This is a genomic window from Nostocoides veronense (genome assembly GCF_039531185.1).
GTDB lineage: Bacteria > Actinomycetota > Actinomycetes > Actinomycetales > Dermatophilaceae > Nostocoides_A > Nostocoides_A veronense.
The window spans coordinates 1-57,671 of the sequence record NZ_BAAAPO010000021.1 but is presented as its reverse complement, the minus strand read 5'-3'; the positions used below and the strand labels follow the sequence as shown (position 1 = coordinate 57,671).

Here is a 57,671-nt window from a genome sequence, read left to right as displayed (position 1 = left end):
TCTTCTCGCTCGTCGCCAGCAGCGTGTTCCTGAGTGCCTTCCCCGTCTTGTCGTGGGTATGGGGAGACCTCAACCGCAAGCGCGCCGACCTGCTCGACCGGCTGTCGGCTCAGAATGCCGCGCTTTTGCGCGATCACGCCCAACGCGAGCAACTCGCCGCGGCCGGTGAGCGTGCCCGCATCGCCCGCGAGATGCATGACGTCGTCGCCCACAGCCTGTCGGTCATCGTCGTCCAGGCCGACGGAGCCGCATATGCCGCGGAGCACGCACCGGCGTGGAACCGCAGTCAGGCGGCGGACACCTTGGGCACGGTGGCCCGCACCGCTCGCCAGGCCCTGGCCGAGACCCGCCATCTGGTCGGTGTCCTGCGGCAGGCCGGGGACGACGCGGAATACGTTCCGGCACAAGGCCTCTCGGAGATCGATGCCCTGCTCGAGAGCGTCCGCGCGGCCGGTCTCGACGTGGACGCTCAGACCGACATCGCCAAGCCGGTCCCACGCGAGGTGGACCTCGCCGCCTATCGGATCGCCCAGGAGGCGCTGACCAATGCGCTGCGGCACGCGGGGTCCGACGCCCGCGTCAGAGTCCGCCTGGACCGCACACCGGAGGCGCTGGTCATCGACATCCAGGACGACGGACGGGGAGCGCCTATCATCGGTCGGCTCGAGGGCAGCGGCAGCGGCCTGATCGGTATGCGTGAGCGGGCGTCGGCTGTCGGTGGCACGATCTCCACCGGACCCAGGCGCGGCGGTGGCTGGGCCGTCCACGCCGAACTGCCGATCGAGGCCCAGGATGACTGAGACCGACACCGCACCGATCCGCCTCATCCTGGTCGACGACCAGGAACTCGTCCGGGCCGGGTTCCGGATGGTCCTCGACGCCCAACCGGACATGACCGTCGTCGGCGAAGCGGGTGACGGTCAGGAGGCGGTCTCCTTGGTACGTCGGACGCGGGCCGACGTCGTTCTCATGGACATCCGCATGCCGCGAATGGACGGCGTACAAGCCACCGAAGCAATCTGCGCCACAACGGGGTCCGGCACCGAGCCAGGCAGTGGGCCGCGAATCGTCGTCCTCACGACCTTCGACCTGGACGAGTATGCCTTCGCTGCCCTACGAGCCGGTGCCGCCGGCTTCCTGCTCAAGGACGCCGGGCCTGCGGAACTGCTCAGCGCCATCCGCGCCGTCCACCGAGGCGATTCCGTCATCGCGCCCTCGACCACCCGCCGCCTGTTGGAGCACGTGGCCGGCAATCTGCCCGGTCGACCGCAGGCGCCGGCCGCGACCGCTCGGCTCGATGTCCTCACCCCGCGGGAGATCGAGGTGCTGACCGCCGTCGGTCAGGGCCTGAGCAATGCCGAGATCTGTCAGACGCTCTTCATGGCGGAGGGCACCGTCAAGACCCACATCGGACGCATCCTGCACAAGCTCGACCTGCGCGACCGCGTCCACATGGTCATGCTCGCCTACGAGACGGGTCTGGTCCGCGTCGGACCAGGGTCGTAGGCGGCGGTACCGCACGCGGGCCCGCAGGCCGACGACCTGACCCCTGACTCGCCGTGAGTCTGGAGTCATGACCACCACCACGGCATACGACCGACCACGGACGACCGCCGCGAGTGCCGCTCGCGATCTCGTCAAGACCTACGGCTCAGGGGCCGGCGAGGTGACTGCCCTGAAGGGCGTGACCGTGACCGTCGGCTCCGGCGAACTGACGGCGATCATGGGGCCCTCCGGCTCCGGCAAGTCCACCCTCATGCACTGCCTGGCCGGCCTCGACACCGCGACCTCCGGCCAGATCTTCCTGGGCGACACCGAGATCGGTGCGCTCAGCGATGCGCAGCTGTCACGACTGCGACGCGACCGGCTCGGCTTCGTCTTCCAATCCTTCAATCTCGTCCCGACGCTGACCGCCCGGCAAAACATCACCCTCCCGGCACGCCTGGCCGGTCGGCCGGTCGACGCGGCCTGGCTCACCGAGATCGCCGGGACGCTCGGCATCAGCGACCGCTTGGACCACCGCCCCAGCGAGCTCTCCGGGGGGCAGCAGCAGCGGGTCGCCGTCGCGCGCGCCCTCATCGGCTCCCCGGACGTGATCTTCGCCGACGAGCCCACCGGCGCCCTGGATCGTGCCTCCTCCACGGCCCTGCTCGGCTTCCTGCGCCGCTGTGTCCGTGAGCTCGGGCAGACCGTGGTCCTCGTGACCCACGACCCGAGCGTCGCGGCATACGCGGATCGGGTGCTGCTCCTGGCCGACGGCCAACTCGTCGACGAGGTACGCCAGCCGTCTGCGGACACCGTGCTGCACGCCCTGAGCCGGTTGGGAGCCTGACCGTGCTGGACCTCGCCACCGCGACCCTGCGCACTCAGACCCAGCGATTCGTCGCCCCGATCGTGGCCATCGCCCTCGGTGTGGCCTTCGTCGCCGCCTCGCTCGTGCTCGGCGGCACCCTCTCCCGCGGCGTGGCCGCGTCCGTGTCCAACGACATCGGCTCCTATGCCGCGGTCCTCACCAGCTCCGGGGGCAGCCCGTCCCTGCCGGCGTCCGTCGCGGCGCGGGCGAAGCGCGTCCCTGGCGTCACCGAGGTGACCTCGACCCGGATGGAGCCCGCCATGGCACGCACGGGCGCCACCGAGCGCTACATCCTGCTCACCACACCGCCGGCAACCGGCAGTGCGGCCCGCGTGACCGAAGGCCGACTGCCACGGACGGATGCCGAGGTCGCCGTCTCCCTCTCCGCTCAGGCCAGAACCGGCGCACGGCTCGGGGGTCACCTGGGGATCGCGCCGCTGGAGGCCGATTCGGCGCGCGAGGTACGGATCGTGGGTCTCGTGGATGCCGGCGCGGACGCACAGTACGCCGGCAGCATGCCCGCGGTCTTCGCCACCGGATCGGGCGTTGCCCGCCTCAGTGGTCACGATGTCCTGACCGCGGTCTTTGTCACGAGCAGCGACAGCGGGGTGGTCGAGCGGCTGGCCACCACGTTCGGCGACACCGTGCGCGTGGAGACGGGGTCCGCGTATGCCGCGCGGCTGGTCCGTCAGGTCACCGGCGGCACCGATTTCATCAGTGCCATCCTGCTCGGCTTCGCGACCATTGCGCTCTTCGCCTCGGCACTCGTCATCGGCAACACCTACGCGATCCTCTCGTCCCGCCGGATGCGCGAGAGCGCGCTGTTGCGCTGTATCGGAAGCACCCGGGGAGATCTGTTGCGTGCCAATGTGATCGAGGCCGCCGTCATCGGGCTCATCGGCTCCGCCGTCGGTGTCGCCCTGGGAGTGGCGCTGGCCGCCATCGCGGTCGCGCTGGCCGGAGACAACCAGGCCATCCCCATGGCGGGGTTGGCGGTGTCACCGGCGGCCATCGTGGTCCCTCTTGTCACCGGCGTGGTCGTGACCGTGCTCGCGTGTCTGCGGCCCGCGTGGCGCGCGACGCGCGTGGCCCCGGTTGCTGCGCTGCGGCCCGACCTTCCCGTCAGCGCCTCGTCGCGCGCCGGGCGGCTACGGATCGCGAGTGGCTTCCTGCTCATCGCAGTCGGCGTCGCGCTGATCGTCATCGCCGCCATCGGTCCGTCGCTGATCGCGGGCCTGGCCGGCGGGACGTTGTCCTTCCTCGGGGTCTTGATGGCAGCCTCGGTGATCGTTCCTGCGCTGTTGGCGGCGATCGGACGTCTCGTGGCGCGGCCGTTCGGCGTCCCGGGCGAGCTCGCGGTGGAGAACGCCATCCGCAACCCCGGCCGAGCGGCAGCCACGACGTCCGCCCTGCTCGTCGGTGTGACCCTGATCAGCACCCTCGTCGTGGGCTCCGCAACGACCTTGCGCTCCATCACCCACCTCCTCGACGAGGAGTATCCGATCGACATCGCGGTGGCCAGACAGGAAGGCGCACTCCCGGCGGCCACCGTCGACGCATTGATGTCGATGGCCGACGTCGCGCTGGCGGCACCGCTGCGGACAGTGACCCTGCGTCTGCCGGGCATCGACCCACTCCGGGCGTCCGAGATCACCGACACCGCGCGATCCGTCAGCCGCTCGCCCGGCGACCTGGCACGTCCAGCCGCGGGTGACGTCGCCGTCTCCTCGTCCTTCGCCACCCGTCACCGGCTACGCGACGGACAACGTCTTCCGGCGCGGGCGGGTGACCCCAGCCTGACGGTTCGGATCGCCCCGACGCTCGGGTACGACGCCCTGGTCGCACCGGAGACGGTCGATGCCGTCGACCCTGGCGCCGGGGTCGGCTCCGTGTGGTTGCGATTGCGCGCCGGCGCGCAGGCCGGCGATGCCAACGACCGCGTGCAGGCGACGGTGCGTGACCTCTCCGGCGCCGAGGTCGTCAGCGGGGTCTCGGGGCGGGATCGGATCACGCGCGTCCTCGACATCATGGTGCTCGTCGCTTCGGCCCTCCTCGGCGTCGCGGTCCTCATCGCCCTCGTGGGCATCGGGAACACCCTCTCGCTCTCGGTCATCGAACGCACGAGGGAGAACGGGCTGCTGCGCGCCCTGGGGCTCACCGCCAGACAGCTGCGCGGCACGCTGGCGGTCGAGGCGGTCCTGATCGCCGTCGTCGGCGCCCTGCTCGGCGTCGGGCTGGGCACGGCATACGGGATCTCGGGCGCGTATGCGCTGATGGGCACGGACGTCCACGTGGTGCCCGCAGTGCCCGTCACCCGACTGGCGGTGATTCTGATGGTGGCACTCGTGGCCGGCTTGCTCGCCTCGGTGCTCCCGGCGCGGCAGGCGGCCAAGGTGCCCCCGTCCGCGGCGTTGGCAGCGGACTGACCCTCAGCGCGTCCCTGCTCCGCGCCCTTCCCCCACGCGGTGGTTGACCCCAGCAGCGTCGCCCTCGTAGACCGACCACATGTGCAACAGGTCGCCGTCGACCTGGCCGCTCCATCCGTGCGCGCGCAAGGTCTCGGCCACTCCACCGACGGCCGGCGAGTCGATGACCAGCGCCAGACGCCACCGGTCGGCGTCGCCGCTTACCGCCGCTGATGGGCACTCGGCGGTGAGCGGCCGCACCGGTGACCCGCGCGATGGTCAGATCCAGGCGGGCGGGGGGCGTGAGCTCCAACGATGCGAGCAGTCCGGCGGCATACGCATCGAGTGCCGGAGGCACGTCGGTGCTGCGGCAGCGGACGTGCCATCCCGCATCGGAGAGCTGCCGCGGGGCCGCGGTGAGCTCGGCGTGGTCGACCAGGTTGCCTCGGATCCGTGTCGCCAAGGCCCCCACCCGACGCCGGAAGTCGGATGACTCCAGCCGCTCGGGGTGCGCGGCGATCTCGTCGAGCAGGTCGAGGAGTTCCGGAAGGCGACGTTCGAGCCGTCGGGCCAGCCGCGAGCGGAACTCGTCGATCGCGACGAGGTCGGTGGCGTGTCGGGCGATCGACTCCTCGGCCGCCGCGACGAGATAGGCACAGCGCTCCAGCGCACGCCGCCCAACGACGGCGAGGACACCGGCGACCGCTGGGCCGAGGATGTCGGGGAGGAAGTCCGCATTGAGGGCGACCAGCCGCTTCGAGGTCCGCTCCCAGGCCAACGCCCGGTCAGCCCACCCGGCCGCGTTCAGCGCGCCCCGGATGGCGAGCAGTCCGGCGGTCAGGATGGCCACGTGCCGGAGGACGTCGACAAGCCCGGCCTGGACCGGCAGCAGATCAGCGGTCGTGGTGTCGGCGCAGGCGCGCAGGGTGCCGTTGACGGCGGCGAGCGCCAGCGCTCCGGCGACCACGGGCCGCCGGCGGTCGGCCCACGCCACGCAGATGAAGGCGACCACGCTGTGTTCGGGCCACCACAATTCGCGCAGCGCGCCGCCGTCCCCCGTTGCACCCCGCAGCAGCCCGGCGAGGATCACGGCGCAGGCCGCCGTGACAAGGACGATCGGTGGCCGGCGGCGAACCGTCAGCACCACGCAGGCCAGGCCACCGACCATGGCCAACAGCAACCCGATCCGCGCCGCAGCGTCCGTCAGGCGAAGGCCGACGATCGCGCCGATCGCCACGTTGAGTAGGCCGAACGCGACCAGGAGCGAACGCACCGCGCGGTCCAGGGCCTGCGTCCATCCGCCGGGCACCGCCGGGGTGAGCGGCGCCGTGGACCGGCGCGACCGGACCGGTGCTACCACGCCAGCATCGTCGGCCGCGGCTAGACTCCAGCGGTGAGTTCTGCTGCGCCAGACATCGCCGTCGACGCCACCGCCCGGGCACGTGATCTGCTCGGCGTCAGTCGGCTGACCAATTCCGCCCTGACCGCCTGGTTGCACGGCCTGCCGGGCGTCGACGAGGTCGGCTGCAACGGCCGGGCCGCAGCGCTCGGCACGCGCTCGATCAAGAACGACTCCAAGAAGTGGGCGATCGATCTCGCGATCTCGATGATCGACCTGACCACCCTGGAAGGCGCGGACACGCCGGGCAAGGTGCGCGGCCTGTGCGCCAAGGCGCTGACGCCCGACGCGAGCGACCTGAGCACCCCGCGCACGGCCGCCGTCTGCGTCTACGGCGACATGGTTGCCGTGGCCAAGGAAGCACTCGGCCCGGATAGTGGCGTGAAGGTCGCCGCCGTCGCCACCGCCTTCCCCAGCGGCCGGGCGAGTATGGCGGTCAAGCTCGCCGACACCCGAGAAGCCGTCGCGGCCGGCGCGGACGAGATCGACATGGTCATCGACCGGGGCGCCTTCCTCGCGGGCGACTACCTCACCGTGTTCCACCAGATCGCCGACATCAAGGCGACCTGTGGGGAGGCTCGCCTGAAGGTCATCATGGAAACCGGCGAGCTCGTGACCTACGACAATGTGCGCCGCGCCTCCTGGCTCTCGATGCTCGCCGGCGGCGACTTCATCAAGACGAGCACCGGCAAGGTCTCCCCCGCCGCGACCCTGCCCGTCACCGTGATCATGCTCGAAGCCGTCCGCGACTGGCTGGAGCTGACCGGCGAGATGATCGGCGTGAAGCCGGCGGGCGGCATACGCACGAGCAAGGACGCCATCAAATTCCTCGTCGCCGTCAGCGAGGTCGCTGGCGACCCTTGGCTGGACAACACCTGGTTCCGCTTCGGCGCCTCTAGCCTGCTGAACGACCTACTCCTGCAACGGCAACGGATGACTCTCGGCTATTACTCCGGAGCTGACTACATCACCGACGACGCCCCGAGCCTCTACTGACGAGAAGACGACACCGATGAGCACTTTCGAGTACGCCCCCGCACCAGAGTCCCGCGCCGTCGTCAACCTACGCCCGTCATACGGCCTGTTCATCAATGGCGAATTCGTCGATGGCACCGGCGAATCGTTCAAGACGATCTCCCCTGCCACCGAGGAGGTGCTCGCCGAGATCTCGGAGGCGAGCGCCGCGGATGTCGACCTCGCGGTCAAGGCCGCGCGGGCGGCATACACCCGGGTCTGGTCCCGAATGAGCGGCGCCGACCGCGGCAAGTACCTCTATCGCATCGCCCGCATCCTGCAGGAGCGCGCGCGGGAGTTCGCGGTCCTGGAAACCCTCGACAATGGCAAGCCGATCAAGGAAAGCCGCGACGTCGATGTCCCGGTCGCGGCGGCGCATTTCTTCTATCACGCCGGCTGGGCCGACAAGCTGGAGTATGCCGCCCTCGGGCCCAACCCGCGCCCGCATGGCGTTGTGGGACAAGTGATTCCGTGGAACTTCCCGATGCTGATGCTCGCGTGGAAGATCGCGCCGGCGCTCGCCACCGGCAATACCGTCGTCCTGAAGCCGGCCGAGACGACGCCGCTGACGGCGCTGCTCTTCGCGGAGGTATGCCAGCAGGCCGACCTGCCGCCCGGCGTGGTCAATATCGTCACCGGGGCAGGCACGACCGGCCAGGCGATCGTCGATCACCGCGGCATCGACAAGATCGCGTTCACCGGCTCGACCGGCGTCGGGAAGGCCATCGCCCGCGCGATCGCCGGGACCCGCAAGAAGGCGACGCTGGAACTCGGCGGCAAGGCCGCAAACATCATTTTCGATGACGCCCCGATCGACCAGGCGGTCGAAGGCATCATCAATGGCATCTTCTTCAACCAGGGCCATGTCTGCTGCGCCGGGTCGCGGTTGCTGGTCCAGGAGTCGATCGCCGACGAGGTCGAGGCCCGCCTCAAGCGCCGCCTTCAGACCCTGCGCGTCGGCGACCCGCTGGATAAGAACACCGATGTCGGCGCGATCAACAGCCGGGGCCAACTGACTCGGATCACCGAACTCGTCGCCGCCGGCGAGGCCGAGGGTGCGCAGCGGTGGGATACCGGATGTCCGTTGCCGGACAAGGGATTCTGGTTCCGCCCAACGGTTTTCACCGGCGTCAGCCAGACGCACCGGATCGCCCAGGAGGAGATTTTCGGGCCGGTGGTCTCGATGCTCACCTTCCGCACGCCGCAGGAAGCGGTCGCGAAGGCCAACAACACGCCATACGGCCTGTCGGCGGGCATCTGGACCGACAAGGGCTCGCGCATCCTGTGGATGGCCGACCAGCTGCGCGCCGGCGTGGTGTGGGCCAATACCTTCAACCGCTTTGACCCGGCCAGCCCCTTCGGCGGCTACAAGGAGTCGGGCTATGGCCGAGAGGGCGGGCGCCACGGCCTCGCCGCGTATGTCGTGACGGGAGAGAGCGCGTGAGCCGGGTCGAGGTCAAGAAGACCTACAAGCTCTATATCGGCGGGGCCTTCCCCCGCAGCGAGTCCGGGCGCTCGTATGACGTGAGCGACGCCAAGGGCCGCTTCCTCGCCAATGCCGCCAAGGGCTCGCGCAAGGACGCCCGCGACGCGGTGGTCGCGGCGCGCAAGGCGCAGCCGGGCTGGGCCGGGGCCACGGCATACAACCGGGGCCAGGTGCTCTATCGGGTCGCCGAGGTCATGGAGTCGCGCAAGGCGCAATTCGTCGAGGAAGTCCGCGCCGCCGAGGGCCTGACCCCGGCCCGCGCCGCGGCCTCGGTGGACGCCGCGATCGACCGGTGGGTCTGGTATGCCGGGTGGTCCGACAAGTTCGCGCAGGTCCTCGGCGGGCTCAACCCGGTGGCCGGGCCGTACTTCAATATCTCCGCTCCGGACCCGACCGGCGTCGTGGCTGCTCTTGCGCCGCAAGGCAGTTCGCTGCTCGGGCTGGTCAGCGTGGTCGCCCCGATCGTCGTGTCCGGCAACACCGCCGTGGTGCTCACGAGCCGGGATCGCCCCATCCCGGCGATCACGCTCGCCGAGGCACTCGCGACCTCCGATGTGCCCGGCGGCGTCATCAACCTCATCACCGGCGACCCGGCCGAGGCGGCGCCGTGGCTGGCCTCGCACCGCGATGTCAACGCGATCGACCTGACCGGCGTGGCGGGCACCGAGATCTCCTGGGGCGACTTGGAGAGCGCGGCCGCGGACAACTTGAAGCGGGTGCGCCGGCCTGCGCTCGACGGGCTCACGGCCATCGAAGAGGACTGGACCCAGACCCCCGACCTGGGGCGGATCGAGTCCTATCTCGAGACCAAGACCGTCTGGCACCCCAAGGGCCGCTAGGGCTTCCACGACGTGTTCGCCCTCGCAACGCCGCCGTGGTGACGCAGAAGGACACCCGGGCCCGGGTCGTGCTGCTCGCCGGTCCGTCCGGGGCCGGCAAGTCGCGCCTCGCCGACCGGTTGCGCGCCGCCCACGGCTGGCCCATCGTCAACCTCGACGACTTCTACAAGGATGTCGACGACCCGAGCCTGCCGATGCACCCTAGCCTAGGCATCGCCGACTGGGATGACCCGCGTAGCTGGGACGGCGAGGGCGCGGTCGCGGCCCTGACCGCCCTGATCGACGAGGGCCGCTGCGAGGTGCCGGTCTATGACATCTCGGTCTCCCAGCGAGTGTCCTCGACAACCGCCACCCTGCCAGCCGAGCATCTCGTGCTCGCCGAGGGTATCTTCGCGGCCGAACTCGTCGCGCCGCTGCGTGCGGCTGGCGTGCTGCACAGCGCGTGGTGCGTGCGCAATCGTCCGGCGCTGACCTTCGTGCGCCGGCTGGCGCGGGATCTGAAAGAGCATCGCAAACCACCACGCGTCCTGATCCGCCGCGGACTGGAGTTGATGCGGGCGGAACCGCAGGTCGTGGCCCGCGCGTCGAAGCGCGGTGCCCGCCCGGCCACGGCTCCCGAGGTCGAGGCGGCATTGCGCACCTGACGAGCCGCAAAGGCCAAGCTGGGGGCGCGGACTGCATACGATGCAGCGCGGTGGAGGGTTCACCGCTTTCGCACGACGAGGGGATACCGGCTTCATGACCAGCCTACCGCACGACACGAGCGCGCCCGGCGCCATGCCTGCCGGTGGGGGACCGACGATCCCGAATCGGCTGCTGGGCGTCGGCGATATCGTCAGCGGCTCCTTCCGCACCGTCCTCGCTGCGCCACGGATCTTCCTCGGCCTGCCGCTGCTGGTCGCCATCGGCCTCGCGGTGCCCGCGGTCGTCCTCTTTTCGTTGGCCCTCGCGACGGGTCTGGCATCCGAGCGAGCCACCGTGCTCGTCGGTCTGATCGGCGTGGCAGTCGTCGTCTTCGGGTTCGCTGCGGCCTATGTCTTGCTGCGGATGACCGGGGCACTCGTCGTCGGGGCCTATCGCGTCGCGCTCGGGGAGCGGCCGAGCCTGGGGCAGGTCTGGCGGGATGGCGCCGGAGTGGTCTGGCGGATGATTGTGCTCGCCCTGATCTTCGTCGCCTGCTATCTCGCCGTCGTCATCGCGATCGTGGGCATCGTGCTGCTCTTGGGCAGCGACCGCGCCGGCGAGGCCGGGATTATCGCGGGCCTGATCTTTGTCTTGGGCCTGATCCCAGCGTTCTACTGGATCACGGTGCGTCTGGTCTTCATCTTCCCCGTCCTGGCGATCGAGCGCACCAGCCCCGTGGCATCGATTGGCCGGTCCCTCGCCCTGACGAAGGGGTCCTGGTGGATGACCTTCGGCCGGATCCTCATGCTCGGTCTGCTCACCGTGCCGGTGCTGATGTTCCTCAGCGCGCTCACCGCGCCGCTCGAACTCGCCGATTCCACCAGCGGCGATGCGGCGGCCCGCGCGGCGTGGGGCGTCGGCGCGGCCGTCGCCGCCATCTTGTCGGCCGTGCTGAATGTCGTCTTCCAGGTCTACGGCTTCACGTACGTGACGCTGATGTATATCGACGCCCGACGCCGCGAGCAGGCACCGGCCGTGGGCGGGCCGCCGCAGGACCGGCCGGTCGGCCCGGGGTCGTCATACCCGTATGGCGCGCCGGGGCCATCGGGCATCCAGCCCTATCCGGGCCCGAGGCCGATGCCCTGAGGTTGGCCCGGGCCGGCTGCGCCCGGAGGGGTGCGAGCCGGCCGCCCTGAGGGTGGCGCTCAGCGCGTGAAGTGCACCTTGGCGGTATTGCCCGGCCCGGGGATCGCGAGGTTGACCGCGAAGGTGTTCAGGCGTGCGGGGGCGCCGGTCCATCCGCCACGGGCTAACTCCTGACCTACCGCCTGGTATGCGCCGTGATCAGGGCGCATACCAGGCGGTAGGTCGAGCGTTAGGTCCGGCGGTCGGCGATCAGCCGGCGGTTGGTAGGGCGTAAGGACGTGAACGTGGACCCGGTGGGAGCGACGAGGCGTGCGGGCCGGGGTGAGATCCCGGCGCGAGGATCAGACGGAGTAGGCAGGGACGCCCAGGGCGGCATACCCCGGCTTGACGACCTTCTCGATGAGGGCGAGGCGCTCGTCATACGGGATGAAGGCGGACTTGAGCGCATTGATCGTCGCCCACCGGATGTCCGAGAGCGTCCAGCCGGCCTCGTCGACGAGATGTTGCATCTCGCGGGCGAGGGTGGTGCCGCTCATCAGGCGATTGTCGGTGTTGATGGTGACGCGGAAGCGCAGGTTCTTCAGCAGGGTGATGGGGTGCTCGGCATATGACGCCGCCGCCCCGGTCTGCAGGTTGCTGCTGGGGCACATCTCGAGGGGGATGCGCGCGTCCCGGACGTATGCGGACAGCCGCCCGAGCGCGGGCTGCTCGCAGGCCGTGTCGATATCGTCGACGATCCGCACGCCGTGGCCGAGACGGTCGGCGCCGCACCACTGGATCGCCTCCCAAATGCTCGGCAGCCCGAAGGCCTCGCCGGCGTGGATGGTGAAGTGGGCATTCTCGCGCTGCAGGTATTCGAAGGCGTCGAGGTGCCGGGTGGGCGGGTAGCCGGCCTCGGCGCCGGCGATATCGAAGCCGACGACCCCGTCGTCGCGATAGCGCACGGCGAGTTCGGCGATTTCGCGGGAGCGGGCCGCATGGCGCATCGCCGTCAGCAGCGCGCGCATGTGGATGGGCCGGCCCGCTGCGGCCGCCTCCGCCTCGCCCTCCCGGAAGCCCGCGTTGACCGCCTCGACGACCTCCTCCATCGCCAACCCACCGGCGACGTGTTGTTCTGGGGCGTAACGCGATTCGGCATACACCACCCCGTCTGCGGCGAGGTCGAGGGCGCACTCCTTGGCCACCCGGTGCAGACCAGCGGTCGTCTGCATGACCGCGACGGTGTGCTCGAAAGTCTCCAGATAGCGCACGAGCGAGCCCGAATCCGCGCTCTCCCGGAACCACTGGTCCAGCGAGGTCGCGTCCGTGCGCGGCAGGTCGGTGTAGCCGATCTCATCGCTGATCTCGACGATCGTCTGCGGCCGCACGCCACCGTCGAGGTGGTCGTGCAGGAGGGCCTTGGGTGCCGCGGCGATATCCGGGCTGACGGCGATGTCACTCACGCTGCACAGCGTAGGCGCTCCTCCTCCCCCGCCAACGACGCCCACCGGTCCCCGCCGCCCGACCGGCCCCGGCGAGTTCGCTCATTTCTCTCCGGATGCCACAAGTGTGCACTTCACCCCGCTTTAAAGCAGGGGTCAAGCGCAGACTTCCGGCATCCGGAGAGAAACGGGAGGCGACTCGCGCTCTCGCTAGGAAATGCGGTCGAGGATGACGGGGGTGGGGTCGGGGGCGGAGTCGCCGATGCGTATGCCGCCCGCCAGCGCCTCCTTGGCACGCTCGAAGCGGTCGGGGGTGTCGGTGAAGAGAGTCAGCAGAGTCTCGCCCTTGCGCACCGGATCACCGGGCTTGCGGTGCATCTGTACCCCGGCGCCCGCCTGCACCGGGTCCTCCTTGCGGGCGCGGCCAGCCCCGAGGCGCCAGGCGGCGACGCCCACGGCATACGCATCCATGGCGGTGACGAAGCCGTCGCGCTCGGCGAGGATCTCCTCGTTGTGCTTGGCGACCGGCATGGGCGCGTCCGGATCGCCGCCTTGTGCCCGGATCATCCGCTTCCAGGCATCGAGGGCGCGGCCGTCCTGGAGCGCGGCGCGCACGTCCTGGCCCACCTTGCCGGCGGCCTCCAACATCTCCTCCGCCAGGCGCACCGTCAGCTCAACGACATCGGCCGGGCCACCACCGGAGAGCACGTCCACGGACTCGCGCACCTCGATGGCATTGCCTGCGGTGTAACCCAATGGCGTGGACATATCCGTCAGCAGGGCAACGGTTTTCACACCGGCGTCGGTGCCGAGGTCGACCATGGTGCGGGCCAGTTCGCGGGCGTCCTCGATGTTCTTCATGAACGCGCCCGAGCCGACCTTGACGTCGAGCACGAGCGCGCCGGTGCCTTCGGCGATCTTCTTGGACATGATGGAGGAGGCGATCAACGGGATGGCCTCGACAGTGCCGGTGACATCGCGCAGCGCATACAGCTTCTTGTCCGCGGGGGCCAGGCCCGAGCCGGCCGCGCAGATGACCGCGCCCACATCATCGAGTTGCGCCAGCATCGCCTCATTGGACATCCCGGCCTGCCATCCGGGGATCGACTCCAGCTTGTCGAGGGTGCCGCCCGTATGTCCAAGCCCGCGGCCGGACAGTTGCGGCACCGCCACCCCGAAGACCGCGACGAGGGGCGCGAGCGGGAGGGTTATCTTGTCGCCCACTCCCCCGGTCGAGTGCTTGTCGGCGGTGGGATTCTTCAGCGAGGAGAAGTCCATGCGCTCGCCGGACTTGATCATGGCGTCGGTCCACGTCGCGATCTCGCGGCGGGTCATCCCGTTGAGCAGGACGGCCATATTGAGCGCCGACATCTGCTCCTCCGCCACGACACCGCGGGTGTAGGCGTCGATCACCCACCGGATCTGCTCGTCGGACAGCTCGCGCTTGTCCCGCTTGGCGATGATGACGTCGACGGCATCGAAGGCTTCACTCATGCGCGCATCCTGCCACCCTTGACCCGTAGGTCACGCGGGACGCGCACGATCGGCCACCGTGAAGCCGACCGGGCCGAAGTAGATACCTTGGTTCACGGAACGGGCAATCTGCGGTCGCCACGGAACCCGCCCGACCTCAGCGCTGCGCGAGGCGCTCGAGTTCCTCGGGGCCGAAGGCCTGCGGAAGCATCTCCCGCATCGTGCGAACGCCCTCGGGCGTCATCAGCAGGCACGAGGGGCCACCGTTTTCCCAGAGCAGTTGGCGGCACCGGCCGCAGGGCATGAGCGCCTGGCCGTCGCGCCCCACGCAGAAGACCGCGGCCAACTGCCCGCCACCGCCCATATGCAGGGCTGAGACCATCCCGCATTCGGCGCACAGCGCGACGCCATAGGCCGCATTCTCGACATTGCACCCGGCATAGACCCGCCCGTCGGTGGTCACCCCAGCGACCCCCACGGGGAGGTTGGAGTATGGGCAGTAGGCGCGGGCCGCCGCCGCAACAGCGGCCTCGCGCAACTGCTCCCACGACACCCCGAGGGCTGCGGGCAACGCGTCAGACACGCTAATGGCCACCCTTGCGATAGATCTGACCATCAGCCGCGGGCATCCGCAGTCGCTGCGACGCGAAGGCCAGGACCAGCAAGGTGGTCATATAGGGCAGGGTGCCCGCGAGTTCGCCCGGCACGGTGTCGGTCGCGAAGTACCACCAGGCAACCAGGCCCGAGAGCACCAGCGAGGCGGCACCCGGCAGCGTGCGGCCCTTGCGCAACTGCCACAAGCCGACGAGCAGCAGCAGAACGGCCACGAGCAGCAGGATCGCGTGCACCCCGCCGCCGCCGCGCAGGCGGATGGCGTCGGTATACCCGAAGAGTGCGGAGCCGGCCAAGAGTCCACCGGGACGCCAGTTGCCGAAGATCATGGCAGCCAAACCGATATACCCGCGGCCACCAGTCTGGCCATCTCGGAAGAGGTTCGATGCCACCAGGGTCAAGAAGGCACCACCCAACCCGGCCAAGCCGCCGGAAACGAGCACGCCGATGAACTTGTAGCGGTAGACGTTGACGCCCAGCGATTCGGCTGCGGCCGGCGACTCACCGACGGAGCGTAGGCGCAGACCGAAGGCCGTCTTCCACAGAATCCACCAACTCGCGACAAAGAGCCCGAGCGTCAGGAGCGTCAGAACCGACACATTGACCGTCAAACCACGGATGATTCCCGCCAGGTCGGAGACAAAGAAGATGTGCTTGCGCTCCAAACTGAGCAGCGGATCCCCGATCCCCGGGACCGACAGGGAGGGCGGCTGCGGCAGCGGCGGGCTCTGCGTCGGGCCACCGCCGGGCAGGTCAGTGAAGAACCGGGACGCAAGATATTTCGCCGCGCCGAGCCCGATGATGTTCAGCGCCACGCCCGAGACGATGTGGTCGACGCCGAAATAGACGGTGGCGATCGCGTGGATCAGGCCACCGACCAGGCCCCCGAGCGCCCCGCCGAGGATGCCGACCCACGGCCCCCAGTGGTAGGCGCAAAATGCCGAGGACCAGGTGCCAAGAATCATCATGCCTTCGAGGCCGATGTTGACGATGCCCGCCCGCTCCGACCACAGACCACCCAGGCCGGCCAGGGCGATCGGCACCGCGAGACCGAAGGCCGCCGCAATGGCACCGGAGGAGTCGATGTCATTGGCCCCGGTCACCACGCGCAGCAGCGAGAGGATGATCAGGCCACCGAGCAGCAGGATCGCCCACCGGGCATACGGATTGGCCAGCAGGCTCGAGGGCTTCGCCTTGGCGTCCGCGGGACGGCTCTGGGTTGCGGTGCTCACGCGGCCGCTCCTTCCGTGGTGCGGGCGGCTCGCTGAGAGGCCAACTCCCGGGCCACCCGCTGCTGTTCGAGGCGGATATCGAGGCGCCGGGTGCCTTCATAGGCGATGACGACGGCGAACAAGATGATGCCCTGGATGATGTAGACGAGTTCGGGGGCGACGCCAGCCCGGATCTGCAGGCCATTGGCCTGCGTGTCGAGATAGCTCCACAAGAGCGCGGCGAACGCGATGCCGACCGGATGGTTGCGCCCAAGCAGCGCGATGCCGATGCCGGCGAAGCCGAGCCCCGCCTGGAAGGTCGTGCCATAGGAGTGGTCCTGGCCGAAGAGCAATGGCATACCGACCAGGCCCGCGAGGGCGCCCGAGAGGATCATCGAGGTCATGACCATCCGCTTGACCTTCACGCCGCTCGCGACGGCGGCCGTCTCCGAGCTGCCCGTCGCGCGCAGGTCGAAGCCGAAGCGCGTCTTGCTCAGGACGAACCAGTACAGGAAGCCCACGATGACCGCGAGAATCAGCAGGCTATAGACCCGATTGCTCGCGCCGGGGATCAGCTTCCAGCCCTCCAACTGCGAGGACTCCGGGATCACCTTGGTGCCAATGGCGTTTGAGCCAGCCGTGCGCACCGCGACCTTGAGCAATAGCCATGACACCAAACCGGTGGCGATGGCGTTGAGCATGATCGTCGAGATGACCTCGGAGACGCCGCGCTGCACCTTCAGGTATGCCGCGATGCTGGCCCAGAGCCCGCCCGCCACCATCGCGACGATGATCGCGACGAGGATGTTCAGAATGCCGGGCAGCCAGGCCTGACCGGCGAAGACGGCGGCCGCGAAGGACCCGACGCGGTACTGCCCATCGACACCAATATTGAACAGATTCATCTTGAAGCCGACCGCCACGGCGATCGCCGACAAATAGAGCACGATCGCGCCATTGACGACATTGGTGATCATGCGCGGCTTGGGCGTGCTGAGCATCGTGATCCACACATCGCGCACCGGGTCACCGAGCGCCATGAGCACCAGGGAAGTCAGCGCGAAGGCGACGAAGAGAGCCAGGATGGGTGCGCCGAGCGAGAGCATCAGCTTGCGCACGAGGGGGTTGCTCATCGCACGTCCTGGGGGTCGGTGGGGTGGGGTACGTCGTCGTGCGGGCTGTCCGCGCCGGTCATCGCCGCGCCGAGATCCTGGCTCGTGACGGTGTCCGGATCGAAAGTGCCGGTCAGCTTGCCGCGCAGGATCACCCGGATCGTGTCGGACAGGCCGATGAGCTCCTCAAGGTCGGCGCTGATCAGCAGCACGCCGAGGCCGTCGTGCCGGGCCTGGCGCATCAGATCCCAGATCGCCGCCTGGGCGCCGACATCGACCCCCCGGGTGGGGTGGGAGGCGATGAGGACCTTCTTAGCGTGCGTCATCTCCCGCCCGACGATCAGCTTCTGCTGGTTGCCGCCGGACAGCGAGGCCGCTGTCACGAAGATCGAGGGGGTGCGCACGTCATACTCCTTGACGATGCGCTCGGTGTCGGCCTTGGCCGACTTCGCGTCAATGAGCTGGCCCTTGACATTCGGGCGCTCGGTTTGGTGACCCAGGATGCGGTTCTCCCACAGCGGCGCATCGAGCAGCAGGCCATGCCGGTGCCGGTCTTCGGGGATATAACCGATGCCCGCCTCCCGGATCTCGCGGACTTCCCAGTCGGAGATATCGGTGTCTTCGAGCATCACGGTGCCGGCGCTCGGCTCCCGCATCCCCATGATGACCTCGACCAACTCGGCCTGGCCATTGCCCTCGACGCCGGCAATGCCGACGATCTCGCCAGCGTGGATGTCGAGGTCGATGTCGTGCAGCAGATCGCGACCCTCGGTGCCGGCCATCGTGATGTCCCGCAGGCTCAACACGACCTGATCGGTGACGGTGGACTCGGAGGTCTCGGGCGTCGGGAGTTCCGAGCCGACCATCAGCTCGGCCAACTGCCGCGCGTTGACATCCTTGGGGTCGACGGAGGCGACGGTGGTGCCGCGCCGGATGACCGTGATGTCGTCGGCGACCGAGAGAACCTCGTCGAGTTTGTGCGAGATGAAAATGACGGTCAGGCCCTCGGCCTTCAACTCGCGCAAGTTGTCGAAGAGCTCATCCACTTCCTGGGGGACGAGCACGGCAGTCGGCTCGTCGAGGATGAGAATCTTCGCCCCGCGATAGAGAACCTTGAGGATCTCCACGCGCTGGCGGGCACCCACACCAAGGTCGGCCACCATCGCATCGGGGTTGATGCCGAGGCCAAACTCTTGGGAGATCCGCTTGATCTCATTCTTGGCGCCAGCGCCAATGCCGTGCAATTTCTCCGCGCCCAGAACGACATTTTCCAGAACGGTCAGATTGTCCGCCAGCATGAAGTGCTGGAAAACCATGCCGATGCCGACCTTGATGGCATCGGAGGGACTGTGGAGATTGACCTCTTGGCCGTCGACTTTGATCGTGCCCTCGTCCTGGCGTTGCACGCCATAGAGGATTTTCATCAGGGTCGATTTGCCGGCGCCATTTTCACCGCACAGGGCATGTACGGTGCCGCGGCGCACCGCGAAGGTGATGTCCTTGTTGGCCACCACCCCAGGAAAGCGTTTCGTGATGCCTTCGACCTCGACGGCCATTGTGCCGGCGCCGGCGCGCGGGGCAGTTGTTGCGGTGATGGCGGACCTCCTCGTCCCGTTGATCCGGCAGACCTGACGCTGGCGAAAAAATCTTCAGCCGCGGCGACGGATGAAACCTACCCTGCTGATGGTGCTGGGCACAGTAGGCACGATCAAGTCGTCACCGCCCCGTAACGCACCAATCCCCGGCTGATCAACGACCAGCCGGGGATTGGTCCGGAACTCACTTGGTGTCGGGCACCTTGATCTCGCCAGAGACGATCTTGGCCTTGTAGTCCTCGAGCTTTGCGATGACATCGGCCGACATCTTGTCGCCGGTCGTGGAGTAGCCCACGCCGTCGACCTTCAGGTCATAGATGACATTGCCAGCCGCGTTTTCGCCCTTGACCGCCTTGGCGAGGTAGTCATAGACGGCGACATCGACCTTCTTGAGCATGGAGGTCAAGATGACATCCCGCACGCCCTCTTCGGCCGTCTTGGCCTGGTCGGAGTCAACGCCGATGGCCCAACCCTTGGCCGCCTTGGCGGCAGTGAAGACACCAGCGCCGGAGCCGCCGGCCGCGTGGTAGACGATGTCTGCGCCACCTTGGTACATGCCCTCGGCCGCGGTCTTGCCCTTCGCCGGGTCACCGAAGCCGCTGAAGTCCGGCGGCTGGGTGAGGTAGGTGGAGTCGATCTTGATGTCGGGGTTGACCGCCTTGGCGCCGGCGTCATAGCCCGCCTCGAACTTCACGATCAGCGGCACATTGACACCGCCGACGAAGCCGATGTGGCCCGTCTTGCTGGTCAGCGCGGCCGCCGCACCGACGAGGAAGGAGCCCTCCTGCTCGGCGAAGGTCAGCTGGGCGACGTTGTCACCCTTGGAGGCGTCGGAGGCGTCGTCAATGATGGCGAAGTGAACATCGGGGTTCTCCTTCGCGACCTTGCCGACGGAGGCGGCATAGGCGAATCCGACGGCGATGATGTTGGTGTAGCCAGCGTCGACCAGCTGGTTGAGGCGCTCCTCACGGGCCGCCTCGTTCTCGCCATTGACGGCGGTGGCGTCGGTGGTCTCGAGCCCGAATTCGGCCTTGGCCTTGTCCATGCCGGCAGCAGCGGCGTCGTTGAACGACTGGTCACCTCGGCCACCCACGTCGAAGGCCAGACCGACCTTGACATCACTCTTGGGGGCTTCGCTGGTGCTGGACGACTCAGACGTCGAGCTCGTGGTCCCCGAGCCAGCAGTCGTGGTGCTGGTCTCCTTGCTCGTGCCGGACCCGCAGGCGGCGAGCGCCAGGGTGCTGGCCGAAACGGCCACGGCCACCTTCATCAACTGACGCAAGGTGTTCTCCTCTTTTTCTCAAAGATTGGGGCGCGATCGCGCCCGCTGGGCAGAGGATAGCCGCACGGTCGCGCTCTGCTGAACACGCCGTAGGGTCGCGGCGAGCAACCGTTACGAAGTCGGGACGTCAGCCGCGACCGATGGCCGCCAGGGCGGCGCCGGCCAGCAGCATCGCCCCGGCCCCGATGGCGGCCTCGTCAACAATCAGGTCGCCTTGGTGCAGGTCGTATGTCCGCCCGCCCACCGCCCGCGTCCCGAGCCGCGCCATCGCGCCCGGCGCGTGGTGGAGGAACCAGGCGAAGTCCTCCCCGCCCATGGACTGGCGTGTCGGGACCGGCTCCAGACCGAGATTGGTCGCCGCGGTGCGCAAGTCGGTGATGCCGAGCATGGAATTGACCACGGGCGGCACTCCCGGCGTATAGGTCACATCGACCCCGACGCCATAGGGGCGGGCCACCGACTCGATGAGCTCCTTGACGAGCGGGCCGAGATCAGCCCATACCTCGGCGTCGAGGACCCGCAAAGTCCCGGTGGCGCTGCCGGAAGACGGGATGACATTGCCCGCGGCCCCCGCATGCATCTGGCCCCACACGATCAGGGCGCCGGCGCGCGGGTCCACCCGGCGCGAGAGCAGCGCGGGCACTTCGGTGACGATCTTCGCGAGGGCGAAGGTTAGATCCTCCGTCAGGTGGGGCCGCGAGGTATGCCCGCCCCGGCCGGTGAGTTTGACCTCGATCCGGTCCGCAGCTGCGGTGACCGCGCCTTCGCGCAACCCGACCTTGCCGACATCGAGGCTGGGGTCGCAGTGCAGGGCGTATGCCGCGTGCACCTCTTCCAAGGCGCCTTCGGCAATCGCGAGCTCGGCACCGCCGGGGATGGACTCTTCGGCAGGCTGGAAGACCATGCGCACGGCGGCGCCGGCATCGGCGAGGGCGTTGGTCTGCTGGTTGAGGGCGAAGGCAGCGCCCAGGAGGGCTGTGGTGTGCACGTCGTGACCGCAGGCATGCGCGACGCCGGGGCTCACGGAGGCCCAGTCCAAGCCGGTGCGCTCCCGCACCGGGAGTGCGTCGATATCGGCACGCAGCAGGACCCGACGCTCGGCGTCGGCTGGCCCGATATCCGCGACCACGCCGGAGGTCGACAGCCGACGGTGGGTGATGCCCGCCTCAGCGAGCCGCTCGCAGATGACGGCGGTGGTGCGCTCCTCCTGCCAGCTCAGTTCGGGGTGGCGATGCAGGTCGCGACGGATGGTGACCAGGTCGGCCTGGCGCGTGGCAATGGCACCGCGCAGCGCGGCGAAGGAGGGGGATTCCATGACGACCTCCAAGGTTACTCGCCCGGCCGGCATACCGCCGCCACCGGTGGGCTAGCGCGGGTCCCGGTGGCTCGGCGAGGTGAGCTCAGAGGAGATCGGTTCGGCCGCGCTCACGCAGCGCGTCGACGAGGGCCTTGACCTCCTGGGCGCGAGCGGCGGTCGTCACCAAAAGGGCATCCTCCGTATCGATGACGACGATGTCCTGCACGCCGAGTAGCGCCACGGCCCGGCCCGACCCGGGAGCGACCAGCCCCGTGGAGTCGATGGCCGTCACCTGGGCTGGATCCCCGAGGACCCGCGGGCCTGACGCGGGCGCGGGGAGGATCGCCGCGAGGGAGGTGAAGTCGCCAATGTCGTCCCACCCGAAGGCGCCAGGCACCACGAGCACCTCACCATCATCGGCCGCCGGCTCGGCGACGGCGTGGTCGATAGCGATCTTCGGCAGGCCGTCCCAGATCGCCGCGAAGTCATCCCCAGGCCTGATCCGGGCCAGTCGACGCAAGTCGGCCGCGAAGTGTGGGTGCCGCAGCGCCAGCAAGTCCAGCAGCCGGCCGGCGCGCACCACAAACATCCCAGCGTTCCACCGAAATTCGCCGGTGGCGAGGTATGCCGCGGCCTGGGTGGCGCTCGGTTTCTCGACGAACTGTCGAACGTGGAGCGCGGTACGGGCGCCGGCGACGGGGCGTCCGGACTGGATATAGCCGAACCCGGTCGCGGGATAGGTGGGGGTGATGCCGATGGTGACGAGGCGACCGGTGTCCGCGAGATCGATGGCTTCGGCGATGGAGCGCTCAAAAGCGGGCCGGTCTTGGATCACATGGTCTGCGGCGAAAGAACCGAGAATCGCGTCGGGGTCACGCGCCTCCAGCACCGCTGCGGCCCAGCCGATCGCTGCCATCGAGTCGCGGGGCGAGGGCTCGATGAGCATCTGGTCCGGTCCCAGCGCCGGAAGCTGATCGCGGATCGCCTCGGCGTGGCGAGCGCCCGTGACGACGAGGATTCGGTCACCAGCCAGCGGCTCGACGCGCTCGACGGTTTCTCGGATCAGCGTGCGCCCGCTGCCGGTCAGGTCGTGCAGGAACTTGGGCGCGCCGGCGCGCGACAGTGGCCAGAGCCGGGTGCCTGCCCCTCCGGCAGGTATGACGGCATGGAATCGGGACAGCGGCTCGCTCACCCCGCGAAGGCTAGCGCCACCGGGGTTGGGCCCGGCCGCCCACCCTGAGTCCCCCTCGGCCCACTCCCAGCGGAGCGGCCCTTCTGAACGGGAGCGGGGATATAGCCCCGCTCGCACTCACAAGACCCGCTCGGCTCGACACAAACCCCGCTCGCACTCACGAAGCCCGCTCGGCTCAGCACCCGCTGGGGCGCGGCGCCCGCTCGCTCGGGCCCGGTCGTCAGCGGCGGCGCAGGGAGCGGGCGGCGCCGAGAACGGCGCCAACGGCGGCCGTCGCGGCGGCGCCCAGCACTGCGCCAGAGGCCACCGAGACCTTGTCGGCAGCCCGCTGGTCGAGCGTCGGCAAGCCGAGGGCAGCGCGGGCCCCCGGGTCGACGGGGAGCAGCGAGGGCGAGCGAGCTGTCCATTCGCGGGCGGCCTCGGCACGGGTGGGCGGGCCTTCAGCCAGCTTGGCGGACTCGCCCTCGCTGACCGCGGCCTGGGCGCCGGCCAGATCGTCGATGTCGTTGGCCGCCCACGCCGCCGACAAGAGCATGGCGCGAGCGATGAAGTTCAAGAAGGCCAGCAGCCCGACGACCAGGGCAATGGAGGCAAAGAGTTTGTTGCCCATCGTTCCGGCGATCAGGCGGGTGCCGAAGGTCTGCAGAAGCGTCAAGGCGATGCCGCCGAAGAGGGCGCCATTGCGCAACCCCGGCCACGGCAGGTCGACGCCCGAGAGCACCCGCAGCATCAACGCCACCAGCAGGGCATTGGCCAGGAAGGACACCACCAGACCGACCCCGCTGATCAGCCAGGCCTGCCCCCCGAGGCCCACAAGATCAGCCAGTTGTTGAGCGATGGCACTGGTCGCCGCATTGATCACGGCCGACAGGACGACACCGACCCCCAAGGTGGCCAGCACGAGCAGATCCCGCAGCTTGTTCATCGCGATATTGCCGGGCTGCCCCGGGACACCGAAGATCGCCCGAATGCCGCCTCGCAGCGCATCCAACCAGCCCAAGCCGGCCCACAGCAGACCGACGACACCGATCAAGGCCGTGAGGCTGAGCGTGCTCCCGCTGGGGATGGCCAGCGGGATGAGCCCGTCGGGATTGTCCGCGGTCTGCACGAAACCGGGCAGCTGCTTGTCGATGGCGTCCTCCACCTTGGCCAGCAGGTCCGGCTGCCCCTGCAAGACCAGGCCGAAGATCGTGAAGCCGAGGGCAATGGCGGGAAAGAGTGAGAAGAAGGCGAAATAGGTCACGCCGCCGGCCAGTAGATTGCCGCGCGCATCGCCATACCGCTTCCAGGCCCGCCACACCGGAGTGGCCTGGAAGCGTCCCCACCGCGCCTTGATGCCACCCATCGCCATCCTCCCGCTCGTTGCTCAGACCCCGGTCAGGTCGAAGGCCTGCACCGGGCGCCAGATCTCGTCGTCACCATGGTGATAGAGATGGAGCGCCGAAACCCGAAAGGCGGCGCGGAAATTCGCCAGCTGGGCTTGCGCGCGGGTGAGCGCGGCATCGTCGAGGTGATGAGCGATGGTCACATGAGGGTGATAGGGGAAGTCGAGTTCGCGCGCGAGCGGACCCGCACGCACCGCGCTCTCCAGCGCCGCGCACTGCTCGGCACCGCTCGCCAGCGCCACGAAGGCGACCGGGGAGACCGGCCGGAAGGTGCCGGTCCCCGAGAGGATCACATCGAAGGGCGCGTATGCCGTCGCGACCTCGGCCAGGTGCCCGGCGACCGGCGCCGCGTCCGCCGGATCGATGACCGTCGGCGGCAGGAGGGTGATGTGCGCCGGTATGGCGCGGGCCAAGGGATCCCCGAAGGCTTCCCGGGCGTCCTGCAGGTAGCCGCCATAGGGCTCGGGCACCTCGATGGAGATCCCGATCGTGAGCATGAGGCAGGAGGTTACTCGCGGGATGAGCCGGGCGGAAACGTGAGGTCAGCGCGGGAGCAGGCCGAGCGCATCGCGCACCCGCCCGAGCACGCCCGCCGCGACCTCGCGCGCCTTGGCCGAACCCTCGGCGAGGATGCGGTCGAGTTCGGCCGGGTCGGACATCAACTCGGCCATCCGCGTCTGGAAGGGTTCGATCGCCGCCACGACGACCTGCGCCACCTCGCCCTTCAGGTCGCCATACCCCTTGCCCGCGAAGTGGCCTTCCAGCTCGGCGACCGGGGTCCCGGAGAGCACCGAGTGGATGGCGAGCAGGTTCGAGACCCCGGGCTTGGCCTCGGGGTCGAAGCGGATCTCACGCTCGGCATCGGTCACGGCCGACTTGATCTTCTTGGCGGTGCGCTTGGGGTCATCGAGCAGATCGATCAGACCGAGATCGGCCGAGGTGCTCTTGGACATCTTCGAGGTCGGCTCCTGCAGATCCATGATCCGGGCGCTCTCCTTGACGATGAAGGCGTCCGGGACCACGAAGGTGCCGGCGAAGCGGCCGTTGAAGCGCTCCGCGAGGTCGCGGGTCAACTCCAGGTGTTGGCGCTGGTCCTCGCCCACCGGAACCAGGTCGGCGTCATAGAGCAGGATGTCGGCGGCCATGAGGATCGGATAGGTGAACAGCCCGACATTGGCGCTCTGCCCCTTGGCGACCTTGTCCTTGAACTGCGTCATCCGCGAGGCCTCACCAAAACCGGTGTGGCAGGCCAAGATCCACGCCAGTTCGGTGTGCTCGGGAACCAAGGACTGCACCATCAGCGTCGAGCGCTGGGGGTCCACCCCGGCCGCGAGATATTGCGCCGCCGTGCGCCGGGTCCGCTCCCGCAGCACGGCCGGGTCGGTGGCAACCGTCAGGGCATGCAGGTCGACGACGCCATAGAACGCGTCATACCGCTCCTGCAAAGCGACCCAGTTGACCAACGCCCCGAGATAGTTGCCGAGGTGCAGCGAGTCGGACGTCGGCTGCATGGCGGAAAAGATGCGTTGCGGGCGCGCGGGGGCCTCAGGGGTTGCGGGCATGGGCCGATTGTGTCAGCCGGCGCCGGGGCAGCCCAAACGGATAAGGATCGGTCAATAGACTCCGGGGATGCAGCATCGTGAGGCCTTCGTGGCGCGCTTCGGCCGGGAGCCGCAGGGGTCGTGGTCGGCCCCGGGCCGGGTCAACCTCATCGGCGAGCACACCGACTACAACAGCGGGCTCGCGTTGCCGATCGGCCTGCCCCAGCGCACCTATGCCCTCGCCGCCCGCCGCACCGATGACCGCCTGCGCGTGGCAAGCCTGCAGACCGGGGATTTGGTGGAGATCGCCATACCCCAGATCGCCCCAGGGGTCCCCCAGGGGTGGGCTTCGTATGTCGCGGGCGTGGCCTGGGCGCTGCGGGCGGACGGCTTCGACATCGGCGGCGCCGATGTGTTGATCGACGGCCAGGTGCCGCTGGGTGCCGGATTGTCGAGTTCGGCGGCAATCGAGTGCGCGACGGGCGCCGCGCTGTCCGGGCTTTATGACCTCGACCTGCTGGCCGATGACACGGATCGGGCCCACTTGGCCGTGCTCTGCCGGCGCGCCGAGAACGAGATCGCCCTGGCGCCGACGGGTGGGATGGATCAGGCGGCATCGCTGCTGGCGCGGGCCGGGCAGGCCCTGCTGCTGGACTGCCGCGATGGCGCCACGCGCCTGGTGCCCTTCGAGATCGAGCGTGACGGGCTGGTCCTGCTGGTCATCGACACGCGCGCCCACCACGCGCTCGTCGATGGGCAGTATGGCGCCCGGCGCGCCTCCTGCGAGCGGGCCGCCGCCGCCTTGGGGTTGCCGAGCCTGCGCGAGGTCGATCCCGCCCGGCTGGACGCGGTTCTCGCCGATCTGGTCGGCCTCCTCGCCGGCGACGGACCGGAGCCGCCCGAGGTGGTGGTGCGTCGGGTGCGCCATGTGGTGACGGAGATCGAGCGGGTGCAGGAGTGCGCCGCGGCCATGACGGCCCGGGACTGGGAGGGTGTCGGGCGGCTCTTCGCGGCCAGCCACGCCTCCCTGCGCGACGACTTCGAGGTCTCGTGCCTCGAATTGGACCTGGCGTGTTCGGTCGCCCAGGATCAGGGCGCCCTCGGTGCCCGGATGACCGGTGGCGGCTTCGGCGGCTCGGCGATCGCCCTGGTGCCCGAGGCAGTGGCCGGGCCGGTGCAGGCCGCGGTGACCGAGGCGTTCGCCGCCGCCGGCTTGACCGCCCCCTCGATCTTCGCGGCGCACGCAGCGCCCGGCGCCGGCTGAGCGACCCTGGCGCTCGCCCGCACCGTGAACGGGCTCCCCCCTTGGCCAGTGCGGACGGAAGGGGCACCGCCGAGGCGATGGCACAATTAGGCAAGTGACCTCGGCCTCTCCCAGCCTTCCGCAGTTCTGTCCCGCCCCGGACATCCTTGATGACCTCGAACTGTTGCGTGTCGGCGCCTTCGCTCCGCAGCACGACGTGCGCCCGGACGGCGCGCTTGAGGTGCACGTCCCCGCCGAGATCGCCGCCACCGCCCGCGCCGCCGGTGGGGTGGAGATCGTCGACCCCGAGGGTGTGCCATTGGTGCGCTTCGAGGCCACCGGCCGCGATTGCGAGTGCGGCGGCCTGGTGCTCGCGGGCGCACCGACCTGGATCGGCAAGCCCTCGCCGCGCACCTTCGAGCGCTTCTATCTCGCGCCCGGCTCCGTGAGCGCTCCCGACCTGGTCGCCGTCGTCGTGGACCGGCCCTTGAGCACCGAGGACCTGCTCGAGATCGCCGCCACGGCAGGTCATCGCCCCCTGTGCTTTCTGGTGCTCGCCGGACCGACCCTGGCCGCCCACTCCACCGGTGTCGCCCTGATCCGCTCGGCCCTGGCCGCCACCGCCCGGATGGGGCGCGGCGATGTCATCGCGATCCCGCTGGATCGCCGCACCTCGCGGGCAAAGCGGGAGGCGGTGCTCGCGGCATACACCAGCGGGGAGGTGATCAACCTGCCCCCACGGCATACCGGCGAGCACCGGCACGGACTCGTGTTGTTCTTCACCGGTCTGTCCGGATCCGGCAAGTCGACGATCGCGCGCAGTGTGCGCGACGCCATTGTGGAGGACGGAACGCGCGGCGTGACGCTGCTCGACGGCGACCTGGTGCGCCGCCACCTCTCCGCCGGCCTGAGCTTCTCCGCGGCCGACCGGGAGACCAATATCCGCCGGATCGGCTGGGTGGGCGCCGAGATCTCCCGGCACGGCGGTATCGCGATCTGCTCCCCCATCGCGCCCTTCGCCGCGACCCGCGAGGCCGTGCGTCATATGGTCACCGAGGCCGGCGGGGACTTCCTGCTCGTGCACATCGCTACCCCGCTCGCCGAGTGCGAGCGCCGCGACCGCAAGGGTTTGTATGCCAAGGCGCGCCGCGGCGAGATCCCGGAGTTCACCGGCATCTCCAGCCCGTATGAGGAGCCGACGGACGCCGATATCGCGATCGACACCACAGGCCTTACGATCGACGCCGCAGTCCAGCAGGTGCTCGAACTGCTTCGCCGCCGAGGGCACATGCACGTGGAGGAGACTGTCGAATGGGCGATCTGATCACGCCGGATACCCCTGGCCTGTTGGCGGTCGCCTTCCTCATCGGGATCGTCGTCGGCCTGACCGGCATGGGCGGCGGCGCGCTGATGACACCCGCCCTGATCTTCCTCGGGATCCCGCCGACCGCCGCCGTGGCCAACGACCTGGTGGCTGCCGCGGTCAACAAGAGCGTCGGCGCCGCGGTGCACTACAAGCACGGCTCCCCCAACCTCAAGCTCGCGAAATGGTTGATCCTCGGATCGGTGCCGATGGCCTTTGCCGGCGCCTGGATCATCGCGGCCGTCGGTGAGCCAGAAGATCAACAGGCCTTCTTGAAGAAGGCCATCGGTTTCGCGCTGCTGCTGACCGCGTCGACCTTCACCTTCCGCATCTATTTGGAGATGCGGCGCGGGGACTACACCGACGAGAACCGGCCCGACCCGGCCGTCAAGCCGATCCCCACCCTCATTGTCGGCGCCATCGGTGGCCTGCTGGTCGGGTTGACGAGCGTCGGCTCGGGGTCGCTCATCATGATCAGCCTGCTGCTGCTCTATCCCACCTTGTCGGCTCGCCGCCTCGTCGGCACCGACCTCGTGCAGGCCATCCCGCTCGTGCTGTCCGCCGCCATCTCGCACGTGCTCGTCACTGGCATGGACTGGTCGATCCTGCTGCCTCTTATCATCGGCGGCAGCCCAGGCACCTTCCTCGGCGCCCGCTTGGCCGCGCACATCTCGCAGTCGATCCTGCGGCGCGGGATCGCGATCGTGCTCACCTTGACCGGCCTCGGGCTGCTCAAGGTGCCCCCGGTGTGGGTCGGCATCATCGGTGCCGCCATGCTCATCCTCGGCCCGGTCGCCTGGGGTTTGATCAAGCACGCCCACGGCCGGCGGGCCTTCCTCCATGTGCCGCTCGGTCGGCGCCAGGGACTCCAGCATCACGAAACGGTGGGCGCACCACCGACGGATCCCGGGAGTTGACCGGGACCATATCCAACCGGCCCCGACCGGCCGGGACAGTCACCGCATACGAGAGCAGGCAAGCAGACGTGACCGACCCCCGAACCGACCATCAACTCGCCGCCGACCTGGCCCGGGAGGCGGGTGAGGTGCTGCTCGGCATCCGAGGCGACTTCCCCGCCGACGGCGAGCCCGCGCAACTCAAGAGTGCCGGCGACCTCGGCTCGCACGAGTATCTGATGGCTGCCCTGGCCACCGCGCGCCCTGGGGACGCCGTGCTGTCGGAGGAGGGCGCCGACGACCGCGCCCGGCTCAGCGCCGAACGCGTGTGGATCGTGGACCCCCTCGACGGAACGCGTGAATTCTCCGAGCGGCCGCGCGACGACTGGGCGGTGCATGTGGCGCTTTGGGAGGCGGGTTCGTTGGTCGCCGGCGCGGTCGCCATCCCGGCGCGCGGTGTCGTGCACTCCACCGCCGAGCCGGACTCGATCCCCGCCTCGACCGGCGGCAAGATCCGCCTCGCGGTGAGCCGGTCTCGCCCGCCGGCCTGGCTGCCCGCTCTGGTCGCGGCCCTTGATGCCGAGCTCGTGCCGATGGGGTCGGCGGGGGTCAAGGCGATGTCGGTCCTGGACGGCAGCGCCGATGCCTATGTGCACGCCGGCGGCCAGTACGAATGGGACTCCGCCGCGCCCGTGATCGTGGCCGCCACCGCGGGCCTGTTCACCAGCCGCGTGGACGGCTCCCCCCTGGTCTACAACCAGGAGAACGTGCTGCTCCCCGACCTGATCGTATGCCGCCCCGAGCTCGCCGAGCAGGTGCTCGCCGCGGTCGCTGACCTGGGTTTATAACGCTCTGTTATGTCCCCCATGGGGGAGGACCTGACAATTGAGCTTACTGTGAGTTAAGGTCGAATCCCCCAGCCACCCGGCCGTGAGGACCTCTGTCATGCCGCGCCACGGGATCGCCTGACCGGTGACGCCCAGGCGCCGCAATGCGTCGCTCTCGCAGGACGTGCCCACCGGCGCATGCCTCCTCGAGGCGTCCTGCCCGCTCTCAGAGGCCGTGTGTGCCACCGACCAGAGCGGAGCCGACGCCACCGATGGAATTGCAGGACTATCTGCGGATCGTGCGCAAGCGGTGGCCAATCATCGCCGCTGCCCTCGTCACCGTCCTGGTCATCGCGACCCTGCTGACGGCCTTCACGACCCGCACCTATCAGTCCAGTGTGCAATTCTTCGTCTCGACCGCCGGATCGGAAGACAGCGGCGCCCTGCTCCAGGGCAGCACCTTCACCCAGCAGCGGGTGAAGTCCTATTCCCAACTGATCTCCACCCCCAAGGTGCTCGGCCCGGTCATCGACAACACCGGAGTCGACGAGACCTCGGCGAGCCTGGCCCGGCGAGTGACCGCGAGCGTGCCCGCCGACACCGTGCTCATCGATGTGCGCGTCACGGGATATAGCCCATCGGAGGCGGCAGCCGTGGCCCAAGCCATCGGCGAGGAATTCCCCAAGACCGTCGACGAACTCGAGCAGGTCGAGGGCAACAAGGCCAGCCCCGTCAAGGTAACCGTCGTCAAGCCCGCGACCGAGTCGCAAATGCCGGTCAGCCCGCGCCCGGTCCGCAATCTCGCCCTCGCCGCGGTGCTCGGCCTGCTCGCCGGCCTCGGCCTGGCCGTTTTGCGCGACATGCTCGACACCACGATCAAGAGCGAGGACGATGTCAAGGAGGTCACCGACAAGACCATCCTCGGCGGCATCCCCTTCGACTCGACGGCCCAGAAGTCGCCGCTCGTGCTCAAGTCCAGCTCGAAATCGGTGCGCTCGGAGGCCTTCCGCGGGCTGCGCACCAACCTGCAGTTCGTGGACGCCACGGATCACCCCAAATCACTGAGCGTCACCTCCTCGGTGCCTGGCGAGGGCAAGACCACCACCGCGGCCAATCTCGCCATCGCCCTGGCCGACGCCGGCTCGAGCGTCTGCCTCATCGAGGGCGACCTGCGCCGCCCCAAGCTCCTCGAATATCTCGGCATGAGCGGTGCCGTGGGCCTGACCGACGTGCTCATCCAGCGCGCCGATCTCGACGACGTGCTGCAGCCCTTCCAGCGCGGCCTGACCGTGCTCGGCTCCGGCGCCACACCGCCCAACCCCTCCGAGTTGCTCGGATCCCAGGCCATGCGCAGCCTCGTGCAGCAGCTCGAGGAGCGCTTTGACTATGTCATCATCGACTCCCCACCGTTGCTGCCCGTCACCGACAGCGCAATCATCGCCACCATCGTCGACGGCGCAATCGTGGTCGTTGGTGCCGGGGTCGCGCACGACGCGATGCTGCAGCGGGCTCTCGCCTCAATGGAAACAGTCAACGCCAATGTGCTCGGCATCGTGATCAACCGGGTGCCGCGTAACGAGTCCAACCGCTACGGCTATTACCGCTATGACTACTCCCCCGACGGCACCCGCACGCGGAAGTCGACCAGTCGCTCGCCCCGATCCGAAGCCGACCTGGAGCTGTGGCAGGGCGATTTGGCGAGCGGGGCTACGGCCGTGGCGCCCGCCGAGCTCCCTGATGTGAACCCCTCAAGCCCCGCAGCGCGATGAGCACGTCCTCGATCTGCTGCAGGCTCGGCAGCATCTGTTCGCGCATCCTGTCGAATGCGGACGCCCCGCGGCCGTATGGATCGGCCACATCGACCGCGTCGGCGCTCATCCACGGCACCAGCCCGCGTTCGGCAGCCGCGACACGCACAAGCAGCGTGACGAGCGGTGCGTCCACGTCCCCGCTGACCGTATGCCCGTCCCAGTGCGCCAGGAGCGTCCCGAAGTCGCGCAACGCAAAGGTGCGCGACATCGCGCGTGGGCTGAGCCGGGCGACCTCGTCGCGCTGCGCGCGGGTGGCGCACAAAACCACGCCGGCCGGCTCGATCAACTCCGTGACGAGCTGGCGGGCGCGGAAGGGCGCCACCTCCCCCACCAGCCGCTCCGCCGCAGTCCGCGCCAACGGGTCGAGGTCGGCGTCGACCACGGCTCGCGTGCCCGCGCTCGCGACCGCCACACCCAAACCGGAGAGCCGCGAGGCCATGACGGCCTCGGCGAAGGCGGAGCGCGCGACATTTCCTTCGCAAACGAAGAGCACGAGCCCCTCGTCGTCCCCCGTGGGGCCATCTGATGCCATGCCCTTCACGCTACGCGCCGCCGTCTCCGGGCGGCAGTGCCCGTCCGGCGGCGCGGCGTCCCCCATTTCGAGGACGGCGGACGTCTGATGGCTAGGCATACGGTGGACGGCGTGCGGCGCTGTCTGTGGTGTGTGGTCGATGCGCTCGCCATCGTCGTGTGCTTCTACGTCGCGGCGACCCTGCGCTTCGATCTCGACCTCGGTCAGTCCTTCAGCCGCCCGGTCACCAACTGCCTCATTCTGGCTGTCGCCGCGCACCTGCTCATCGGCACGCTCTGGGGGCCCTATGCCGTCGGCCACGTCCGCGGGTCCTATGAGGAGATCCTCGATATCGCCGAGACGGCCCTTCTGTGGATGGTGCCACTCTTCTTCCTCGTGCTCGCCGCGCCGGTGGATCTCGGGCCCCGCAGCCTGCCCGTCACCGGTGGCGCGCTTTCCGTTCTAGCCATGTTCGGCGCCCGATTCGTGCTGCGCGCGGTGCGCACTCGAGCCGGGGTGGCGAAGACCTCCGAGGGTCGGCGCACCCTGATCTTCGGGGCGGGCGAGGGCGGACGGCAACTGGTGCGCGCCCTGGTGCGGGACCCCAGCGCCGGGCTTGTCCCGGTCGCCGTGCTCGACGACGACCCCCGCAAGCGCCGGCTGCGCATCGACGGGGTGCGCATCCTCGGCAATCGCAACGACCTGGTCGCCGTCGCCGCGCGGACCGAGGCCGAGGTGCTCGCCATCGCCGTGCCGAGCGCCCACTCCGACATGCTCAACGACCTGCGCCGGCGCGCCGACGAGGCGGAGCTCGAGGTGCTCGTGCTGCCGCCGGCGAGCGAGATGCTTGGTGGCCCCAAGGCGTCGGACCTGCGCAGCCTCGACGTGCGCGACCTCCTCGGCCGGCGCCCGGTCGAGCTCGACCTCGAGGCGATCGCCGGCTCGATCCGCGGTCACCGCATCCTCGTCACCGGCGCCGGCGGATCGATCGGCTCGGAGCTGTGCCGGCAGATCGCCAAGTTCGGTCCGGCCAAGCTCTTCATGCTCGACCGGGACGAGTCGGGCCTGCACGGCACCCAGGTGTCGCTGACCGGCCAGGGCCTGCTCGACGACGACACCGTCGTGCTCGCCGACATCCGGGACGCCGAGCGGATGCAAGAGGTCTTCGAGCTCACCCGCCCGGATGTCGTCTTCCACGCGGCGGCCCTCAAGCACCTCCCCCTCCTCGAGCAGTATCCGATGGAGGCGTGGAAGACCAATGTCGTCGGCACGCTCAACGTGCTCAAGGCCGCCCGGGCAGCGGGTGTCGAGGTTTTCGTCAATATCTCGACCGACAAAGCGGCGAACCCCTCGTCCGTCCTGGGCTACAGCAAGCGCCTGACCGAGCGGCTCACCGCCCACGAGGCGACGCAGGGCGGCGGACGCTATGTCAGTGTCCGCTTCGGCAACGTCCTCGGCTCGCGCGGCTCGGTGATCACTGCGTTCACTCAGCAGATCGAGCAGGGCGGCCCGGTGACGGTGACCCACCCCGACGTCGAGCGCTACTTCATGCTCATCCCGGAGGCCTGCCAGCTGGTCCTGCAGGCTGCGGCCATCGGCGCCGACGGTCGCGTCATGGTCCTCGATATGGGTGAACCGATGAAGATCATCGACGTCGCCAAGACCCTCATCGAACTCTCCGGCCGACGCGATATCGACATCGTCTTCACCGGGCTTCGCCTCGGCGAGAAGATGTCGGAGGAACTATTTGCGCCAGTCGAAGCCGTCGAGCGCTCCACGCACCCTTTGGTCAACTATGTCGACGTGCCCGATCTGCCTCACGCTCAGGTGGACGGTCGCACCTTTGCCGACGCCCAGGCCGCTAAGAGCTATATGCACCTTGCCGCTATCGAAGGAGTGCCGACCCCCCACGAAGGTGCTCGCGCGTGAACAGGCCTGGATTCCCCTATCCGTGCCGGGTCTTTCCCGCGCAGAACGGGAGGCGGTCGCAAACGCCGTCCTCGTGGTCGAGGGCGGACGTGTCGTCAATGCGGCCATCGCTCAAGCACCTGCCGCTCCTCGAGCAGTACCCGATGGAGGCGTGGAAGACCAACGTCCTCGGCACGCTCGACGTGCTCCGGGCTGCTCAGGCTGTCGGTGTCGAGACGCTCGTCAACGTCTCGACGGACAAGGCGGCCAACCCGACCTGCGCCCTCGGCTACAGCGAGCGGATCACCGAGCGGCTCACAGCCTCCTTCGCCGATCTTGACGAGCACACTTACGTCAGCGTCCGCTTCGGCAACGTCCTCGGCTCCCGCGGGTCGGTCATCACGGCCTTCACCGCGCAGATCGAGCAGGGCGGTCCGGTGACGGTGACCCACCCCGACGTCGAGCGATACTTCATGCTCATCCCGGAGGCCTGCCAGCTCGTCCTGCAGTCAGCAGCCATCGGGCGCGATGGCGAGGTCATGGTGCTGGAGATGGGCAACCCGGTGAAGATCGACGACGTCGCGAAGACCCTCATCAGCATGTCGGGCCGCAAGGACGTCGAGATCGCCTACACCGGCCTCCGGCCGGGCGAGAAGATGTCGGAGGAGCTCTTCACCCCCGGCGAGTCGATCAAGGGCACCGGCCATGAGCTCGTCTCGAGCGTCGACGTGCCTCGGCTCGCTCCCTCGATCATCGACTCGACCGCGCACCCCTCCCCCGAGGTATCAGCCGAGTGGATGCGCCAGGCGGCAGTCCCCGGTGCAGATGCCACCGATGCCTTCCTCGATGTCGAGGTCTCTCGATGAACGAGCGCATCTACCTGTCGAAGGCCGAGGTCACCGAGGTCGAGGAACGCTTCGTCCTCGACGCCCTGCGCTCAAGCTGGATCGCCCCCCTGGGACCGCATGTCGATGCCTTCGAGGCCGAGGTCGTGGAGCGGGTCGGGGTCAAGCACGCGCTGGCACTCTCCTCCGGCACGGCGGCGCTGCACCTCGCGCTACTCCACCTCGGCGCTCGGCCCGGCACCGCCGTCCTCTGCTCGACGATGACCTTCGCAGCGACGGCTAATGCCATCGCCTACTGCGGCGCGGAGCCCGTCTTTGTCGACTCGCGGGCGAGCGACGGCAACGTTAATGCCGAGCTCATGCTCGAGGCAGCCTGCACGCTGCGGGGCGAAGGGGTGGAGGTCGTCGCGGCCGTCCCGGTGGATCTCTTCGGGCGGGCCTGCGACTACGACGTCCTCGAGCCCGGGTTGGCCGAGCTGGGCATCCCCCTCCTCGAGGACGCCGCAGAGGCGCTCGGCGCGGCCTACGCAGGACGTGGGGCTGGGTCCTTCGGAGCCGCGGCGGCCCTGTCCTTCAACGGCAACAAGATCATGACGACCTCCGGCGGGGGCATGCTGCTCAGCGACGACGAGGAGCTGATCTCGCACGCCCGCAAGCTCTCCACGCAGGCCCGGGAGCCGGTGCCGTGGTACGAGCACACCGAGGTGGGGTACAACTACCGGCTCTCCAACATCCTCGCGGCCCTGGGTCGCGGTCAGCTGAGCCGGCTCGACGAGATGATCGCCCGTCGCCGAGAGATCCGCGCCCGGTACGCCGAGACCCTGGGATCGCTCGAGGGGGTGCGCTTCCTCTTCGACGACGATCCGGACCGCACGGACAACTGCTGGCTCACGACCCTGGTATTCGACCCCGCGCTGGTTGAGGTGCGAGGCCGCCCGCGGCCGAGCCTCGAAACCACCCCCGCGGACCGCATCGTCGCAGCGATGGATGCGCAGCAGATCGAGGCGCGCCACCTCTGGAAGCCGATGCACCTGCAGCCCGTGTACTCCGGTGCCAGGACCTTCGGCGGCGCGGTGAGCGAGGGCCTCTTCACCTCGGGCCTCACGCTGCCCTCCGGTGCGGGTCTGACCGACGCCGAGGTCGACCGGGTCGTCGAGACCTTAATGGGGGTGCTCGAGTGAGCTACCGCGGCAAGCGCCTGCTGGATCTCGTCCTGACGATTCCAGCGCTCCTCCTTTCTCTTCCCGTCCAAGCCGTGACGGCGGCGGCGATCCGCATGACGATGGGCCGCCCTGTGCTCTTCCGCCAGACGCGTCCTGGCCTGCACGGTGAGCCCTTCGAGATGCTGAAGTTCCGCACGATGCTCCAACTCGACCCCAAGCGTGGCCTCGTCACCGACGCGGACCGGATGACGGGTCTCGGCTCATTCCTGCGGAGCACCAGCCTCGACGAGCTGCCCACCCTGTGGAACATCGTCCGAGGAGACATGTCCGTCGTGGGGCCGAGGCCGCTGCTCATGCAATACCTGGGGCGGTACTCCCCCGAGCAGGCCCGCCGACACGAGGTGAAGCCGGGCTTGACGGGGTTGGCCCAGGTCAGCGGACGCAATGCGATCTCGTGGGAGTCGAAGTTCCGCCAAGACCTCAAGTATGTCGACAACCACAGTGTTCTCCTCGACCTGAAGATCATCCTGCGTACCGCCGTGCAGGTCCTGCGCAGGGAAGGGATCTCGGCGGAGGGCGAAGCGACGATGCCCGAATTCACGGGGGACTCGGCTTGATGGAGGACCTCGTCATCGTCGGCGCCGGCGGATTTGGTCGCGAAACTCTCGATCTTGTAATGGCGCTCAACCAGGCGCAGGAGAAGTGGTCGGTACTCGGCGTCGTCGACGACTCCCCCTCACCCGCCAACCTTGAGAGGTTAGCCAGGCGCGGGGTGCCGCACTTGGGTGGGATCGCAGACATCCCCCGCGCCGTTGCAGTGGCCGTGGCCGTCGGACGACCGCGAGCCCGACGAGCGATCGTTGACGAGCTAGCCGGAGGCGGTCACCGCTACCCTGCCCTCATCCACCCTTCGGCTGTGGTCGGCACCCGCTTCCAGCATGGCGAGGGGCTGATTGTCCTCGGTGGCGTCTCAATCGGCACGAACGTCGAGATCGGCGCGCACGTCCACCTCAACGCCCACGCCGTCGTCGGTCACGACACTCGTCTGCTCAACCATGTGAGTGTCAACCCCAATGCCACCGTCTCCGGAGAGTGTGTCGTGGGGCCTCTTACCCTCCTCGGAGCCTCGAGCACGGTACTGCAACAGATCACTGTGGGCGAGGACGTGACGATCGGTGCAGGTGCCGTCGTCACTCGAGATGTCACATCTGGTGTGACAGCGAAGGGGGTGCCAGCCCGGTGAGTCCTCGCCGCACCCGCCGCATTCTGCTTGCTGTCACCTCTACGCAGTCCTTGCGCCTCCTCGCAGGTTTCCCGGAGTACCTCGCGCGGTCCGGGTGGGACGTGCACGTGGTCTGCTCGAATCCGCCAAGTGATCAGATAATCGCCGGCTGTACGGTGCACGAGGTCCATATGCGTCGCGAGCCCTCCCCCATGATCGACCTCGTGAGCTTCGTTCGTTGGGTCTGGCTTCTCAGCCGCCTGCGTCCCGATCTAGTCGTCGCCGGAACGCCCAAGGCTGGGCTGCTTGGGATGGTGGCAGCCGCCCTACTTCGTGTGCCCTTGCGGGTATATATGTTGCGGGGTCTCCGACTGTCCACCGAGACCGGGCGTAGACGTCAGATCCTCGCACTCATTGAGCGCCTAACTGTCTGGGCGTCGACGCACGTGCAGGCCGTGAGTTTCAGCCTGCGCGACGAGTTTGTGGCCGCGGGGTTGGCCCCTGCCAATAAGGTCATCGTGGTAGGTCACGGTTCTTCCAACGGGGTCACCGTGCCCCGAGAGGCTCACGAGGAGACAGCCAAGGAGGCTCGCCAGCGCCTTGGTCTCCCTCCGGCCCGGACAGTGGGCTTCGTTGGACGCATGCACCCAGACAAAGGCATCACAACGCTGCTGGAGGCCCTCCACTTCTCTTCGGATTCACCACGGTGGCAAGCGCTCCTCATCGGACCTGAGGACCAACCAGGGTTTCTGGACCAACAGTTGTCAGCACTGCCCCCTTCAGTCCGGAAGCGCGTCGTATACATCGGGGAGATTCCCGACCCCTCTACGCACTACGGCGCCATGGACCTGCTAGCCCTGCCCACTCTGCGCGAAGGCTTTCCCAACGTCGTCTTAGAGGCTGCTGTGCACGGCACGCCGACCGTGGCTTCCGACGTCACCGGGTGTCGCGACGCCGTCGTTGACGGAGTCACCGGTCTTCTCGTACGTCCGAGCGATCCTCGAGCCCTGGCAGATGCGATCGAGCGGGTCCTCTCTAACCCAAGTTTGAGGGACCGGCTAGGTCTCCGGGCTCGAGAACGGGTGAGTCACCATTTTCGCCGAGAAGATGTGTGGCAACTGACAGCGGACCTCTACTCGTCCTTGCACACGAATTGTCGATCTGGAGCGTAATTGCATGAAGATTCTTATTACCGGCGGCGCAGGATTCATCGGTTCCAACCTCGCCAGACTAGCCCTAGATGCAGGCCATGAGGTGACCGTTGTCGACAATCTGCAAAGCGGATACCGCGACAACGTCAGTGAACTAGACATCCGGTTCCACGAGACGGACATATTGGACGGTGACGCCCTCGTGGCTGCAATGCAGGGGCAGGACTCCGTCGTCCATCTCGCGGCTCTAGGCAGCGTCCCACGAAGCATCAAGCGTCCGATGCCTACTCATGCGACTAACGCAACAGGAACGCTCACCGTGCTTCAAGCCGCCCGTGCCGCAGATGTCTCGCATGTCATCGTGTCCGGCAGCTCCTCGGTGTACGGGCTCAACCCCGCGCTTCCGAAGTCTGAGCGGGAATGGACCCGCCCGCTGAGCCCCTACGGAGTGAGCAAACTCGCGAGCGAGCAATACGTGCTCGCCTACCAGAACTCCTACGGCATGGACACACTTGCGTTCCGATTTTTCAACGTCTTCGGGCCCCGGCAACGGGCGGGCCACACATACGCGGCCGTCATCCCGATCTTCCTCGATGCTCTGCTTCGTGGCGAGGCGCTTCCGATCAATGGGGACGGGAGCAACTCTCGCGACTTTACTTACGTTGGCACGGTGTGCCGCGTGCTCCTCGAGGCCGTAGAGCGCCGCGTGACCCACCCAGAGCCTGTCAACCTAGCCTTCGGGACCAACACGAGCATCAATCAACTCGTCGATGTCGTCGCGGATGTCACAGGGATCCAGCCGGAGGTAGTCCACCGCGAGCCTCGACCGGGCGATGTCCCGCACTCGCAGGCAGACAACTCCTCCCTCGCCACTCTCTTTCCCACCGTAGAGCCCGTCGATCTGCGCACGGGTTTGGAGGAGACTCTGGCCTGGTTCCGTTCCGCAGACCTCGAGGAGGGCACCTCATGACCGAAACCTCTCTGCAGGACAAGCGGATTCTTATTACGGGCGGCACCGGATCCTTCGGCCGTACGATGGTGAAGCACCTACTCGAGGCGGACGTGACTCAGATCCACATCCTGAGCCGCGACGAGGCGAAGCAAGACGAGATGCGACAGTCCCTCGGGGACCCGCGCGTGAAGTTTTTCATCGGCGACGTCCGCGACCGGCGCAGCGTCGACGCCTCGATGGCCGACACCGACTTCGTCTTCCATGCTGCCGCGCTCAAGCAAGTACCCAGCTGCGAGTTCTTCCCCGACCAGGCCGTCAAGACCAACGTCGTGGGGAGTCAGAACGTCATCGAGTCGGCCCACGCGCACGGCGTGCAGGCGGTCGTGTGTCTCAGCACCGACAAGGCCGTGTACCCCGTCAACGCCATGGGGATGAGCAAGGCCCTGATGGAAAAGACCGCGCAGGCCTTCGCGCGCAACAACCCAAACTCCCCGACCACGGTCTCCGTCACCCGGTACGGCAACGTCATGTACTCCCGCGGGTCGGTCATCCCGCTCTTCGTGCGCCAGATCCAAGAGGGCAAGCCGCTCACGGTCACCGAGCCCCGGATGACCCGCTTCCTCATGTCGCTCGAGGAGTCGGTGGACCTGGTCAAGCACGCCTTCTTCCACGCCGAGCCCGGTGACCTCTTCGTCAAGAAGGCGCCGGCCTGCACGGTTGACACGCTGGCCCGCGCCGTCGCCTCCCTCATGGGCGTCGACGAGCCGGACATCCGCAAGATCGGGATGCGTCACGGGGAGAAAATGTACGAGACCCTCCTCTCGCCCGAAGAGATGACCAAGGCCACCGACCAGGGCGACTACTTCCGCGTCCCCCTGGACGCCCGCAGCCTCGACTACTCGAAGTACGTCGAGGACGGCGAGGACGGGACGGCGAACGCCCCCGACTTCGACTCGGACAACACCGAGCAGATGGACGTCGAGCAGGCCAAGGCCCTCATCGCAGCCCTGCCCGAGATGCGGGTCCTCCTAGGAGGCACGGCATGAAGATCGTCCTCACGGGCGCACAGGGCTTCCTCGGGTGGCACACGCGGCTGCGCCTGCACGCACTCACAGATCACGAGGTCGTGCCGGTCGGCCGTGCGGAGTGGGAAAGCCTCCCCTCGCTCATCGCGGATGCCGACGCCGTCGTCCACATCGCAGGTGTCAACCGCGCCGAGTCCGACGATGAGGTGCGTGACGGCAACATTTCGCTCGCGAGGGACCTCGCCAACGCCATCGAGAGGGGCGGCGCCCCTCCTCGCGTCGTCTACGCGAACTCCAACCAGGCAGGCAACGGCACCCCCTACGGCAGCGGCAAGGAAGAGGCCGCGAGCATCCTGGGCCGCGCGACCGAGGCCACGGGTGGCACCTTCGTCAACGTCCACCTGCCCAACATCTTCGGTGAGCACGGACGCCCCCGGTACAACTCCTTCGTCGCGACCTTCGTCCACGCCGTCATCACGGGCGAGGAAGTGACCATCAACGACAACCAGGTGGGCCTGCTCCACGTGCAGAACGCTGCTCAGGCGCTCCTCGACGGATTGACGGGTGAGGCCGCCGAGATCCATCCCGAGCCCGAGGCGCACAGGGTGCAGGAGGTCTGGGACCTGCTGCAGGAGTTCCACGCGAGCTACGTGCCGTCCGGTGAGATCCCCGACCTGTCGTCGACCTTCCGGATCGACCTCTTCAATACCTACCGGGCGGCGCTCTTCCCCGAGCACTACCCGATCCAGCTCGTCCCGCGCTCCGACCCGCGCGGTGCCTTCGTCGAGACCGTGCGGTGCCGTGGCGGCGAGGGCCAGACCTCGTTCTCGACCACGGTCCCGGGCATCACGCGCGGCGAGCATTACCACCTGCACAAGATTGAGCGCTTCGCGGTGATCCGCGGCAAGGGCACGATGGAGCTGCGGAAGATGTTCACCGACGAGGTGGTCGCCTTCGAGGCGGACGGTGACGCGCCGGTGGCTGTCGACATGCCCGTCGGCTGGGTGCACAACATCACCAACACCGGTGACGACGTGCTCTTCACGCAGTTCTGGAGCCACGAGCTCTTCCGTCCCGATGCCCCCGACACCTTCCCCGAGCCCGTCCGCCCACAGGAGTGAACCACCCCATGAAGGTCATGACCGTCGCCGGGACCCGGCCCGAGCTGATCCGCCTCTCGCGAGTCCTACATCGTCTGGATGCCACGGCTGGCATCGAGCACGTGTTCGTGCACACGGGTCAGAACTACGACTACGAGCTCAACCAGGTCTTCTTCGACGACCTCGGGATCCGCAAGCCCGACCACATGCTCGGGGTCGACACCTCGTCGCTCGGCGCGGTGCTCGGTGGCACCCTCATCGCCGTCGAGGCCGTGATCCGGGATGAGCAGCCCGATGCTCTCCTCGTCCTCGGCGACACCAACTCGTGCATCGCCGCGCTCATGGCCCGGCGCATGAAGGTGCCGGTGTACCACATGGAGGCCGGCAATCGTTGTTTCGACCTCAACGTGCCTGAGGAGACCAACCGTCGCCTCGTTGACCACGTCGCCGACTTTAACCTCGTCTACACCGAGCACGCCCGCCGGAACCTCATCGCGGAGGGCCTGCACCCGCGTCGCATCCTCAAGACGGGCTCCCCGATGCGCGAGGTCCTCGATGCCTACCGCGCCGAGATCGACGCGTCGACGGTGCTTGCGGACAAGGGGCTGTCCGAGGGCGGCTACTTCCTCGTCAGCGCGCATCGCGAAGAGAATGTGGACTCCCCCCACCGCCTGCGCATGCTCGTATCCTGCCTAACCACCGTGCACGATACGTTCGGCCTACCGGTTTTCGTCTCCACTCACCCGCGCACCCGCAGGCGACTCGAGGCACTCCCGGACTGGACCGAACCTGAGGGGCTTACATTCAGCGACCCACTCGGCTTCCACGACTACAACAGACTCCAACTCTCGGCCGCATGCTGCTTAAGCGATTCCGGGACCATCGCTGAAGAGAGCGCGATCCTGGGCTTCCCAGCAATCACTCTTCGCGAGTCAATCGAAAGGCCTGAAGCCTTGGAGGGCGGAGGCATCATCATGACGGGGCTTCACAAAGACGATGTCCTGCGCTCCATACGTGCAGTTACACAGTCACGGCCTCTCCCCAGCGATGCACCCGAGGACTATTCTATCGTGGACACCAGCTCTCGGGTGGTGAATTACATCCTGTCCACTGCGAACCGTCACGCCCAGTGGGCTGGCCTCCACAGGGAACCAGAGGCACGCGAGATCCACGGGGACACCACTCCTAATACAGCCCCTGAAACCGCAGCCGTTCTGCAAGAGCAGGCTGTGGAGTAAAAACGACATCATGACGCAATTAACCCTGATCCGGAACTCACGTCCCGCAAACTGCGTATACTTCATTGGTCACTATGCGCCTGGATCCGGCGAGTACGGACGCGTCGCCGCACCGTCTGCGGTGGCAAAGATCGACTACGTAACAGATTGCATACGTCGTTCCGGCTACGACGTGGAAATCATCTCGCCCCTCAGATCGACGTACTCGCGGGGAGATCGCGCACGGGAAAGCACTTCGAATAATGGGCACCCAATACGCTATCTCCGAAGTCTACCGTGGGGCACGCGGCCCCAGAAAGCGCTCAACGCCCTGCACGGGCAAGTAGCACTCTTCCACTTCCTTATGACCAAAATTCCGCCAGGCCAGACGATAATCGCCTATCACTCACTTTCCTTGGGCTTCAGTGTTCAAGCAACACGCATCCTACGCCGACACAAGCTGATTCTTGAAGCTGAGGAAGTGTACTCACACGTCCCTGGAATCGGGAAGTGGCGCCAGCTCCAAGAATCAATCGTCCTCAGGACTGCTGACGCATACATTCTGTCCACCGAACTCATTCGCTCGTACACAAACACACGCAAACCCTCCCTAATCTGCTATGGACCCTACAACGATGCAGGAGGCCCCTCCCCTCGCACAAACAAGCCCTATCGAAGCACATGCGTATACGCTGGAATCGTCGACGAGGATAAGGGTGGGGCTCTAAGGGCAGTCCAAGCAGCCCAATTCCTTGATAATTCATATCGAGTTCGGATCCTCGGGTTCGGCAGCGACCGCTCCATCACAGCACTCAAACGCGCCATCGAACAATCACCCGCACGTTCGAGGATTACATTCGAAGGTAAACTTGTGGGCCGCGAATTTCAGAAGGTGTTGTCAGAATGCGACATCGGCCTGTGCACACAGTCATCCACAGCCAACTTCAACGGATCATCCTTCCCATCCAAAGTGTTAACATATCTGGCCCATGGGCTACGCGTCGTTAGTGTGCCCGCCCAAGCCGTCCAAGAATCCAAGCTCAAGGCAGCTGTCAGCTTCTCCCGCGATGACTCCCCCGAAGCAATTGCTCAGGCCATCCGCCAAGCACGAGAATCGAGCACTCAAGACCCAAAGCGACTTCTGAGACAACTCGACTACGACTTCGTTCAGCAACTCAAATCCGAACTGCAGAGACAGCCCCTTGCCCGCCGAGCAACGAACTAAGCACATTCTGCGCGCAGGCCTGACCGGACTTGTCGTCCGAGTTGCCGGGATCTTCATCTCATTCGCAACCATCCCTGGCTACTTGTCCTACTTCGAAAGCTCCAACGAAGGACTAGCAGTCTGGTTCGTGCTGCTGACATTTCTTACCTGGGCACTAAATCTTGACTTTGGCCTCGGGAACGGTCTTCGCCAGGCGGTCGTCGATCTCCGCTCGAACGGCGACACGCTCGGGCTAAAGCGCGCCATCTCTTCGACTTACTCAATCGCCTTCCTCTTATCGCTTCTTGCGGGCACTATCCTTATCTTTGGCATCCTGACGTTTAATTGGCAGAAACTCTTTCGCGGCAACCAGGAAGTCGACCTGAAGAGTGCGCTCACCATCATCACAATCGCCATTTGCCTTCAACTGGTTCTTAGAATAGCCCCGTCCATCTTATACGGACTTCACCGTCCAACAACGGCAGCAGTTCCTGGCCTAGCAAGCAACATCCTTCTTCTCTTGTATCTTGTCGCTGCAACTCACCTCCCGTTTCGAGGCGACTTAAACGCGCTAGCATTAGCCTACCTCGTGTGCTTGACGGCCCCTCTCCTGGCAATGTCCCTCTGGCTATTCAGAGGCCTGATACCCGAAGCGTCTCCTTCAATGCACTTTATCGCCTTTGGAGAAGGCCGACGAATACTGCAAATCGGTGCTGGCTTTCTACTAATCCAACTCCTCTATGCAGCCGCTACAACGACCAACCCAGCTGTTATTTCTTGGCAACTTGAACCTAGCGCCGTCGTTGAATACCAGGTCTACTCGCGGCCCTACTCTGCTCTCTCCATGATCTTCGGTCTGGCGCTCATCCCGATCTGGTCCGCGGTCACTCAGGCAGCGAAAGACGGTGACCTTGCATGGGTCAACAAGCTGTTTCGTAGACTGTGCTGCCTAACCATAGTCGCGGCACTAATTCTTATAGCCGCCATCCCCATCATGGGGCCCTTTTACGCCATCTGGCTTAGAGATCCGGAACTGAAACCGAGCACCTTCCAACTGAGCTGCCTTGCAGTCTCCTGCACGGCATTATTCGCTAACGCAGGACTCTCGAATCTCGCGAGCGGGCTGGGGCAGATTTCAAGTCAAATCTCACTGCTTGCCGTCGGCATTGTCTGCAAATTTGCCTTTACACTCACCGTGCTCCAGCAGAGTCAAGAATGGGCCTTGGTGGCACTCTCCGACACGCTCGCATTCCTGCCGTACATACTCATTCAGCCCCTAATAATCATTCAAGCACTGAGACGCACGGCCTAGCACAATATTCGAAGCCGATAGCTTCCAGCCCATCACAATCCCAATGAACCTTGCAGGGCCACTTCGCATACGACCTAAAGGAGGTCACTCAATGAGGCTGGTGCATGACCTACTTGCCACCGAAAGCCGCCACGCCAGAATAATCCTCGGCGCGCACAAACGGACCTTGGGAAAGAATTCGATTCAACTGGGCCGCCGCAACCGGCTCGAGTCCGAGTTCGCGCGGCTTTCAGGAACCCGCATCTCAGTCAAGGGCAGCAACAATTTGATCTCTATCGGACCTCGCACTCGGATAGAAGGCTGTCATATTTTCATCTCTGGCTCAAACAATACGGTAACTATCGGCGGCGACGCTACCCTTAAAGATGCTGAGCTTTGGATCGAAGATGAGGGCAATTGCATCTCGGTAGGGCAACGGACAAAGATTACCGGACGAACCCACCTTGCAGCGATCGAAGGGACTGCCCTACAGATCGGCGAGGACTGTCTCTTCTCTAGCAGTATCCATTTCACGACCAGCGATAGCCACTCAATTGTCGACCTTGCTGGCAGCCGTGTAAATCCGCCGGAAAGCATCACGGTGGGCGATCATGTTTGGATCGGGACTGGAGTCCTTGCACTCAAGGGAACTCAGATTGCCTCCAACTGCGTAATCGGGGCAGGGTCTCTTCTCAGCGGTCACTACACCACGGAGAACGCCGTGTTCGCGGGCCGACCAGCACGTTTGGTTAGAAGCAAGATTGACTGGCACTTCGAGCGTATTCCATGGGCAGTTGACGTCACCTAGCTTCCTCACGGTCACTGGTGGCGCGCTTCGCTGTTAGTTCCAGGAGCTTTTGGCTGAACCTGCCATACACGGTGGCATGATCATGGACCGTCATTGCATGATCATGATTCCCCTCCCCAAGCGCGCTTGCCAGGTTCGGATCTCGTGCCAGTCGCTCCATACACGAGGCGAGCTCAGTGGCGCTGTCAGGGGTGAACGTCAAGCCGTTCTTCTCGTCTGCAATGCATTGCGCCAAATGCGGGAATCTACTGGCAATCACAGGCTTCCTAGCAAAACCTGCCTCGTACGCTGGTCTTAACTGGTGGGGCTGGGTAATTGGACACACGATAACGTCGGCGGCGGCAAATAGAACCTCCGGCTCCTGAACGACACCCACGAACTCAATATCCTGGCGGTCGGAGGTCCTGGCAGACGCCTTCAGAACCTTACGGTCAAATCGTCGCCTTCGAATGTGCCCCCGCAGATTGGCTGGTGCCCTAGGAGGTTCTCCGGCGAATATGGCATGCACAGGTCTCTGCAGTTGGGCAACCGCATCACAGAAGATGTCAGCACCCTTAAGCGCATTTGAACCGCCAACATACAGCGGCGCGAAGACGCGCTCATCAATTCCCAGTGCTGCACGGGCCGCACTCTTCGACCAACATGTATCCATAAGGTTGGGGGAGGCGTCCGGGACTACCATGGTCTCGACCCCGGAGAGGGCATCGCTCATCTGATCGAAATTCGACAGGTACACCACGAGGTCGAAGTTTTTGCGGATACGTGACAGCACACGGTTCGAAATTCTCCGGCGGGATCCGCGCATGGTTTCACGGACCATCAACACTGAGACGCTAGTTCTCGGTGCCACGAGCGCGAGCCAAGAGATCACACCAGAGTTGGCCACCACCACGTCCGGTCGCTCATCAACCAATCGCTCCCCCCAAGCTCGTAGATGCCACGGGACCCTACAGGTATAGAACCAGAACCGTGGATGCCACAGATGGTCCCCTCCGCTGTAGTACGGGACCTTTGGCATCCTGTCTGGGAAGGTCTTCACAATCGCACCAGCATCCTGAATCTGGCTCGCAAGGTGAGTCGCTGATTCCGGCACGTACGCGACTACTTCGAAGTTTTCAGTAGTACCGCGGACCAAATCGACGAGGCTGCGTCCACCGCCGCCTGTCGCTGCAGAATGATGAATTGCAACAAGTTTAGGTCTCATCACCTTAGCCTCATCCGATGGTGTATGGATAGATGCCGAGGCTCGAGCTCGGCGTGCTTATCGCGAACTGGATCAAGGGCAAGATTACGCAGGCGGCCGTTGCGATAGTCCGTGACGGACCAACACGCTGCTCCATCGCAAGATTGGTAAGCATTACGATGACGATGGTTGAGAAGTAGTGGGTGTATCGCGTGGCGATAGGGACTTCGATAGCAGCCACCACACTCGCGAAGTTCGCGATTGACACAACGTACATCAACTCGAAGCTGGGGACGCGTCGCGCGGAGCCTCTTGCGTTTTGGGACCTTCCCCCCACCTCGGGCCACAAGGCAATGCATGCTACGGGAATCGCGAAAGCTACCAGGATGACGAGTGGGTTGACTGAGGACGCACTTTCCAGGTAGTCCTCGTACTTCACCAAACCCATCCGCTCTAAGGCCCGTGTGCCAAGGGACCATTGGGTCCCAATCAGCCCGGCCACAGCCAGCAATACCGCGGCTCTAGTTCTGGTCATCTGACCCTTGGAGTAGAACAGAGCAAAAGGTAACAACATTATGGCAGTATTATGAAATTGGTAAGCGACGAGGATTAGCGCCGCGAACGCTATCCGTTTGCCTCTGAGGAGGGTCAGGAAGGCAACTGTTGCTATTGCGATGGCGATCGATTGTCGCATTCCAGTCATTGCAAGCGCAAAAGGGCCCATGAGTATAAACATAATCATACCAAGTGGTGGGCTTTTGCTGTGACTACCAAACATCAGGGCGGCAGCGCCGGTCGCTGCGAGCGCGGCAATCAGGAGGAAGGATCGAAAGTCGAGTCCCGCCCTAGCTGACCACTGAGCAACCATGGAGTAGCCGGGCTCACTTTCCCTGACCATGCCGCTCTGGTACTCGCCAAAGTAGGCCAATGTGTCAGCCCCCACGCCGTAGGACCGAAGCCCGATAAATGCGGAAGTCATTAGAGTGGCGATTACGAGGAATGGCCCGTACGACCCACTCGGGGACTGGCCTCGCTGCGATGTGATGACCCAGGCTGTGGAGATTCCCGCGAGCAGTAGGATGTATGGGATCATGGCGTGTTCCGGCCTTGAGGCGTCGAGGCCATGATTGTATTCAGTAATGTAGCGACTCGGGCAATTTCGAATGGCGATTCCGTCATGCACCTGTCCGCCATCGCGTCATGGTTCGATCCATGATTCAAGATAGTCGACTTAACGCATTGCACCCTCTCCTCGTGCCCATTCGGCAAGATAACTCCATTTTCGCCGTCACGAATGTACAGGGCGATATCCCCCGTTTCAGAGACAATTGGTGGGACTCCCGCAGTCACCGACTCGACCACCTTGGTGGGAAATCCTGCTCGGGTTAGGCGGGATTCGTCACGGATCAGGATCGTGTAGTCCGCCTGTCCGAGTCGGGTCCTCACCTCTGAGGCTTCGCGAGCGCCCATAAAGTGAATCCTGCGACCATTCACTCCGGACAGGATGTCCCGGTGCCGGGGAACAGCTAGAAGGTAGTCTTCTCGCGTTATTCCGTAGATCTCGAATGCGAAAGAAACGTCATCCATAGATGAGTCCGTGAGAATGTCTATCGCAACGTCGAGACGATCCTTCATTTCGCGGCCTTGAAGCTCGCGTGCTTCCCTCCTGAACGGATTCCCGGCATATAGTAGAAGCACTTTTCCCGGGTGGTCATCGCTTGAACGCGGCTCGATCGGACCTGCGGGAATTCCGACGCCGGGGATGATCACCGTCGGCTTGCGTCGATAGTATTCGCCCAGGTAGGTGCTAGATACTATCAGGCCATCCACAAAGTGCAAAAGATGACGCATTCTTAGATTTGTGTCGATCTGCTTGGCTATTGCGCGGAATGGTGCGTGCGAGAAATCAGGCGCATCGTACCATTCAGTTGCAACCGCGATGAGCCGGTCGGTTAATCGCGATTTAGATGCAAGCACGGCCGCAAGGAGTGCCGCGTCAGGGTTGTATAGGAGCACGGCACGAGGTCGCTGCACTGACGACAGTCGGGAGATTGCCCTAAAAGTGGTTGGAAAGTTGATCTTCGACGTTGAGGGCGAGGGCAAGACAGCCTCTACGCCGGGCGAGATGGTTAGGCTTGTTCCTATGTGCTGTGGATCGGTGGCCCTTCCAATGATCCGGACGCTGTAGCCGTTTTGTTGAAATGATCGCGCTACGCCCTCCATCATTTGCGCGGCCGCATTTCGAGTCGGAAAGTCGAGCGGCCCAACGATCAGGATCATGCCACTTGTCACGCTTATTCCTTCCGCTTAATCCGATCAGTCATTGAACCTCGCGAACTGGGCGCGGCTGTCGTGCCAATCTTGTTGCAGTCGACAGGAAGTCTAAGGGCAGCGGTGGCGTAGAAGGTCAGGCACGGGAGGCCAGTGCTCGTGCTCGGACGCGCTGCACAGCACGTTTATCCCAACACCTGAACGGAAGTTTGGTCATCCATAACTTCCAGTTATGCTCCGAGGGTTCGGTCCGAAGAGAGGTTCCCTCATGCCCACTGCCGCCCCACAGGCTGCCCTGACGCACCTCGACGTGCTCGAGAGCGAGTCGATCCACATCATCCGTGAGGTCGCCGCAGAGCTCGAGCGACCCGTCCTGATGTTCAGCGGCGGCAAGGACTCCATCGTCATGCTCCGGCTCGCCGAGCGCGCCTTCGCGCCGGCGAAGATCCCCTTCGGGCTGCTGCAGGTCGACACGGGCTATGACTTCCCCGAGGTGCTCGCGACCCGCGACCGCTGGGTCGAGCGGCTCGGCATCGAGCTGCACGTCGCCTCCGTCGAGCAGGCGATCGCCGACGGCATCGTCGTCGACGACGGCAAGACCTCGCGCAACCGCCTCCAGATCGGCACCCTGCTCCACGCCATCGAGGAGCGCGGCTACACCGCGGCCTTCGGCGGCGGCCGGCGCGACGAGGAGAAGGCCCGCGCCAAGGAGCGCATCTACTCCCACCGCGACGACTTCGGCCAGTGGGACCCCAAGAACCAGCGCCCCGAGCTCTGGTCGCTCTACAACGGGCGCATCCACGAGGGCGAGCACATGCGCGTCTTCCCCCTGAGCAACTGGACCGAGCTCGACATCTGGCAGTACATCGCCCGCGAGCAGCTCGACATCCCGGAGATCTACTACTCGCACCGCCGGCGGGTCTTCGAGCGCGACGGGATGCTCCTCTCTGAGAGCGAGCACAACCCCCTTCGTCCCGGCGAGGAGGTGACCGAGCGGCAGGTGCGCTTCCGCACCGTCGGCGACCTCACCCTCACCGGGTGCGTAGAGTCCGACGCCGCCACGGTCGAGCAGATCATCGACGAGATCTCCGTCGCCCGCCTCACCGAGCGTGGCGCCACCCGTGGCGACGACCGCTTCAGCGAGGCCGCCATGGAGGACCGCAAGAAGGAGGGGTACTTCTGATGAGTACCGGTATCGCGTCTCGTTCGTCTCGAGGCTCGTCGCAGAGCTCCCCTTCGAGGCTCGCTGGCGCTCGCACCTCAGGGCAGCGCTCGCACCTCGACGAGCATGGGGTTGGAGGCTCGCACCTCGACGAGCAAGGACTCTTGAGGGTCGCGACGGCCGGGTCCGTCGACGACGGCAAGTCGACGCTCATCGGGCGGCTGCTGCTGGACTCCAAGGCGATCTTCGAGGACCAGCTCGAGGCCGTCGAGGCGACCAGCAAGGCCAAGGGCCACGACCACACCGACCTCGCGCTGCTCACCGACGGCCTGCGCAGCGAGCGCGAGCAGGGCATCACCATCGATGTCGCCTACCGCTACTTCGCGACGCCGCGGCGCAAGTTCATCCTCGCCGACACCCCCGGCCACGCGCAGTACACGCGCAACATGGTCACCGGCGCCTCGACCGCCGACCTCGGGCTCGTCCTCGTCGACGCCCGCCACGGCCTCACCGAGCAGTCCCGTCGGCACACCGTGCTTCTCTCCCTGCTCCAGGTCCCCCACGTCAGCCTCGTCGTCAACAAGATGGACCTCGTCGGCTACGACCAGGGCGTCTTCGAGACGATCGAGAAGGAGTTCCGCGACTTCACCGACCGCCTCGGCGCCGCCGAGGTCACCGCCTTCCCCATCAGCGCTCTCGTCGGCGACAACGTCGTCGAGCCGAGCGAGGAGACCCCGTGGTTCGAGGGAGGCAGCCTGCTCGCCCACCTCGAGACGGTCACCAGCGCCCGCGGGCGCGAAGGGGGGTCCGCCGGGGCCCGCTTCCCCGTCCAGTACGTCATCCGGCCGCAGACCGGCGAGCACCGCGACTACCGCGGCTACGCCGGCCGGGTCGAGGGCGGCACCTTCGAGATCGGGCAGGAGGTCGTCGTCCTCCCCAGCGGCATGCGCAGCACGATCGCGGGCATCGACACCCTCGGGCAGGAGCACGAGCGCGCAACGACCTCGCAGTCCGTCGTGCTGCGTCTGACCGACGACATCGACGTCTCCCGGGGTGACCTCATCGCCGACGTCGAGCACGCGCCCAGGTGACCCGGGAGATCACGGCCACGGTGTGCTGGATGTCCACGGGGGCACTGCACTCCCGGCAGAAGCTCCTCCTCAAGCACACGACCCGTACCGTCCGCGCGATCGTCGACGGGGTCAACGCCAAGGTCGACATCAACACCCTGGACCGCGACGGTGGCGCCGACGAGCTCGGGCTCAACGAGATCGGCACGGTCTCGCTGCGGCTCTCTCAGCCGATCGTCGTCGATCCCTACCGGGAGCAGCGCGTCACCGGCTCCTTCATCCTTATCGACCCGGCAACCGGCGGCACCGTCGGGGCCGGGATGATCGAGGGCACCCAGAGCGTGGAGTACTCGATCTGAGGCGGGCTACCCAGCCGTTACCATAAGCCGGGCACCTGCGGACGACAGCTCCGCACCCGATCCTCGAAGGACGCCGACCCCGCTGGCCGAGGACGGGGGCCCCGACCTCGGACCGATCAACTCTGCGGTCGCGACGATCGCCGAGCACCTCCAGCCCGGCCCGCATCGCCGTCGTCCACGGCTCCCAGCTGAGGGTCACCGGTGCGCTGGTGGCCAGCTTGTCGGCCTGGGTCCACAGGTGCACGTTCTCGGCGAGGTCCAGGACCGCCCCCACCAGCACCAGCCACATCGCGAGCCGCGCCGCCTGCCACCAGGACCACGTCCGGTCGCCCGGTCCTGGTGCAGCGTGCCAGGGCGCTGCTGCTGGCCGGGGACGGGATGGCGAACACCGCGATCGCGGCGCAGGTGGGCGCGACAGTGAAGACGGTGCGGGCGTGGCGGGAACGGTTCGTAGGTGAGGGTCTGGTGAAGTTCGCGCAGGTCAAGGAGGGCCGGGGTCGCAAGGCGACGATCCCGCAGGCGAAGATTGAGGAGATCGACGATCTCACGCTGCATTCCAAACCGGCGGGCGAGACGCACTGGTCGTGCCGGACGATGGCCGCGAAAACGGGCGTGTCGTCCTCACAAGTGCAGCGGATCTGGTCGGCCCGAGGGCTCAAACCGCACCTGGTCGACACGTTCAAGTTGTCCAACGACCCGCAATTCGAGACCAAGCTCGTTGACGTGGTGGGGTTGTACCTGAACCCGCCCGAGCAGGCGATCGTGCTGTGCATGGACGACAAGAGCCAGATCCAGGCGCTGGACCGCACCCAGCCGTCGCTGCCACTGAAGCCCGGACGAGCCGGCACGATGACGCACGATTACAAGCGCAACGGCACCACGACGCTGTTCGCCGCGTTGGAAGTCGCCACGGGAAAGGTGATCGGACAGTGCCTACCCAAACATCGTCACGATGAATTCCTGACGTTCCTGCGAAGGATCGACCGCGCCGTGCCCGCCGACCTGCAGGTGCATCTGATCTTGGACAACTACGCCACCCACAACCACGCCGACGTGACGAAGTGGCTCACGAAACACCCCCGGTTTCACCTGCACTTCACACCGACCTCGTCGTCATGGCTGAACCTCGTCGAACGTTGGTTCCGGGATCTGGACCAGAAGGCACTGCGCCGCGGCGTGTTCAAGAGCGTCCCCGATCTCATCACCGCGATCGAGGACTACCTCAACGCCCACAACGACCAACCTCGACCGCTGGTCTGGACCGCATCAGCCGAGTCCATCCTGGAGAAAGTCACCCGCGGCCGAGTCGCCCTCAACCAGGTAACCAACACTGGGACAGACCACTAGGGCACGAGGCCAACGTCAGAGGTGGCCCGAAGGTCTCGATAACCTGTGGTGACACGACGTGTGCGGAGCATGACCGAGAAGGAGAAGCCAAAGAGATGGCCAAGATCATCTACACCCTGACCGATGAGGCGCCGCTGCTGGCGACGTACTCCTTCCTCCCGATCGTCGAGGCCTTCGCCTCCACGGCCGGCGTGGAGGTCGAGACGCGCGATATCTCCCTCGCGGGGCGCATCGTGGCGGCCTTCGCCGACCTCCTGCCCGAGGACCAGCGCGTGGGGGACGCGCTCGCCGAGTTGGGTGAGCTGGCCACGACGCCCGAGGCCAACATCATCAAGCTGCCCAATATCTCCGCCTCGGTCCCCCAGCTCAAGGCGGCCATCGCCGAGCTGCAGTCCCAGGGCATCTCCCTGCCGGACTATCCGGACGAGCCCAAGACCGACGAGGAGCGCGACGCCCGCGCCCGTTATGACAAGGTCAAGGGCAGCGCGGTCAACCCCGTGCTGCGCGAGGGCAACTCGGACCGCCGCGCCCCGGCGTCGGTGAAGAACTACGCCCGCAACCACCCGCACTCGATGGGCGCTTGGTCCTCGGACAGCAAGACGAACGTCGCGACGATGGGCGTCAACGACTTCCGCAGCAACGAGAGGTCGATCGTGCTGCCGGCGGCGGACGTGCTGACCATCAAACACGTCGGCGCCGACGGCACCGAGACGATCCTCAAGGAGGGACTGAAGGTGCTCGAGGGCGAGGTCGTCGACGGCACCTTCATCTCCGCCTCTGCCCTCGACGCCTTCCTCGCCGAGCAGGTCGCCAAGGCCAAGGCCGACGATGTGCTCTTCTCGGTCCACCTGAAGGCCACCATGATGAAGGTCTCGGACCCGATCATCTTCGGTCACGTGGTCCGCGCCTACTTCGCTGACGTCTACACCGCATACGGCGAGCAGCTGCTGGCTGCCGGACTGGACGGCACCAACGGCTTGGCGGCCGTCCTCGCCGGCCTCGACGGGCTGGAGAACGGCGCGGAGATCAAGGCGGCCTTCGACAAGGCGCTTGCCGACGGCCCACGCCTCGCGATGGTCAACTCCGACAAGGGCATCACCAACCTCCACGTCCCCAGCGATGTCATCGTCGACGCGTCCATGCCGGCGATGATCCGCACCTCCGGTCACATGTGGGGCCCCGACGGCCAGGAAGCGGACACGCTCGCCGTCATCCCCGACAGCTCCTATGCCGGCGTCTATCAAGCCGTCATCGACGACTGCCGCGCCAACGGCGCCTATGACCCGAAGACCATGGGTTCGGTGCCCAACGTCGGCCTGATGGCACAGAAGGCCGAGGAATACGGCAGCCACGACAAGACCTTCGAGATGAGCGCTCCCGGCCGCGTGCAGGTGGTGAACCAAGCAGGTGAAGTGCTCATGGAGCACGAGGTCGAGGCCGGCGACATCTGGCGCGCCTGCCAGACCAAGGACGCCCCCATCCAGGACTGGGTCAAGCTGGCCTTCACCCGCGCCCGCGCCACCGGGGACCCAGCCGTCTTCTGGCTCGACGAGGGCCGGGCCCACGACGCCAACCTGATCGCCAAGGTCAACCAGTACCTCCCCGAGCACGACACCGACGGCCTCGATATCTCGATCATGGCTCCGGCCGATGCGGCGAAGCGGTCCGTCGAGCGGATCCGCAAGGGCGAGAACACGATCTCGGTGACCGGCAACGTCCTGCGTGACTACAACACCGACCTCTTCCCCATCCTCGAGCTCGGCACCAGCGCCAAGATGCTCTCCGTCGTGCCGCTGATGAACGGCGGTGGCCTCTTCGAGACCGGGGCCGGCGGCTCGGCACCCAAGCACGTGCAGCAGCTGGTGCAGGAGAACTACCTGCGCTGGGACAGCCTCGGCGAATTCCTCGCCCTCGCCGAGTCCCTGCGCCACCTCAGCGAGACCGATGGCAACGCCCGGGCCGGCGTCCTCGCCGACGCCCTCGACAAGGCCACCGAGCGGCTGCTCGACGAGAACAAGTCGCCCGCCCGCCGGGTCGGCCAGATCGACAACCGGGGCAGCCACTTCTATCTGGCGATGTATTGGGCGCAGGAGCTGGCCAAGCAGACCGACGACCCCGAGCTCGCCGGTGCCTTCGCGTCGACCGCCGAAGCCCTCACCGCCGGCGAGGCCCAGATCAACGACGAGCTGCTCGGCGTCCAGGGCTCCCCCGCCGACATCGGCGGCTACTACCGCCCCGACCCCGACAAGACCAGCGCCGTTATGCGGCCGTCCGCCACGCTGAACACCATCGTGGATCGGCTGACGGAGAACCCGAGCGCCTGAGTTGCGGATCGCCCGTTTCCGCTCCTCCCTCGACGCCGATGACGGCGGGATCTTCACCGCCGTCATCGCGTCGAGCGCGGTACTTGCCGACGAGCACGACATCGCCATTGCGGCCCGCCGCATCGCCGGGGACCCGGCCGCACTGCATACCCGCAGCAGGGCGCGCATCGTCGCGCTCCCGACGAACCTCGGCGGCCGAATCCGCGCCACCCACCGGCTCGTCGCCGGCGCCGACCTGGTCACCCTCGAAGGCCCCTGGGACCCGTGGAACCCGCTCACCGCGGCCACCTGCGTGGTCCGGCGCACGCCATACGTCTGCGTGGCGCACGGCTCCTGGAGTCACTTCGTCAAGGACCGCTATCCCGCCAAACACCTCAAGAAACTGCTGTGGTGGGGGCTCGTCGAACACTGGGTCGTGCGCGGCGGCGCGGGGATCTGGTGGACCACCGAGCGCGAGAAGCGCTCCTCGATCGGGACCTTCCCCGGCATCCCGGACCGCGACCCCGTGGTCGAACTCGCCACCGAGGACCTGCGCGGCAAGCGCGACACCGCTTCGCACGACCCCGGCGTCCTCCAGCTGGTCACCCTGACCCGCATCCACCCGCTCAAGCGGCTCGACGACCTCGTCCGGGCGGTCGCGGGGCTGGCGGCCGCGCCATGCGGGCTGCGGGTGCACCTGAGCATCGTCGGCGACGGCCCCCCGGAGGTCATCGCCGGCCTCACCGCGCTCGCCGCGGAGCTTGGGGTCGCCGACCGGATCACCTGGACCGGTCCCCTGTGGGGCGATGCGCGGATCGCGCCGCTCGCCTCCGCGGACGTCTATGTCTGCCCGGGGCCGGAGAGTTTCGGGATGGCCGTGGCCGAGGCCCTCTCGGCGAACCTGCCCGTCGTCGTCTCCGACGAGGTCGCCCTCGCCGGCGAGATCGAGGAGGCCGGGGCGGGAGCCGTGTTCCGGTATGCCGACGTCCCCGACCTCACCGCGGCCCTCGCCCGGGTGGCGGCCGCCGTCGCCGATTCTGGCTACGGGACTACGCCACGGCAGCTGTGGGAGCGGCGGTTCAGCCATCAGGCCTTCCGGCGGCGATTTTCCGAGTCAGGACTCATTCCACGCCTGTAGGCGTTTTCGGGCGGTGAGGTCTTTGCGGCACAATTCGCGTCGTGGAGACGATCGGGCGGACCGGGCCCTGGGTCATCGATGAGTCGGTCGCCTGGGTGCACCACGATGACCGCGTCGTCCTGGTGAAGCTGGCTCCCCCGTTCACGGCGCTTCCCACTCGACTCGACGCGACCGGAGCGATTCTCTGGAGCGCCATTGCCCAGGGTGAAACGCTGGACGAGCTGGTGACCAATTTCGAGGGCGATCCGGACGAGGTTCGGCGCGGGATCATCGACTTCGTGACGAACGTGCTGGCCCAAGGCTTAATCGGACCGGCGGACCGTTCGTGACCGCCGAACTGACGCTCGCCGAGGCAACCCACCTCGCTCATGCGGTGGCCGCACGAGCAATGGCAACCGAGGACATACGGGTGCTCTTCGTCAAAGGTCCTGTAGCGGTGTCTCAAGGGCTGAGGACGGGGGGACTATCGAGCGATGTCGACATCCTGTGCGATCCTGCACGTGTCCGGGATGCCGTCGATCTCGTGCATGAATATGGGTGGACCCGCTATTCCGGCGAGCAGACAGACGCGATGGCCATCGGCATGCACGCCACCGCCTTCACGATCCCTGGGTGGCCGCCCACGATCGACTTGCACGCGAATTTTCCTGGAATGCTGGCCGATCCGCAGTCGGCGTTCGAACGGTTGTGGGCTGCCCACCGCATCGTCCGGCTGGCCCACCACAACATCCCCGCCCCGGCGCCGGCCGATCATTTCGTCATTCTCGCGCTGCACGCCCTACGCACCCTTGCACCGGGTGAACAAACGGTCGCGATGGCGCCCTTGAAGACTGCGTGGGCGTCACTAGGGAAGCGCTGATCTTTAGGACTGTGCGGCCTGGTGGCTGGCTCGGCCGGGCGGGTCGGGAAATGAT

Annotated in this window: 51 protein-coding genes and 2 pseudogenes (1 of these 53 running past the window's edge); 35 read left to right on the top strand and 18 right to left on the bottom strand. The window is 66.7% G+C overall.

The window, feature by feature from the left end; translation table 11 throughout:
• The 4 genes from ABD225_RS06145 to ABD225_RS06130 all read left to right on the top strand — a co-directional run.
• Window positions 1–800, top strand: the 3' portion of a protein-coding gene (locus tag ABD225_RS06145; RefSeq protein WP_344082541.1) for a sensor histidine kinase. The gene continues 457 nt to the left of window position 1, outside the view; the window shows 800 of its 1,257 coding nt (coding positions 458–1,257); its start codon lies off the left edge, out of view; the stop codon is at window positions 798–800.
• Complete coding sequence (locus tag ABD225_RS06140) at window positions 793–1,506, top strand: response regulator (protein WP_344082539.1); 714 nt, start codon at window positions 793–795, stop codon at window positions 1,504–1,506. Before ABD225_RS06145 ends, ABD225_RS06140 begins: the two co-directional genes overlap by 8 nt.
• Before the next feature lie 67 nt (window positions 1,507–1,573).
• The gene (locus ABD225_RS06135) at window positions 1,574–2,332 is read left to right on the top strand and encodes an ABC transporter ATP-binding protein (protein WP_344082537.1); all 759 of its coding nucleotides are present in this window, start codon (window positions 1,574–1,576) and stop codon (window positions 2,330–2,332) included.
• A 2-nt stretch (window positions 2,333–2,334) separates the two neighbouring features.
• Window positions 2,335–4,779: an ABC transporter permease gene (locus ABD225_RS06130; protein WP_344082535.1), complete on the top strand. Its 2,445-nt coding sequence runs from the start codon at window positions 2,335–2,337 to the stop codon at window positions 4,777–4,779.
• On the opposite strand, the gene ABD225_RS06125 is transcribed toward ABD225_RS06130, so the two are convergent.
• Window positions 4,664–6,118 carry a hypothetical protein gene (locus ABD225_RS06125; protein ID WP_344082533.1) on the bottom strand — a complete coding sequence of 485 codons (1,455 nt, stop codon included), beginning with the start codon at window positions 6,116–6,118 and terminating at the stop codon, window positions 4,664–4,666. The genes ABD225_RS06130 and ABD225_RS06125 overlap by 116 nt on opposite strands.
• A gap of 33 nt (window positions 6,119–6,151) precedes the next feature.
• Here ABD225_RS06125 and deoC point away from each other — a divergent pair, with 33 nt between their 5' ends.
• The 5 genes from deoC (at window position 6,152) to ABD225_RS06100 (ending at window position 11,266) form a co-directional block, all read left to right on the top strand.
• A complete protein-coding gene (gene deoC / locus ABD225_RS06120; RefSeq protein ID WP_344082531.1) occupies window positions 6,152–7,153 on the top strand; it encodes a deoxyribose-phosphate aldolase in 1,002 nt (333 codons plus the stop codon).
• A 16-nt stretch (window positions 7,154–7,169) separates the two neighbouring features.
• Window positions 7,170–8,615 (top strand): aldehyde dehydrogenase family protein, encoded by a 1,446-nt coding sequence (locus ABD225_RS06115; protein ID WP_344082529.1) that lies wholly within the window; start codon window positions 7,170–7,172, stop codon window positions 8,613–8,615.
• Window positions 8,612–9,496, top strand: coding sequence for an aldehyde dehydrogenase family protein (locus ABD225_RS06110; RefSeq protein ID WP_344082527.1), 885 nt, complete (start codon window positions 8,612–8,614; stop codon window positions 9,494–9,496). The genes ABD225_RS06115 and ABD225_RS06110 overlap by 4 nt, the downstream gene beginning before the upstream one ends.
• A 38-nt stretch (window positions 9,497–9,534) precedes the next feature.
• Window positions 9,535–10,140: a uridine kinase family protein gene (locus tag ABD225_RS06105; RefSeq protein WP_344082525.1), complete on the top strand. Its 606-nt coding sequence runs from the start codon at window positions 9,535–9,537 to the stop codon at window positions 10,138–10,140.
• 94 nt (window positions 10,141–10,234) lie between these two features.
• Entirely contained in the window at window positions 10,235–11,266 is a 1,032-nt protein-coding gene (locus tag ABD225_RS06100) for a hypothetical protein (RefSeq protein WP_344082523.1), read from the top strand.
• Window positions 11,267–11,325: 59 nt separating this feature from the next.
• Here ABD225_RS06100 and ABD225_RS06095 read toward each other — a convergent pair whose 3' ends face one another.
• The 13 genes from ABD225_RS06095 to trpS form a co-directional block, all read right to left on the bottom strand.
• Entirely contained in the window at window positions 11,326–11,475 is a 150-nt protein-coding gene (locus tag ABD225_RS06095; RefSeq protein ID WP_344082521.1) for a hypothetical protein, read from the bottom strand.
• 132 nt (window positions 11,476–11,607) lie between these two features.
• Window positions 11,608–12,708 carry an adenosine deaminase gene (locus ABD225_RS06090; protein ID WP_344082519.1) on the bottom strand — a complete coding sequence of 367 codons (1,101 nt, stop codon included), beginning with the start codon at window positions 12,706–12,708 and terminating at the stop codon, window positions 11,608–11,610.
• A 189-nt stretch (window positions 12,709–12,897) separates the two neighbouring features.
• Window positions 12,898–14,181: a thymidine phosphorylase gene (locus tag ABD225_RS06085; protein ID WP_344082517.1), complete on the bottom strand. Its 1,284-nt coding sequence runs from the start codon at window positions 14,179–14,181 to the stop codon at window positions 12,898–12,900.
• A 136-nt stretch (window positions 14,182–14,317) separates the two neighbouring features.
• Window positions 14,318–14,743, bottom strand: a complete 426-nt coding sequence (locus ABD225_RS06080) for a cytidine deaminase (RefSeq protein ID WP_344082515.1) — start codon at window positions 14,741–14,743, stop codon at window positions 14,318–14,320.
• A gap of 1 nt (window position 14,744) precedes the next feature.
• Window positions 14,745–16,004 (bottom strand): ABC transporter permease, encoded by a 1,260-nt coding sequence (locus ABD225_RS06075; RefSeq protein ID WP_344082513.1) that lies wholly within the window; start codon window positions 16,002–16,004, stop codon window positions 14,745–14,747.
• Window positions 16,001–17,116 (bottom strand): ABC transporter permease, encoded by a 1,116-nt coding sequence (locus ABD225_RS06070; RefSeq protein ID WP_344082511.1) that lies wholly within the window; start codon window positions 17,114–17,116, stop codon window positions 16,001–16,003. Before ABD225_RS06070 ends, ABD225_RS06075 begins: the two co-directional genes overlap by 4 nt.
• A complete protein-coding gene (locus ABD225_RS06065) occupies window positions 17,113–18,651 on the bottom strand; it encodes an ABC transporter ATP-binding protein (protein WP_344082509.1) in 1,539 nt (512 codons plus the stop codon). Before ABD225_RS06065 ends, ABD225_RS06070 begins: the two co-directional genes overlap by 4 nt.
• Window positions 18,652–18,874: 223 nt before the next feature.
• Window positions 18,875–19,972, bottom strand: coding sequence for a BMP family lipoprotein (locus ABD225_RS06060; RefSeq protein WP_344082507.1), 1,098 nt, complete (start codon window positions 19,970–19,972; stop codon window positions 18,875–18,877).
• A gap of 127 nt (window positions 19,973–20,099) precedes the next feature.
• Window positions 20,100–21,287 (bottom strand): amidohydrolase, encoded by a 1,188-nt coding sequence (locus tag ABD225_RS06055; protein ID WP_344082505.1) that lies wholly within the window; start codon window positions 21,285–21,287, stop codon window positions 20,100–20,102.
• 85 nt (window positions 21,288–21,372) lie between these two features.
• A complete protein-coding gene (locus ABD225_RS06050; RefSeq protein WP_344082503.1) occupies window positions 21,373–22,461 on the bottom strand; it encodes a mannose-1-phosphate guanylyltransferase in 1,089 nt (362 codons plus the stop codon).
• 220 nt (window positions 22,462–22,681) lie between these two features.
• Window positions 22,682–23,806, bottom strand: coding sequence for a YihY/virulence factor BrkB family protein (locus ABD225_RS06045; protein ID WP_344082501.1), 1,125 nt, complete (start codon window positions 23,804–23,806; stop codon window positions 22,682–22,684).
• Window positions 23,807–23,827: 21 nt separating this feature from the next.
• A complete protein-coding gene (locus tag ABD225_RS06040; RefSeq protein WP_344082499.1) occupies window positions 23,828–24,343 on the bottom strand; it encodes a 2'-5' RNA ligase family protein in 516 nt (171 codons plus the stop codon).
• A 45-nt stretch (window positions 24,344–24,388) separates the two neighbouring features.
• Window positions 24,389–25,408 (bottom strand): tryptophan--tRNA ligase, encoded by a 1,020-nt coding sequence (gene trpS, locus ABD225_RS06035; protein WP_344082497.1) that lies wholly within the window; start codon window positions 25,406–25,408, stop codon window positions 24,389–24,391.
• 67 nt (window positions 25,409–25,475) lie between these two features.
• Here trpS and galK point away from each other — a divergent pair, with 67 nt between their 5' ends.
• The 5 genes from galK to ABD225_RS06010 all read left to right on the top strand — a co-directional run bounded on the left by galK (window position 25,476) and on the right by ABD225_RS06010 (window position 31,485).
• The gene (gene galK / locus ABD225_RS06030) at window positions 25,476–26,651 is read left to right on the top strand and encodes a galactokinase (protein ID WP_344082495.1); all 1,176 of its coding nucleotides are present in this window, start codon (window positions 25,476–25,478) and stop codon (window positions 26,649–26,651) included.
• 94 nt (window positions 26,652–26,745) lie between these two features.
• Window positions 26,746–27,954: an adenylyl-sulfate kinase gene (cysC, locus tag ABD225_RS06025; protein WP_344082493.1), complete on the top strand. Its 1,209-nt coding sequence runs from the start codon at window positions 26,746–26,748 to the stop codon at window positions 27,952–27,954.
• Window positions 27,942–28,910, top strand: a complete 969-nt coding sequence (locus ABD225_RS06020) for a sulfite exporter TauE/SafE family protein (RefSeq protein WP_344082491.1) — start codon at window positions 27,942–27,944, stop codon at window positions 28,908–28,910. The genes cysC and ABD225_RS06020 overlap by 13 nt, the downstream gene beginning before the upstream one ends.
• A gap of 68 nt (window positions 28,911–28,978) precedes the next feature.
• The gene (locus tag ABD225_RS06015) at window positions 28,979–29,737 is read left to right on the top strand and encodes a 3'(2'),5'-bisphosphate nucleotidase CysQ (protein WP_344082489.1); all 759 of its coding nucleotides are present in this window, start codon (window positions 28,979–28,981) and stop codon (window positions 29,735–29,737) included.
• A gap of 218 nt (window positions 29,738–29,955) precedes the next feature.
• The gene (locus ABD225_RS06010) at window positions 29,956–31,485 is read left to right on the top strand and encodes a tyrosine-protein kinase domain-containing protein (RefSeq protein WP_344082487.1); all 1,530 of its coding nucleotides are present in this window, start codon (window positions 29,956–29,958) and stop codon (window positions 31,483–31,485) included.
• On the opposite strand, the gene ABD225_RS06005 is transcribed toward ABD225_RS06010, so the two are convergent.
• On the bottom strand, window positions 31,424–32,059 hold the full coding sequence (locus tag ABD225_RS06005) for an arsenate reductase/protein-tyrosine-phosphatase family protein (protein WP_344082485.1): 636 nt from the start codon (window positions 32,057–32,059) through the stop codon (window positions 31,424–31,426). The two genes, ABD225_RS06010 and ABD225_RS06005, sit on opposite strands and share 62 nt — an antisense overlap.
• Window positions 32,060–32,170: 111 nt before the next feature.
• On the opposite strand from ABD225_RS06005, the gene ABD225_RS06000 reads away from it, so the two are divergent.
• The 13 genes and pseudogenes from ABD225_RS06000 to ABD225_RS05950 all read left to right on the top strand — a co-directional run bounded on the left by ABD225_RS06000 (window position 32,171) and on the right by ABD225_RS05950 (window position 45,924).
• A complete protein-coding gene (locus ABD225_RS06000; RefSeq protein WP_344082483.1) occupies window positions 32,171–33,967 on the top strand; it encodes a polysaccharide biosynthesis protein in 1,797 nt (598 codons plus the stop codon).
• 107 nt (window positions 33,968–34,074) lie between these two features.
• Window positions 34,075–34,812 (top strand): annotated as a pseudogene (locus ABD225_RS05995) (polysaccharide biosynthesis protein); the annotation flags it as partial.
• Window positions 34,809–35,972 carry a DegT/DnrJ/EryC1/StrS family aminotransferase gene (locus tag ABD225_RS05990; RefSeq protein ID WP_344082481.1) on the top strand — a complete coding sequence of 388 codons (1,164 nt, stop codon included), beginning with the start codon at window positions 34,809–34,811 and terminating at the stop codon, window positions 35,970–35,972. The pseudogene ABD225_RS05995 and the gene ABD225_RS05990, both read left to right, overlap by 4 nt.
• Window positions 35,969–36,571, top strand: a complete 603-nt coding sequence (locus ABD225_RS05985) for a sugar transferase (protein ID WP_344082479.1) — start codon at window positions 35,969–35,971, stop codon at window positions 36,569–36,571. The genes ABD225_RS05990 and ABD225_RS05985 overlap by 4 nt, the downstream gene beginning before the upstream one ends.
• Entirely contained in the window at window positions 36,571–37,197 is a 627-nt protein-coding gene (locus ABD225_RS05980) for a NeuD/PglB/VioB family sugar acetyltransferase (RefSeq protein ID WP_344082477.1), read from the top strand. The genes ABD225_RS05985 and ABD225_RS05980 overlap by 1 nt, the downstream gene beginning before the upstream one ends.
• Window positions 37,194–38,348 carry a glycosyltransferase family 4 protein gene (locus tag ABD225_RS18680; protein WP_425564350.1) on the top strand — a complete coding sequence of 385 codons (1,155 nt, stop codon included), beginning with the start codon at window positions 37,194–37,196 and terminating at the stop codon, window positions 38,346–38,348. Before ABD225_RS05980 ends, ABD225_RS18680 begins: the two co-directional genes overlap by 4 nt.
• Window positions 38,349–38,352: 4 nt before the next feature.
• Entirely contained in the window at window positions 38,353–39,297 is a 945-nt protein-coding gene (locus tag ABD225_RS05975) for an NAD-dependent epimerase/dehydratase family protein (RefSeq protein ID WP_344082475.1), read from the top strand.
• Window positions 39,294–40,325, top strand: a complete 1,032-nt coding sequence (locus ABD225_RS05970) for an SDR family NAD(P)-dependent oxidoreductase (RefSeq protein ID WP_344082473.1) — start codon at window positions 39,294–39,296, stop codon at window positions 40,323–40,325. The genes ABD225_RS05975 and ABD225_RS05970 overlap by 4 nt, the downstream gene beginning before the upstream one ends.
• Window positions 40,322–41,425, top strand: coding sequence for a polysaccharide biosynthesis C-terminal domain-containing protein (locus ABD225_RS05965; protein ID WP_344082471.1), 1,104 nt, complete (start codon window positions 40,322–40,324; stop codon window positions 41,423–41,425). The genes ABD225_RS05970 and ABD225_RS05965 overlap by 4 nt, the downstream gene beginning before the upstream one ends.
• Before the next feature lie 8 nt (window positions 41,426–41,433).
• Complete coding sequence (gene wecB / locus ABD225_RS05960; RefSeq protein WP_344082469.1) at window positions 41,434–42,642, top strand: non-hydrolyzing UDP-N-acetylglucosamine 2-epimerase; 1,209 nt, start codon at window positions 41,434–41,436, stop codon at window positions 42,640–42,642.
• Window positions 42,643–42,652: 10 nt separating this feature from the next.
• Window positions 42,653–43,846 carry a glycosyltransferase gene (locus ABD225_RS18675; protein WP_425564349.1) on the top strand — a complete coding sequence of 398 codons (1,194 nt, stop codon included), beginning with the start codon at window positions 42,653–42,655 and terminating at the stop codon, window positions 43,844–43,846.
• Window positions 43,824–45,137 carry an MATE family efflux transporter gene (locus ABD225_RS05955; protein WP_344082467.1) on the top strand — a complete coding sequence of 438 codons (1,314 nt, stop codon included), beginning with the start codon at window positions 43,824–43,826 and terminating at the stop codon, window positions 45,135–45,137. Before ABD225_RS18675 ends, ABD225_RS05955 begins: the two co-directional genes overlap by 23 nt.
• A gap of 91 nt (window positions 45,138–45,228) precedes the next feature.
• Complete coding sequence (locus ABD225_RS05950) at window positions 45,229–45,924, top strand: hypothetical protein (protein WP_344082465.1); 696 nt, start codon at window positions 45,229–45,231, stop codon at window positions 45,922–45,924.
• Here ABD225_RS05950 and ABD225_RS05945 read toward each other — a convergent pair.
• The 3 genes from ABD225_RS05945 to ABD225_RS05935 form a co-directional block, all read right to left on the bottom strand.
• Window positions 45,917–46,696 carry a glycosyltransferase family 4 protein gene (locus ABD225_RS05945; protein WP_344082463.1) on the bottom strand — a complete coding sequence of 260 codons (780 nt, stop codon included), beginning with the start codon at window positions 46,694–46,696 and terminating at the stop codon, window positions 45,917–45,919. The genes ABD225_RS05950 and ABD225_RS05945 overlap by 8 nt on opposite strands.
• A gap of 442 nt (window positions 46,697–47,138) precedes the next feature.
• Complete coding sequence (locus ABD225_RS05940) at window positions 47,139–48,200, bottom strand: EpsG family protein (RefSeq protein WP_344082461.1); 1,062 nt, start codon at window positions 48,198–48,200, stop codon at window positions 47,139–47,141.
• Window positions 48,197–49,387 (bottom strand): glycosyltransferase, encoded by a 1,191-nt coding sequence (locus tag ABD225_RS05935; RefSeq protein WP_344082459.1) that lies wholly within the window; start codon window positions 49,385–49,387, stop codon window positions 48,197–48,199. Before ABD225_RS05935 ends, ABD225_RS05940 begins: the two co-directional genes overlap by 4 nt.
• Window positions 49,388–49,646: 259 nt before the next feature.
• Here ABD225_RS05935 and cysD point away from each other — a divergent pair, with 259 nt between their 5' ends.
• The 8 genes and pseudogenes from cysD (at window position 49,647) to ABD225_RS05895 (ending at window position 57,616) form a co-directional block, all read left to right on the top strand.
• Window positions 49,647–50,561, top strand: coding sequence for a sulfate adenylyltransferase subunit CysD (gene cysD, locus ABD225_RS05930; protein ID WP_344082457.1), 915 nt, complete (start codon window positions 49,647–49,649; stop codon window positions 50,559–50,561).
• Between the two features lie 143 nt (window positions 50,562–50,704).
• The gene (locus ABD225_RS05925; protein WP_344082455.1) at window positions 50,705–51,631 is read left to right on the top strand and encodes a sulfate adenylyltransferase subunit 1; all 927 of its coding nucleotides are present in this window, start codon (window positions 50,705–50,707) and stop codon (window positions 51,629–51,631) included.
• Window positions 51,632–51,660: 29 nt separating this feature from the next.
• A complete protein-coding gene (locus tag ABD225_RS05920) occupies window positions 51,661–51,969 on the top strand; it encodes an elongation factor 1-alpha C-terminal domain-related protein (RefSeq protein WP_344082453.1) in 309 nt (102 codons plus the stop codon).
• A gap of 312 nt (window positions 51,970–52,281) precedes the next feature.
• Window positions 52,282–53,316: pseudogene (locus ABD225_RS05915) on the top strand (IS630 family transposase); the annotation flags it as partial.
• A 95-nt stretch (window positions 53,317–53,411) separates the two neighbouring features.
• Window positions 53,412–55,640, top strand: coding sequence for an NADP-dependent isocitrate dehydrogenase (locus ABD225_RS05910; protein ID WP_344082451.1), 2,229 nt, complete (start codon window positions 53,412–53,414; stop codon window positions 55,638–55,640).
• A gap of 1 nt (window position 55,641) precedes the next feature.
• Window positions 55,642–56,757 carry a glycosyltransferase gene (locus ABD225_RS05905; protein ID WP_344082449.1) on the top strand — a complete coding sequence of 372 codons (1,116 nt, stop codon included), beginning with the start codon at window positions 55,642–55,644 and terminating at the stop codon, window positions 56,755–56,757.
• Window positions 56,758–56,798: 41 nt separating this feature from the next.
• On the top strand, window positions 56,799–57,086 hold the full coding sequence (locus ABD225_RS05900; protein WP_048546331.1) for a PqqD family protein: 288 nt from the start codon (window positions 56,799–56,801) through the stop codon (window positions 57,084–57,086).
• On the top strand, window positions 57,083–57,616 hold the full coding sequence (locus ABD225_RS05895) for a nucleotidyltransferase family protein (RefSeq protein ID WP_344082446.1): 534 nt from the start codon (window positions 57,083–57,085) through the stop codon (window positions 57,614–57,616). Before ABD225_RS05900 ends, ABD225_RS05895 begins: the two co-directional genes overlap by 4 nt.
• Window positions 57,617–57,671: the final 55 nt, after the last annotated feature.

Excerpts from the sequence above, each read along its gene's own strand:
- ABD225_RS05980 (WP_344082477.1), top strand. The coding sequence starts at position 36,571 with ATGGAGGACCTCGTCATCGTCGGCGCCGGCGGATTTGGTCGCGAAACT.
- ABD225_RS05950 (WP_344082465.1), top strand. The coding sequence starts at position 45,229 with ATGAGGCTGGTGCATGACCTACTTGCCACCGAAAGCCGCCACGCCAGA.
- ABD225_RS06115 (WP_344082529.1), top strand. The coding sequence starts at position 7,170 with ATGAGCACTTTCGAGTACGCCCCCGCACCAGAGTCCCGCGCCGTCGTC.
- ABD225_RS05965 (WP_344082471.1), top strand. The coding sequence starts at position 40,322 with ATGAAGATCGTCCTCACGGGCGCACAGGGCTTCCTCGGGTGGCACACG.
- ABD225_RS06045 (WP_344082501.1), bottom strand. The coding sequence starts at position 23,806 with ATGGGTGGCATCAAGGCGCGGTGGGGACGCTTCCAGGCCACTCCGGTG.
- ABD225_RS05975 (WP_344082475.1), top strand. The coding sequence starts at position 38,353 with ATGAAGATTCTTATTACCGGCGGCGCAGGATTCATCGGTTCCAACCTC.
- ABD225_RS05910 (WP_344082451.1), top strand. The coding sequence starts at position 53,412 with ATGGCCAAGATCATCTACACCCTGACCGATGAGGCGCCGCTGCTGGCG.
- ABD225_RS06055 (WP_344082505.1), bottom strand. The coding sequence starts at position 21,287 with ATGGAATCCCCCTCCTTCGCCGCGCTGCGCGGTGCCATTGCCACGCGC.
- ABD225_RS06135 (WP_344082537.1), top strand. The coding sequence starts at position 1,574 with ATGACCACCACCACGGCATACGACCGACCACGGACGACCGCCGCGAGT.
- ABD225_RS05935 (WP_344082459.1), bottom strand. The coding sequence starts at position 49,387 with ATGATCCTGATCGTTGGGCCGCTCGACTTTCCGACTCGAAATGCGGCC.
- ABD225_RS06100 (WP_344082523.1), top strand. The coding sequence starts at position 10,235 with ATGACCAGCCTACCGCACGACACGAGCGCGCCCGGCGCCATGCCTGCC.
- ABD225_RS06140 (WP_344082539.1), top strand. The coding sequence starts at position 793 with ATGACTGAGACCGACACCGCACCGATCCGCCTCATCCTGGTCGACGAC.
- trpS (WP_344082497.1), bottom strand. The coding sequence starts at position 25,408 with ATGCCCGCAACCCCTGAGGCCCCCGCGCGCCCGCAACGCATCTTTTCC.
- ABD225_RS05940 (WP_344082461.1), bottom strand. The coding sequence starts at position 48,200 with ATGATCCCATACATCCTACTGCTCGCGGGAATCTCCACAGCCTGGGTC.
- galK (WP_344082495.1), top strand. The coding sequence starts at position 25,476 with ATGCAGCATCGTGAGGCCTTCGTGGCGCGCTTCGGCCGGGAGCCGCAG.
- ABD225_RS06065 (WP_344082509.1), bottom strand. The coding sequence starts at position 18,651 with ATGGCCGTCGAGGTCGAAGGCATCACGAAACGCTTTCCTGGGGTGGTG.
- ABD225_RS06085 (WP_344082517.1), bottom strand. The coding sequence starts at position 14,181 with ATGAGTGAAGCCTTCGATGCCGTCGACGTCATCATCGCCAAGCGGGAC.
- ABD225_RS05920 (WP_344082453.1), top strand. The coding sequence starts at position 51,661 with ATGTCCACGGGGGCACTGCACTCCCGGCAGAAGCTCCTCCTCAAGCAC.
- ABD225_RS06095 (WP_344082521.1), bottom strand. The coding sequence starts at position 11,475 with ATGCGCCCTGATCACGGCGCATACCAGGCGGTAGGTCAGGAGTTAGCC.
- cysD (WP_344082457.1), top strand. The coding sequence starts at position 49,647 with ATGCCCACTGCCGCCCCACAGGCTGCCCTGACGCACCTCGACGTGCTC.
- ABD225_RS05970 (WP_344082473.1), top strand. The coding sequence starts at position 39,294 with ATGACCGAAACCTCTCTGCAGGACAAGCGGATTCTTATTACGGGCGGC.
- ABD225_RS05990 (WP_344082481.1), top strand. The coding sequence starts at position 34,809 with ATGAACGAGCGCATCTACCTGTCGAAGGCCGAGGTCACCGAGGTCGAG.
- ABD225_RS06040 (WP_344082499.1), bottom strand. The coding sequence starts at position 24,343 with ATGCTCACGATCGGGATCTCCATCGAGGTGCCCGAGCCCTATGGCGGC.
- ABD225_RS06005 (WP_344082485.1), bottom strand. The coding sequence starts at position 32,059 with ATGGCATCAGATGGCCCCACGGGGGACGACGAGGGGCTCGTGCTCTTC.
- ABD225_RS06020 (WP_344082491.1), top strand. The coding sequence starts at position 27,942 with ATGGGCGATCTGATCACGCCGGATACCCCTGGCCTGTTGGCGGTCGCC.
- ABD225_RS06070 (WP_344082511.1), bottom strand. The coding sequence starts at position 17,116 with ATGAGCAACCCCCTCGTGCGCAAGCTGATGCTCTCGCTCGGCGCACCC.
- ABD225_RS18675 (WP_425564349.1), top strand. The coding sequence starts at position 42,653 with ATGACGCAATTAACCCTGATCCGGAACTCACGTCCCGCAAACTGCGTA.
- wecB (WP_344082469.1), top strand. The coding sequence starts at position 41,434 with ATGAAGGTCATGACCGTCGCCGGGACCCGGCCCGAGCTGATCCGCCTC.